Origin of the sequence: Achromobacter animicus (assembly GCF_040775605.1) — a bacterium.
In the GTDB taxonomy this organism is placed as follows: Bacteria; Pseudomonadota; Gammaproteobacteria; order Burkholderiales; family Burkholderiaceae_B; genus Achromobacter; species Achromobacter animicus.
The window spans coordinates 1761146-1817186 of record NZ_JAYGJK010000001.1; the positions used below are offsets into that span (position 1 = coordinate 1761146).

Below are 56041 nucleotides of genomic sequence, written 5' to 3' on the forward strand. Positions count from 1 at the left end.
ACGCTGATGAAGCAATAGGCGCGCACCGCCGCCTCTTCGAGCAGCCGGCCCAGGCGCACGCCGTAGCCGGAAACGATGCTTTCACGTTCCAGCCGCGCGATGCGCGCCACCACGGTGGTGCGCGCCAGCCCAAGCTTGCGCGCGAGGATGGCGGCGGGTTCGCGCGCATTGGCCTGCAGAAGGCTCAGCAGTTGCCGGTCGATGGCGTCAAGTCGTTCGTTCATGCGATGAGCGATGGCGTTGAGCGGGAAGGCGAAGTGGCGACGGTACAGGCGCCTGCCTGCCCGCGTCAATGCGTTGCCGCTAGCCGTCGGACTCGGGCGGAATGCCGCCGTGATAGATGCGGCCGTCGAACTCGAAGCGCGTGATGGTCTTGTGCGCGGCATCGAAGATGCGGTCCCGGCTGGCGGCGTCCAGGCCGTCGTGGTCCGCAAAGCTGAAACGGCACAGGTCGATGTCGCTGTCATAGAACGCGCTGTGCACGAAGCGGCTGACGTCCGATTCGTGCGCAAAATGGGCGAACTCGCGCAGTTGCTCCATTTCGTGGAACGAGCCGTTGCGGCTGACCAGCAGCATGCCGAACTTGCGCTCTTCGTCCGCCATCGGTTCGGGCGGCGGCGCCGCGCCATCACCGTGCGGATCCTGGCAATCGAAATGCGCGCCGGCCTCACGCATGGCGGCCAGCACGCGTTGCCATTCCGGTTCTTCCAGCGTCAGACGGGCCATCATGTAGAACAGCCGCTGCCGGCCCAGCGTGCGAGGTTCCGGCCCGCCCACATAACTGGGCCAGGGTGTCGAGGCGTCCAGTCCGGCCAGCTCGGCCATTCTGCTGTCGGGATAGCCCAGCCTGTCTTGCAGCCGTTGCAGCGACTGGGCGCTTGGCGGGACATAGTTCTGGATCGTTTTCATGTGCGCGCTCCGGTTGAGCCGGGCGCCCGGAGACAGCGCCGGCGGCGTGCGCCGCGGTGCCTCTTGCGGCTACGCTTCATGCTAGCGCCGCGTCCGGTGCTTGCCTAGCCGCGGCAGGGAAGGCGCGCCGCTTGCTGTCAGCCCTGGCGCGCCCGGCCACCATGCTAGGATTCGCGCCAGATTTCATCGCCAGGAGGCTTACATCATGGACATCCAGGAACAGATCGCCGTTGTCGTGCACACCATCTCGCATCAGGGTGGGCGCATCGACGCGCTCAATACCACGCTGCTCTCGATGCTGCATCTGGCGAAGAATTCGCCGGGCCTGCGCGAGGCCATCGAGGCGCAACTGGAGCAGAATTACTCCGGCCTGCTGGCGCGTTCCGAGAATCCGCAATACGTCGCGGGTTTCGAAAGCGTGCGTGACATGGTCCTGACCGCCCTGAAGTGATGCGCCCGGCGGCAGTTACCCACAGGTTCTGTGGACAAGCCTTGGGATAGCGCGGGCATAGATTCACAAACTCCTTCAATTACAACGGCTTGCGCGAGGCGGTCAAAAGCGGCGCCATTGCGCCGAAGCAACGCGCAACCGGCGCGCCGCCACGGCGGGCCAAGCCCGGGTAATATGCGGCCCCATGCGGAATCAGTATTCATTGGAAGGCCGGAACCGCGCGCTCGTGGCGCGCATTTCGGAAGCGGCAAAGCTGGCGGCATTTGACCCCGGCAAGCTTTCCCCCGAGGCGAGGGAGAGCTGGGAGCGCATGGGCCATGGCTTCAAGGCCTGGCACGACTTCGACCAGCGTCACCCGATCCTGCGCCGCCTTGCAAAGCTGCCCATCATCGGCATGCTGTACCGCAACGCGCGCCGCCGCCATGTGCAGCGCGCAAACGGCAAACTGGTGTTCTGAACGCGCCCGCCGCTATTTGCGGCGGCGTGCGTAGACCTGATAGGCCAGCCACACCAGCACGCCGAGCGCTACTGCCACGGCCAGCTTGGTTTCCACGCCGTGCAGGCGTCCCAGCAGCGCTTCGATGGTCCGGCCGAACACGAATCCCAGCAGGCTGAAGCAGAGCGCCCAGATCATGGCGGCGATGGCGTTCAGCACCAGGTAGCGCAGGGCCGGCACCTTGGACACGCCCACGGCAACCGGCCCCACCGTACGCAACCCATACAGGAAGCGCAGCGCCAGTATGAATCCGTTGGGATATCGGTCGATGGCCGCCAGCGCCTTGCCGAACGCCGGCTTGGCGCGGATGCGCTGCACGTAGCGATGGTCGCGGTAGCGGCGGCCCAGCAGGAACAGCAGTTGATCCGCCATGAACGAGCCGGCGAACGCGCAGAGCATGACGTAGGGCAGATGGAACAATCCCTGGTGCGCCAGGAATCCCGCAAACACCACCACGCTTTCGCCTTCCAGGAAGGTCCCACCCAGCACGGCCCACAGGCCATAGTCCGCGATGAATTGATGCAGTTCCGCGTTCATGCTGTCCTTTCTTCCACGATGCGCGCGAGCGTCACCAGTGCGTGCGAGATCTCCGGCGTGATGCGTTGTCCGCAACTGATGCGCAGGAAGTGGTTGTAGCGGGCGCCATTGGAGAACATCGCGCCGGGCGCCACGCGTATCCCTTGCCGCAGCCCAGCCTCGAAGACGTCCATGCCCGACACGCCCTCGGGCATTTCCACCCAGAGCAGCATCCCGCCTTGCGGCACGCTCAGCCGCGTGCCCCGCGGAAAATGCGCGGCGATGGCCTCGGCGGTCAGGTCGCGCTGCGTCTTCAGTTCTCGCCGCAGCCGGGCCAGATGGCGATCGTAGGCGCGCGAGCCCATGTACTCCGCCACGGCGATCTGCGCCAGCGGTTCGTTGGGCCGGCTTTGCGCGAACTTCAGCATGGCGATCCGGGCTTTCCACCGGCCGCCCAGCAGCCAGCCCAGCCGCATGCCGGGGGCCAGCGTCTTGTGCATCGACGAACAATAGATGACGTTGCCCGTGGCGTCCCAGGATTTCGCCGCGGCCAGCGGGGTGTCGTCGTCGGTCAGTGCGCCGTATGTGTCGTCTTCAATGAGCGGCACCTGCTGGCGCTCGCACAGCGCCACCAGCCGCGCCTTGTGCGCGTCGGGCATAACGCAACCGAGCGGATTCTGGAAGTTCGGCACGACGACGACGGCGCGGATATTGCCGTGCGTCTGGAAGGCCAGGTCCAGCGCTTCGATCGACAGCCCGTGCTGGGGGCTGGTGGGAATCTCGAGCGCGCGCATGCCGAGGCTTTCCAGGATCTGCAGCAGACCGAAGTAGGCGGGCGATTCCACGGCGATGGTGTCGCCCGGCCGGGCGACGGCACGCAGCGCCAGATTCAGGGCCTCGATACAGCCATGCGTGACGATGACGTCGTCCGGCGTGGCGTTGATGCCGTTGGCCAGCGCGCGACGGGCCAGCACGCCGCGCAGGTCAGGATGCCCCTGGGGCGGTACCGGGCTGACCAGCACCTCGGGCGACTGCCGCAGTGCGCGCGTCATCGCCTGCTTGAGCGCCTCCATGGGATAAGCCTGGGGCACCGCCGCGGCCAGCGCAAAGTTGGCGCTGACCGGGTGCGCTTCACATTTGGCGATGAAGTCCGAAACCCTGTCGTGGATGCCGACATACTGCGCCGCGCCCAGGGTCTGGCGGATGTCCGGCTCGGCCACGGGCGGAATGCTGTTGCGGCGAGGTTTCAGCACGAAGTAGCCGGAGCGGGGACGGGCCTCGATCAGGCCATCGTCCTCGAGCTGGCGGCAGGCCTGCAGCGCCGTGGACAGGCTGACATGATGGGTGCGCACCAGCGTGCGGACCGAGGGCATGCGCTGGGCGGGGGCCAGCACGCCCGTCTGGATGGCGCGCCGGTAGTGATTGGCCAGGCGTAGGTACAGCGGTTGAGGTTCCATGCGCCGATCTTGCTCCCCGGGGTTGGACGGTGGGTAGGCACAGATGCAGGCAAAGTACACCATAACAGCCACAAAATCGACCCTCTGCATCGGTACAGAAAGCCGATTTTTGTGGCTGTTGCGCAAAGCAGGGCGCGCGTAGCCTGTGATGGTCCTTTTGGAGATCATCATGACCCCGCATTCCGACCCCGCCTCGCCAGGCCTTCGCCTGGATCTACCCGCCGGCGCCAGCCGGAGTTTCGTCCTGCGCGCAGGCGCTGCCGTTGTCTGCGTCGAAGGCAGCGTGCGCGTCGAGGAAGCGGCAAGCGGCCTGGAAGCCGCAGGCGGCCTGCATCGCGTCGTACCGGCCCGGCTCAACGCGGGCGAGGTTCACGGGGTGTCGTACGGCGGCGCGGTGCGCCTCACCGCGCTGGATAGTGCGCAGGTGATCTGCCTGAATTGCACCGGGCGCCTTGGCACGATCCTGCGCCACGTCGCCAATGTTTTTCGCGGTTTTCTGTCGAAAAACGGAAACATTCGCGTGGGTGCGCTGCACAAGATTTCAAAATGATGTATGATTCACACATCAGACGCGGGGTGGAGCAGTCTGGCAGCTCGTCGGGCTCATAACCCGAAGGTCGTAGGTTCAAATCCTGCCCCCGCAACCAGTTTCAAGCAGTACCCGGTCTCCCGGCGGCGCGTTTCAAATGCACCCTGCAAGACCGCAGTAAAAAAGGCCGCGACATTGTCGCGGCTTTTTTTTCGCCTGGCGATTGCGCTGGGTCATGCCCGGTTCGCGTCCGGAGTTTCCCGGGTGTCCGCGGCCGCACACGGCCGCAACCCTGCGCTACCATGGGCCACGCGCGCTACATTGCCGCACAGAAGGAGTGTCCATGGGAACCGCAAAATACGATCATCCCGGCTACGTTGCTGATACGGGCGCTGAGGGCAAGTACCACGTGGGCATCTGGTGCCCGCACGGGTATCCCGCCCACATCCATATCGGCCGTCCGGCCGACCGCGGCGATCCCTCTGCCTTGCTGAGGCTGCGCATCCCCGACGGCGTGTTCCAGTCGCTGCCGGACGATCCCGAAACCCTGTGCCGCCGCGCGCTGGGTCAGGCGCTAGATGCCGGCCTGCTGCGCAGCGTCGCGGTCGACGGCGAATATCAGGAACTGCGTTTCCAGCTCGATGCCGAGCCCTGGTCCGGCCCCATGCATGCGGCCGAACGCGCCTGACGTCATCCCCAGAACGCGGCAGTTACCCACAGGGATTGTGGAAAACCCTTGGGATAGCTGCTGCGTATATCAAATTTTTCCAGCAAAAACATAGGCTTGGCGCCTGCGGTCAAGAAATGGCCGCTGCGAGCCTTTCGGGACAAGGGAACGCGCAGATGCGACGCGCGCTCGCGGGAAGCGCCCTGACGCCGTGAGACAATCTGCGTCCCGTGGCTGCGCCGTCCTTTCGTCCCTTTTCCTTCCGACTTCTCCCGCATGCTCTCCGCCTTTTCCCGCTCGCGTCCCGTCATGAAGGCGACGGCGCCATGAGCCTGTCCGCCAAACGCGTTACCGTCATCGGGGGCGGCCCCGCCGGTCTCATGGCGGCGGAAAGGCTGAGCGAAGCCGGGGCGCAGGTGGACGTCTTCGACGCCATGCCCTCGGTGGGACGCAAATTCCTGATGGCTGGACGGGGCGGCCTGAACTTGACGCACAGCGAGCCCGCCGAGCCTTTCCTTGCCCGCTTTGGCGACGGCGCCCCGTTCGTGCAGCCATGGCTGCAGACGATAGACGGCGCCGGTCTGCGCGATTGGGCGCATGCGTTGGGTATCCAGACATTCGTGGGCTCGTCGGGCCGGGTGTTTCCGCAGGAGATGAAGGCGGCGCCGCTGTTGCGGGCCTGGCTTGCCCGGCTGCGCGGACAGGGCGTGCGGTTTCATATGCGGCATCGCTGGCTTGGCTGGCGTGGTGACAATCCCGGCGTGGACTTGCTGCGCTTTGCGACGCCCGACGGTGAAGCGCGCCATTCAGCGGATGCGGTCGTGCTGGCGCTGGGCGGCGGCAGTTGGGCCAAGCTGGGATCCGATGGCGCCTGGGTGCCGGATCTGCAGGCGCACGGCGTGCCGGTTGCGCCATTGCGGCCCGCCAACTGCGGGTTCGACGTGGACTGGTCCGATCATTTTCGCAGCCGCTTTGCCGGCCAGCCGGTCAAGTCCGTGGCCATGTCCTGCGGTGGGCCTGTCCGCCAGGGCGAATTCGTCGTGTCCGAAACGGGCATTGAAGGCAGTCTCGTCTATGCATTGTCCGCAACTCTGCGCGACCAAATCGAGGCCGATGGCAGCGCCGTGGCCATGCTGGATCTTGCACCGGACTGGCCGCACGCAAAGGTGATGGCGGCGGTGACGCATCCGCGCGGCGCCCGCTCGATGTCAAGCCATCTGCAAAGCCGGCTGGGGCTGACGGGGGTGAAGGCGGGCTTGCTGCGGGAATACGCCAGCGCCGAAGACTTCAAGGACCCCGAGCGCCTGGGTCAGCGGATCAAGGCCTTGCCGTTGACGTTGCGGCGAGCTCGCCCGATCGACGAAGCGATCAGCACGGCGGGCGGGGTGGCGTTCCAGGGACTGACGGCCGGGCTGATGCTCAAAGCCGTGCCCGGCGTTTTCTGTGTGGGGGAAATGCTGGATTGGGAGGCCCCGACGGGCGGCTACCTGCTGACCGCCTGCATGGCCAGCGGCGCATGCGGCGCGGCCGGCGTGATTGATTTTTTGAAAGGGACAGGCTTGAAAGGTCTGTCCTGAACCCGCATCCCTGAGTGTGCTGCGAGCCCCGGAAGATCAGGAACCCGTCGGGTGCGGCGCCATGCTCATCGGGGCGCGGGGCGCCAGATCGCTGACGACGTGACCAACCACCGGCGGCTCGCCTTCGGGCTGCGAGATGATGCCGATCACACGGGTGATGGCGCTGGCGGGAATGGTGGTGCCGTGGGCGGGATCCTGCACCAGTTGCCAGATCGTGGCGTTCGCCATGCCCGTGTCGCCCTCGGTCAGGTCGAGGTTGTCCAGGCAGTTGCGTGCAAAGGAAGACCAATCCGAAGCGTTGCACGGCAGACCGTGTGAGGTTGCCAAGCGGGCCAGGGCCAGCGGCGCGTCTGCCTGGCTTGCGGCGTGCTGGGCAGCGGTGCCCAGCGTGACGTCCAGGGACAGCAGGCGGAGAAACTCAACAACGTTGTCCGTGCTCATCTTGTAGTCTCCTTCCTTTGGGGGCTGTACTCTGCGATCGCCAGCCGGGCCGCTTGCCGGGCTGTCATCCCGGACCTTGTCCCAGCATCGACACCAGCGACTGCTTCAGGCGCGGCGAGAAAATCGGCACCGTATGCGCTACGCCGCTGCGGTCGATGCCTTCTTTGAGTTCGACTGACTGCCCCAGAAAAATTTCCGGAGCGGCAGAAATTTCGTTGTACCGCGCCAGCAATTCATTGACCTGGGCCTGCGCGTCCGCCAGCGTGCTGCTATCCGCCAGCTTGCCGGCGGCATGGGTCTGCAATATGCGATGCAGGTCGTCGATGAACAGCGCCAGGGCGGCCTGTCCGCGGCACTGGGGCTGTTCCCAGCCCCAGCCTTGCGGGCTGGCGCCAGCGGATTGTGATGCTTGTTTCTTCGTCATGTGCGCATCCTAATCCATTGGCGGCAAATACGCGACAGGCGAGAATGCGTCGCAAGTGTCACCGGCGCGTAAGGGTGGTGACGGTTTTTTGTCGGTGTTGTTACACGTGACCGGCTTGTGTCACCGAGGCTGCCTTTGAGGTATGCTGGGTTCGGTTTTTTCCATGCCCAGACAGGAGATGTTTATGAAGAACAAAGTCTTTCTCGTCATGATGCTTTCTATTGCTGCGCTGACGGCGGGTTGCAACACCGTCGCCGGGGCCGGCAAAGATATTCAGCGGGGCGGGGAAAAGATCGAAGGGGCCGCGGAAAAGCGGTAGGGCATCAGGCCCTTTGCCGTCATGACGGCGCAAGGCCACGCAGGAAGTGCCGCACTTGGGCACTTTCGGCGTGGCCTTTTTGCAGCCGCTGGCATAATCGCGAAAGTCCGAATAGCAATGGCGGGAAGAATCATGCGCAAGTCTGTATGGGTGGCTGTCACGTTGGCGGCCACGTTGGCCGGATGCGCCAGCACCGGGGTCTACGAGTCGGAAACCGCAAAGAAGGAAACCTTCAGCGTCGACACCAATTATCAGGCGGCATTCCGTCGAGCCGGTGAATACGTGCGCGCGTGCCATACGCAGGTCAGCCATCCTTATGGCGTCTCTTATGCCTGGCGCCATAGCCTGGGCGAGAAGGGCGCGCCGGACGAAATCCAGCTTTACAAGGTCGGCCAGCCGGCAACCGTGCTCGAACTGATTTCCGCGGAGGCCGATGGTCCCGCTACCTCCAAGGTGACCGTGACGGTGCTGGGCGAAGGGCGCTGGGACGAGGCCGAGATCGCGGCGGCGCGCAAGTCGATACAGAGCGCGACGCCGACGTGCCGTAGCGCGACCGGCGGCTGATCCATGGACGCCCGCGCCCAGCAGCTCCGCGCAAACGGCACGTCGTTCGCGCTGCTGGCCGGCGCGTTTCGTTTTCTGGGGTGGTTGAATGGCGGTGCCGCCCTGATCCTGGTCGGATTCACATTGGGCATCGTGGGGCCGGACATCGCCGCGCCCGATCTGCAGATTCCCCTGTTGTTTTTCCTGGCCGGTCTGGTGCTGGCCGGCTTGGGGGTGGCGTTTGCGTACCTGGCGCAGGTCAGCCTGTTGCGGCAAGGCTACAGCGGCCATCTGACGCGAGGCCACTGGCCCGCGCAATTGCTGGCGCTGATTTGCTTCGTGGCCAGCATGCTGGCCTTCTGCGCGGCGTGCTGGTTCGCGGCCGGACAGGCCGTGACGGCGGCACCACAGGCGGCGGCCTACGCTCAGCGGTAAAAACGCGGGTAAACCCGTGTGCGCAAAAATATTGGACTTGTGTAGATGGTCGGAATAATATGCGCACTGCGTATATAAATCCTCTTTTTGGGGCCCGTCATGAGCATCTCCCAGCAAGCCTTCCTGCGCGACGCCATGCGCCGCCTCAACCTCACCCGCGACGTGTTTGCCACGCGCATTGGCGTCAAGCGCCGGGCGCTTGATACCTGGCTTCTGCCTGAAGGTTCGCAGGAATTCCGCGCCATGCCGGAAGTCGTGCAGCGCTTTGTCAGCGAAATCGTGCAAAACGGTGTGCTGCTGGAAAAATATACGCAAAGCGTACAAGACGGTCCCCTGCGTGATCGCATCGCCGTTGAAGGCAAGAACCAGCTTCTGTCGGTAGACCAGTTCACCCGGGACTCCGTCGAAGACCTGTTCCGCGTGGCCGACATGATGCAACCCATCGCGCGCCGTCAGAAGGTCTCGCGCGTGCTGGAAGGCGCCGTGCTGGGCAACCTGTTCTTCGAGGCCAGCACCCGCACCCGAGTCAGCTTCGGTTCCGCCTTCTGCCGCCTGGGCGGCTCGGTGTGCGACACCACCGGCTTCACGTTCTCGTCGATGGCCAAGGGCGAGTCCATCTACGACACCAGCCGCGTCATGAGCGGCTATGTAGACGCGATGGTCATCCGCCACCCCGATCAAGGCTCGGTGGCGGAATTTGCGCGCGCCACGAACATTCCCGTGGTCAACGGCGGCGACGGCCCGGGCGAACACCCCAGCCAGGCGCTGCTGGACCTGTACACCATCCTGACCGAGTTCTCGCGCCTGGGTAAGTTGCTGGACGGCGCGCACATTGCGATGGTCGGCGACCTGAAATACGGCCGCACCGTGCATTCGCTCATCAAGCTGATGGCGCTGTACAAGAACGTGAAGTTTTCGCTGATCTCGCCCAAGGGCCTGGAGATGCCGACCTACATCGTCGAGCAGGCCAGCCGCAACGGCAACATCATCGAACAGAAGTCTTCGCTGGCCGAAGGTCTGGCCGGCGCCGACGTCATCTACGCGACGCGCGTTCAGAAGGAGCGCTTCGCCAACGAAGAGAACGAAGGCTACACGCCGGACTTCCAGGTCAACCGCGCCATCATCGACGCCTATTGCAGCCCCGAGACCATCGTGATGCACCCGCTGCCGCGCGACAGCCGCCCGGGCGCCAACGACCTCAGCGTGGACCTCAACCACGATCCGCGTCTGGCCATCTTCCGCCAGACCGATAACGGCATTCCCATCCGCATGGCGATCTTCGCCGTGCTGCTGGGGGTGGAAGGGCTGGTGCAGCATTCGCTGCGTGACGTGACGTGGCAGCATCCGTCGCATGTCGGTCCCGACGATTCGGTCTTCCACGGCCTGGATTGACGTCAACGGTTCTTGGCGGCGCCGCAAGCGCGGCCCCGCCGCGGTGAATTCAAGCATAATCCGCGCTGGTTTTTCGGGCGCGCGCCGCTGCCAGGCGCGCACGCCGTTCTTGGGCGGATGAGCTTATGTCTTCGAGCAGTACCGGTGTTCCTCCTGCAGCCCCCGCAAGGGCGGCCCCCGCAAACGCGGCCGGCGGCCAGGATTGCTACCTGAGCGCATCCAACGCGCAGGCCTGGGAGGCGGTCTATCAATCGGTCGACGCCGATACGCGCGGCCAGGTTGCGGCGGTGGTGTCGGACCACGCCACGCAGCTCGTCGATGCCTTCTATTCCACCTTGCTCGCCGATGCCGAGGCCGGCCCGCGGCTCTCGCATGAAATCGTGTCGACCCGCCTGCATCGCGGCATGACGCATTGGCTGAAGGGCCTGCTGTGTGTGCGCGACCAGGGCGACATCGACGTGCTGTTGGCCACGCAGAAAAAGGTCGGCGAGGTCCATGCGCGCGTCCACATTCCGATCCATCTGGTGATGGCAGGCGCCCGCATCCTGAAGAACGAGATTGCGCAGCGTCTGCGCGCAAGCGGTCTGGATGGCATGGCGACATCGGTGGCCACGCAATACGTCTGCAACCTGTTCGATCTGGCGATCGAGCAGATGAGCCGCGCATTCATGCGCGACATCAACCGCGGCGCGCGCAACGACGAGGCCTATCGCCTCTTCGCGCTGGGGCAGAACATCTCGACCGAACGCGAGCGCCAACGCGCCGCGTTGCTGGAGTGGAGTCAGGCGGTGCTGATCGGCCTGCATTACCGGACGCCGGAGCAGGCGCTGCCACGTCTGGCAGCCTCGGAGTTCGGTCTGTGGCTGCAGCACAAGGGCGCGGTGCTCTTTGAAAGCGCGCCGGCGCTACGCCAGATCACGGAGGCCGTGGCGCGCCTGGATGACACGGTGCTGCCGCGGATGATGCAAGGCAGCGGCCACGAACAGGAATCGCTGCCGGACCAGGTTCGTGAACTGCAAGAGCTGGTGGCGCGGATCAAGCATCTGCTCAACGGCCTGTTCGACCTGGTGGCCGAGATCGAGAGCGGCAGCGATCCGCTCACCAACGTGCTGAACCGGCGCTTCCTGCCGTCCGTCATCGGCCGTGAGATCTCGCTGGCCCAGCGTCAGCGGTCAAGCTTTTCGGTGCTGCTGCTGGATATCGATCACTTCAAGGCCATCAACGATGCGCATGGCCACGCGGGCGGTGACCAGATCCTGCGCCAGTTCGCAGAGGTCGTCCACCAGACCTGTCGTTCCAGCGACTTCGTGTTCCGTTATGGCGGCGAGGAGTTTCTGGTCGTCCTGGTGGACACGGGGCCCGGCGCCGCGCTGGCCGCCGCTGAAAAACTCAATGCCGAAATCCGCCGGCACCGCTTCATGCTTGCCGAGGCGGGCGCGCTGCAGGTGACGGCCAGCATCGGCGTGGCGACCTTCGATGGCCATCCCGACTACGCGTATCTGATCGATCGCGCCGACAAGGCGTTGTACAAGGCCAAGCAGGCCGGCCGCGACCGCAGCGTCGAGGCATGAAAAAGGGCTGCTCCGTCAGGGGCAGCCCTTGTTGCCGATGCGGGTAAGAAGGCTTAGATCTTCTTTTCGCCGCCCAGCGCCTCGACCAGCTCGGCCATCATCTTGGCCAGTTCGCCGGTCATCAGCATCATGTCGGAATCGAACTTTTCGTCGTCATTCGCGGCGACGCCTTCGTTGCCTTCCTTCAGTACGTCCAGCGGCGCCACGCGCTTGACGTCCAGGCCTTCGGTCAGGACGAACGACACGCGGTCGGCCCAGGTCATGGCCAGGCGCGTGCACTGCTTGCCGGACTGGATGTGGCGGCGCACGTCGTCGGCGTCGATGGAGTGCTTGACGTAGCGAATGGCCGCGCCGCTTTCGCCGGACGAGCGCAGCTCGGTGTCCTGGTCGATGGTGAAGTTGCTGGGCGCTTCGTCCTCGGCCAGCCAGCCGGTCATGGCCGACGCTGGCGATTGGGCGACGTACAGGTTTTCCAGCGGGAAGGGATCGACGCACTTGGCCAGCAGGCCGATGACTTCGTCGGCCTTGGCCGACGCAGCCGCGTCAATGACGAGCCAGTTGTTCTTCGGGTCGATCCACACGCGCGTGTCGCGATAGACGCTGAAGGCGCGCGGCAGAAGCTCGTCGGTGACGCGCTCCTTGATTTCCTTCATCTGCTTGCGGCCCGGCTTGTAGCCTTGCTGCTCTTCGATTTCCTGGGCGCGCGCCTTGGCGACCTGGTTGATCACGGTGCCCGGCAGAAGCTTCTTTTCAGCGCGCAGGCTGAGCAGGATCTGGCCATTGACTTCGTGGGCCAGACCGCCGTTCTCGCGCGGGGGCACCCAGCCCAGGCTTTGCATTTCGAGGTTGTTGCCGGACTGGTACGCATGCTTTGCCAGCGTGTCTTCAAGCTGATCGCCGGTCAGGGTCCAGGGCGAGGAGAGGCGGTAAATCTTGAGGTTCTTGAACCACATGAGCGTCGGCCAAAAGGGTTGATTCTATACGACACGGCGGCTTTGCCGAAGGGGCTGAGTACGCCCGCAACAGGCGACACGTTCTGTCACTGACAGCGATCAGCCTATCCGGTAATGTCCCGCGCACCAACGTGAGATTGGAGTAAATACATGAAAATCATTGGCGCGATCCTGATTGTCCTGGGCGTGGTTGCCTTGGCCTACAAGGGCTTCAGCTACAAGTCCGAGGAAACGGTCCTGCAGATCGGATCCGTGAAGGCCACCGCGGAAACCGAGAAGTCGGTTCCCATCCCGACGTGGGCAGGCATTGCCGCGATCGTGGCGGGTGTGGTCGCGATCGGCGTGGGCATGCGTCGTTGATCCGCGCCGGCCGCGAGGCCGGCCGTGTGCCATCGAAAGGCATGAAGAGGGCGGTCGCATTGCGGCCGCCCTTTGTCTTGGCACGAGCGGTCGCACGATCCGCGGCCACAAAAAAAAGCGGCCCGGCTCAATAAAGAGTCGGGCCGGTACGGGAGCACACAATGCCGCGTCATAAAAGGCTCGCGGGGAACGCGGCATCGGTGTCAGAAGAGCAACCCTGCAATCGTCTGACAGGGGGATCAATCGTCAGGCAATCTTGCGCAAGGCCGTAATCTGAGCGCTCAGTCTACTGGCGCCGGTCTGACATGGTCCTGAAAGTGCGAATAAAAAAAAAGCTCCCATAAGGAGCTTTTGAAAGGCCGGGCAGGCGCAGCAGTCCCGCCCGGCGGGGGATGGTCTATCAGGCGTTGATGTCGTTGTCCTTGGATTCGCGCACGAACAGCGTGCCGATGACCAGGGTCATGACCGCGATGATGATCGGATACCAGAGGCCGTCGTAGATGTTGCCGGTGGCAGCCACCACTGCGAACGCGACGGGAGGCAGGAAGCCGCCGAACCAGCCGTTGCCGATGTGGTAGGGCAGGCTCATCGACGTGTAGCGGATGCGCGTCGGGAACATTTCCACCAGCATGGCGGCGATCGGGCCGTACACCATGGTCACGTACAGCACCAGGATCGTCAGCAGCACCACGACCATCACGTTGTTGGTCTGGGCCGGATCGGCCTTGGCCGGGTAGCCGTGGCTGCGGATGGAGGCGGTCAGCGTCTTGTCGAGTTCAGCAACCTTGGCCTTGAACTCGGCGGGCGCCAGCGAGCGGCCGTCGAACGAGGTGAACTCTTCGTTGCCGATCTTGACGCGGGCCACCGAACCGGCCGGAGCTGCTTCGTTGCGGTAGTTCACCGAGTTGCGGGCCATGAACGACTTGATCACGTCGCAAGAGCTGGTGAACGACGCGGTGCCCACGGGGTTGAACTGGAACGAGCAAGTGCTGGGGTCCGCGATCACGGTGACCGGAGCGGACGCCTGCGCCTTTTCCAGCGCCGGGTTGGCGAAGTGCGTGAGGCCCTGGAAGATCGGGAAGTAGGTCGCGGCAGCGATCAGGCAGCCCGCCATGATGATGGGCTTGCGGCCGATCTTGTCCGACAGCGCGCCGAAGATCACGAAGAACGGCGTGCCCAGCAGCAGCGCGATGGCGATCAGGATGTTCGCGGTGTTGGCGTCGACCTTCAGCGTCTGCGTCAGGAAGAACAGGGCGTAGAACTGACCCGTGTACCACACCACGGCCTGGCCGGCGGTCAGGCCCAGCAGCGCCAGGAGCACGACCTTCAGGTTCTTCCATTGGCCGAACGATTCGGCGATCGGCGCCTTCGAACCCTTGCCTTCTTCCTTCATGCGCTTGAAGGTGGGGGATTCGTTCAGCTGCAGCCGGATCCAGACCGAGATGCCCAACAGCACGACCGAGATCAGGAACGGAATGCGCCAGCCCCAGGCCTTGAAGTCGTCTTCGCCCATGAACGTGCGGATGCCCAGGATGACCAGCAGCGACAGGAACAGACCCAGCGTCGCGGTGGTTTGAATCCAGGACGTATAGAAGCCGCGGCGGCCGTGCGGGGCGTGTTCGGCAACATAGGTTGCCGCGCCGCCGTACTCGCCGCCGAGCGCCAGGCCTTGCAAGAGGCGCAGGACGATCAGGATGGCGGGAGCGGCCAGGCCGATGCTCGCGTAGCTGGGCAGGATGCCGACGAGGAACGTGGACAGGCCCATGATCACGATCGTGACCAGGAAGGTGTATTTACGTCCGACCAGGTCGCCCAGCCGGCCGAACACCAGCGCGCCGAACGGCCGCACCGCGAAACCGGCCGCGAAGGCCAGCAGCGCGAAGATGAAGCCCGCGGTCGGGTTCACGCCGGAGAAAAAGTGTTGGGCAATGATGGCTGCGAGCGAGCCGTACAGATAGAAGTCATACCACTCGAACACCGTGCCGAGTGAAGACGCGAAGATGACCTTGCGCTCCTCCTTGGTCATCGGACGCGGATCCGCGGATGGACCGCGGCCTGCCATGGTAGTTGTGCTCATGATGTCTCCTCGTTTTTTAGGCCGGCGGTTTTCCGCCGTGCTTGACCCTCCGCCGGCGAGACCGACATCGAGCTATCGCCACATTGGGGGCCGAGGCTGACGAGGTTCTGACGTGACCCTTACTTGAATCTTAAAATTGAAACAAATAGTAAACTCGCCGGGGAAGGCTAGGGATAGTCCTTAGCTGTCGGACGTCTCGGATGGGGGCGTGTAGAGGGGAAAAACGACACGGATGCGGGTGCCTGGCAAGTCGGAGTGTTCGGTGGGATGGTCGCCGATTTCGACGCTCGCCTGATGCTTCTGCGTGATTTCGCGCACGATGGCCAGGCCCAGGCCGCTGCCGTCGGATGACGTGCCCAGCACGCGGTAGAAGCGGTCGAACACGCGCTCGCGTTCGTCGGGCGCAATGCCCGGTCCGGAGTCCTCGACTTCCAGGATGCCTTGGCCGTCCGCTTGCAGCACGCGCACGGTGATATGGCCGCCGCGCGGGGTGTAGCGCAGCGCGTTGTCGACCAGGTTGTTCAGCAGCTCGGCCAGCAGCAGCGGATTGCCATTGATCTCGACAGGCGTGTCCGAGCCTTCGAACCCCAGATCCGTGCTGAGCGACAGCGCCAGCGGCACCCAGTGCATGGTCTGCTCGTAAGCGATGGCGTTGATGTCCGTGCGTGTCAGGCCGATCGCGCTGGGATTTTCAGCCCGGGCCAGCAGCAGCAACTGATTGACGAGCCGGGTCGCGCGCTCAGAACCGGTCACGAGCTGGCGCAGGCTGGATTGCATTTCCTCGGGACTGGCGTCCCGTAGCGCCAATTCAGCCTGTGTGCGCAATCCCGCCAGGGGCGTCTTCAACTGGTGCGCCGCGTCGGCCACGAAACGGCGCTGCGCCTGCACGTTGGCGGACAGGCGGTCCAGCAGGTCGTTCATGGCCGCGACCAGCGGGGCAATCTCGGAAGGCGCGGCGCGTTCGTCGATGGGCGAGAGGTCGTCGGGCCGGCGTGCGCGCAGCCGCTGCTGCAGCGCATTCAACGGCGCCACGCCGCGCGACAGGCCGAACCACACGAGCAGCACGGCGATGGGCAGCACCACGAACTGCGGAATGATCACGCCCTTGATGATGTCGTTGGCGAGCTGCGTGCGCTTTTCCACGGTCTCGGCCACGATGAACAGCGCGGGCTGAGTGCCGGGCAGATGCAGGTCCACCCAGGTGAAGGCCAGCCGGATGCCAAAGCCGCGCAGCGTGTCGTCTTCGTACTGGACTTCGCCGGGGCGGGGCTGGCCCACGGTGGTCGGCAGCGGCAGCGCGCGGTCGCCGCCCAGGTATTCGCCGCGGCTGCCCAGCGCCAGCCAGAACACGCTGTCGGTCTCGTCGGCGCGCAGCACGTCGCGGGCGGCATCGGTCATCTTCAGCACCGCGCGGCCATCCTGCGCGTGAACCTGGCGCGTCAGCACGTGCAGGTTGTTGGCCAGAGCCCGGTCGTACGGCACGTTGGCGATGTTCTGCGCCACCACGTAGGTGATGGCGACACTCATGGGCCACAAAAGGAACAGCGGCGCCAGCATCCAGTCCAGGATCTCGCCCAGCAGCGAACGTTGGGGCGGCGCAAAACTCGGGCCCTTGGACCCGGCTTGCATGATGTCCAGGGCTTCCTGGTTGAGCGGCTCTGGGGCGGGCTCAGCTTGCGAGGTACGCCGCACCCTGGTCCCGCTCAAGACAGTAGCCCAGGCCGCGCACGGTGACGATCTTCACGCCGCTGGGCTCGAGCTTTTTGCGCAGGCGATGCACATAGACCTCGATGGCGTTGGTGCTGACTTCCTCGCCCCATTCGCACAGGTGGTCCACGAGCTGGGTCTTGCTGACCATGCGGCCGCTGCGCGTCAGCAGGATCTCGAGCAGGCTGACCTCGCGCGCCGATAGATCCAGCGTCTGGTCGTCGACGATGGCGACGCGGCCGGTCTGGTCAAAGAGCAGCTTGCCATGCTTGAGCATGGTGCCGCCGCCGCCCGCGCCGCGTCGCGTCAACGCCCGCACGCGGGCCTCGAGTTCGGACAGCGCGAATGGCTTGGCCATATAGTCGTCGGCGCCCAGGTCCAGGCCCTTGACGCGCTGCTCGATGCTGTCGGCGGCGGTCAGGATGAGGACGGGCAGGGCGGAATTGCGGGCGCGCAGGCGGCGCAGCACTTCAAGTCCGGCCAGCTGCGGCAGGCCGAGGTCCAGGATGAGCAGGTCGAAAGCCTGGGCGGCCAGCGCGGAATCGGCGGACAGTCCGTCGCGCACGGCATCCACGGCATAGCCGTTGTGGCGCAACGAGCGGGACAGGCCGTCGGCCAGGATGCTGTCGTCTTCGGCGATCAGGATACGCATGGGCTGCTGCTAGGAAGAAACACCGCGGCCCGGGGGCGGAAAAAGGGCAAAATACCGGGATCGCTCCGGATTCTGTCACACGCCGCCGGGCTTGCCACTCAGGGTATACGTGCAAAGAACTGGCACACTGGTTATTTGTCCAGTACAATCCGATGCCATAATCTGAACCTCATTGCCAGACCCGCAGTTTTCCGACTTCCAGATACGTTACAGACAGGACTCCTCATGGACGACAAAACCACCAAGGCCGCCGCTTCGGAAAAAGCCAAGGCGCTTGCCGCCGCACTTTCGCAGATCGAAAAGCAGTTCGGCAAGGGCTCGATCATGCGCTACGGCGACAACGAGGTCTCGCACGACATCCAGGTGGTTTCCACGGGCTCGCTCGGTCTGGACATCGCGCTGGGCGTCGGCGGCTTGCCGCGCGGCCGCGTCGTTGAAATCTACGGTCCGGAATCGTCGGGCAAGACCACGCTCACGCTGCAGGTCGTCGCCGAAATGCAAAAGCTGGGCGGCACCTGCGCCTTCGTCGACGCCGAACACGCCCTGGATGTCCAGTACGCCTCCAAGCTGGGCGTCAACCTGTCCGACCTGCTGATCTCGCAACCGGACACGGGCGAACAGGCACTGGAAATCACCGACGCGCTGGTGCGCTCGGGCTCGGTCGACCTGATCGTCGTCGACTCGGTGGCCGCGCTGGTTCCCAAGGCCGAAATCGAAGGCGAAATGGGCGATTCGCTGCCCGGCCTGCAGGCCCGCCTGATGAGCCAGGCCCTGCGCAAGCTCACCGCCACCATCAAGAAGACCAACTGCATGGTCATCTTCATCAACCAGATCCGCATGAAGATCGGCGTCATGTTCGGCAACCCCGAAACCACCACCGGCGGCAATGCGCTCAAGTTCTACGCGTCCGTGCGTCTGGACATCCGCCGCATCGGCTCCATCAAGAAGGGCGACGAGGTCGTTGGCAACGAAACCCGCGTCAAGGTCGTCAAGAACAAGGTGGCGCCGCCGTTCAAGCAGGCTGAGTTCGACATCATGTACGGCGCGGGCATCTCGCGCGAAGGCGAAATCATCGACCTGGGCGTGGCCGCCAACGTCGTCGACAAGTCGGGCGCCTGGTACAGCTACAACGGCAACCGCATCGGCCAGGGCAAGGACAACGTCCGCGAATACCTGAAAGAACACAAGGACATGGCCATCGAGATCGAAAACCGCGTCCGCGAAAACCAGGGCATCGTCAGCCGCGCCGCTGAATTCGTGCCCACGGCGGAAGACACCGCCGAGTAATCCCGGGCATTCGACTGGGCTCGCCGCGGTTCGGGCTAGCCCCTTCGCCGGCCCGTCTGGGCTGGGAAACTGCGGCAGGCGCCACTTGGGCCTGCCGTTTTTTCTTGGGCCTGCCGTTTTGTTTAGCAAGCAGGAAAGCGCATGAGCTGGAAATCGACTCCCGCATCCGCCGAGCGCCAACGCGCCAGGTTGGACGACGAATTCGAAACGGTCGCCAAGCCGCAAGGCTTGCGGCGCACGTCCGATGCGCGGGTGGCCCGCGAGGCCGCGGCGCCTGGCGATTCGGCCGATGGCGTCGAACCCGCCGGCCTGTGGCAGCGCAGTTCCGAGCAACGTACTTCGGCTCAACGCGGCGCCGCGCGCGGCCGGCGCGCCGACCCTGCGGACGGCGCTGGCGAGGCAACCACGTCTGATGGCAAGCAGGCACGCAAGGGGCCGTCGCTGAAGATGCGGGCAGTGGGGTATCTATCGCGGCGCGAACACGCGCGCGAAGAACTGGCGCGCAAGCTGGCCGCTTACGCCGAAGACGCAGCCGAAGTCGAATCCGTGCTGGACGCGCTTGAGAAAGAGGGCTGGCTGTCCACCGAGCGCTTCGCCCAAAGCCTGGTCCACCGGCGCGCCTCACGGCAGGGTGCGGCGCGGATCGTGCAGGAACTGCGCCAGCACGGCGTGGACGACAATCAGGTCGCGGAATTGCGCGACCAGCTTCGCGCCACCGAATACGACCGGGCGCTTGAGGTCTGGAAAAAGCGCTTCAGCGCCAAGCCCGAAGATCGCACCGTCTATGCAAAGCAGGCGCGCTTTCTGGCCAGCCGCGGTTTCGCGCACGACGTCATCCGGCGCATCCTGGGCGAGGGCGACGAAGACTGACGCGGGGGCGGCGGGCGTTGTTCCCGCGGGCGTCGGCCCAGCCGGCGCCGCTGCAGTCGCCGCTGTCCCTTACGTGATCACTTCGCCGACTTGATGCCCGACAGCGTCTTGAAGCAGACGTCGCGGGTAATGGTCAGAAATTCATCGATATAAGAGGCGTCCGTGTCCTCGCTACGCACCGTCGCATACAGCGTGCGCCAGACGCCTTGCGGGCCCAGGCGGCAAAGCCGCAGCCATCCCTGATTCATGTATTCCGTCAACGCCCAATTGGGCAGGGCTGCCACGCCGCGATTGCTCGCCACCAGTTGCGCAATGATCGGCGTCAGCTCGGCCTTGCGGATGGCGGCCGGCTCCACGTCCGCCGGGTCCAGGAAGGCGGTAAAGACGTCCAGGCGCTGCTTGTCCACCGGATAGGTGATCAGCGTCTGGTCCGCCAACTGCTCCGGCATGACGAATTTGTTGCCGGCAAGCGGGTTGGATTCGGACACGGCCAGCACCAGTTCATATTTGAATAGCGGTAGGTAGTCCACTGCGTCCAGCGGCTGCGGGTCCGACGTGATGACCAGGTCCAGGTCGCCGCGCACCAGCGCGGGCAGGGGGGCGAAGGAGAACGCCGCGGACAGGTCCAGCGCCACATCCGGCCATTGCACGCGGAAGGCGTCCAGCGCCGGCATCAGCCACTGAAAGCAGGAATGGCAGTCGATCGCCAGGTGCAGCCGGCCGGTGCGTCCTGCAGCCAGGCGCTGCAAATCGCGCTCCGTGGCGCGGATGCGCGGTAAGACCTCGTCGGCCAGCGCCAGTACCCGCAAGCCCGCCGTCGTCAGCCGGGCCGGCCGCGTGCGGCGATTCAACAGGGGCGTACCCAGCCGGGTTTCCAGGTCCCGCAATTGGTGCGACAGCGCCGATTGAGTCAGGTGCAGGCGCTCTGCAGCTTCCTGCAGGCTGCCGCCGTCACGGATGGCGGTCAGGGTTTCAAGGTGGCGAATTTCCAGCATGGGGGCGGCTTCATACAAGACGAATCTACGAGGGCATCCCGGCGATGAATCTACCTTTCCGGGACCAAGCCGGCATTCTATGAGATTTCTTCATCTTATAAATGTGGACATTGATTTTGATTCATTTTGATTTGCCGTCAGAATGCTCGTCACTTGAACAAATTTTGTGGGATGGCAAGTTCACATGACTACGATTCATAATTTGGGATTCCCCCGCATTGGTGCCCAACGCGAGCTCAAGCGGGCCGTTGAAGGCTATTGGGCCGGCAAGCAAACCGCCGAAGCATTGGAGGAAACGGGCCGCGAACTGCGCGCCCGCCATTGGCGCCTTCAGGCGGCAGCGGGCGTCAAGCTTGTGCCCGTGGGCGATTTCGCCTGGTACGACCAGATCCTCGAATGGACGACGCTGCTCGGCGCCGTGCCCGCGCGCTTCGGCCAGAAGGACAATGAGCCGGTCTCGCTGGACACGCTCTTTCGCATGGGCCGCGGACGCGCGCCGTCGGGCAAGCCCGCCGCCGCCTGCGAAATGACGAAGTGGTTCGATACCAACTACCACTACATCGTCCCCGAGCTGGTGCCCGGCCAGACCTTCCGCGTTGCCCGCGACACCCTGTTTGAGCAGGTCAAGGAAGCGCAGGCGCTGGGTCTGCAGGTCAAGCCGGTCATTCCCGGCCCGCTGACCTGGCTGTTCCTGGGCAAGGGCGACGCATTCGCCGACGGTCCCGCCGATGCCGGCAAGCTGCAGCTTCTGACGGCGCTGCTGCCGGTCTACCAGGACGTGTTGACGCGCTTTGCCAAGCTGGGCGTCGAGTGGGTGCAGATCGACGAGTCCATCCTGGCGCTCGATCTGCCGCAAGCCTGGCGCGACGCGTTCAAACAGGTTTACGAAACGCTGTCCGCCAACCCGGTCAAGCTGCTCGTCGCGACCTACTTCGATGGTCTGAAGGACAACCTGCCGACGGCGCAGGCCTTGCCGGTGGCCGGTCTGCACGTGGATCTGGTGCGCGCGCCGGAGCAGCTGGCCGCGGTGGTCGCCGGCCTGAATGACGGGCAGGTGCTGTCCGCGGGCATCATCAATGGCCGCAACATCTGGCGCACCGACCTGGACGCTGCCATCGCCACGCTGGCTCCGGTCGCGCGCCAATTGGGCGACCGCCTGTGGCTGGCGCCGTCGTGCTCGCTGCTGCACGTGCCGGTCGACCTGGAAAACGAAACGGATCTGGACGCCGAACTCAAGAGCTGGCTGTCCTTTGCCGCCCAGAAGCTGGATGAGCTGAGCCTGCTGGGCCGCGCGCTCGACAGCGCCACGGATCCGACCGTGCAGGATGGGCTGGCCACGCAACGCGCTGCACTGGCCGCGCGACGCGCTTCGGTGCGCATTCACAATCCGGCCGTGGCCCAGCGCATGGCTGCCGCCCCAGGCGTGTCGCGCGACCGCGCGCCGTTCGCCGGCCGCATCGCGCGCCAACAGCAGCAGCTGGGGCTGCCCGCCTATCCCACCACGACCATCGGCTCGTTCCCGCAAACCGCCGAAATCCGCGCGCTGCGCCGCGACTGGAAGGCCGGCGCCCTGACGGATTCCGCGTACGAAGCCGCCATCCGCAAGGAGATCGAGGAAGTCATCCGCTTCCAGGAAAAAGTGGGCCTGGACGTACTGGTGCACGGCGAGCCCGAGCGCAACGACATGGTGGAGTATTTCGGCGAGCTGCTGGCCGGCTTCGCCTTCACGAAGAACGGCTGGGTGCAAAGCTATGGATCGCGCTGCGTGAAACCGCCGATCATCTTCGGCGACGTGGCGCGCCCCGCGCCCATGACGGTCGGCTGGTCGTCCTACGCGCAGTCGCTGACCGGCAAGCCGGTCAAGGGCATGCTGACGGGTCCGGTCACCATCCTGCAATGGTCGTTCGTGCGCGATGACCAGCCGCGCGAGCAGACCTGCCGCCAGCTTGCGCTGGCCCTGCGCGACGAGGTCGTGGATCTGGAAGCGGCCGGCATCAACGTCATCCAGATCGACGAGCCCGCCATCCGCGAAGGCCTGCCCCTGCGCCGCGCCGACTGGCAGGCGTACCTGGACTGGGCCGTGGACTGCTTCCGCCTGTCGACCGCCGGCGTGCGCGACGAGACGCAGATCCACACCCATATGTGCTATTCAGAGTTCAACGACATCATCGAATCCATCGCGGCCATGGACGCCGACGTGATCACGATCGAAACGTCGCGGTCCAACATGGAACTGCTCAAAGCGTTCGAGGATTTCCGTTACCCGAACGACATCGGCCCCGGCGTGTACGACATCCACTCGCCCAACGTGCCCGAGGTGGACTGGATGGTGGACCTGATGAACAAGGCTGCCGCCCGCCTGCCCAAGGAGCGCCTGTGGGTGAACCCCGATTGCGGCCTGAAGACGCGTGCCTGGCCGGAAACCGAGGCGGCACTGATCGGCATGGTCCAGGCGGCCCGCGCGCTGCGCGACGCGGCCTGAAGCCATGGTCCGTCCCCGGCGCGCGGGCGCCGGGGCGCCGCATCCGCCAACCCGGCCGTGCCCCTGCCGCGCGCCGGTTTTTTTGCCGTCCGCCGACAGCGAATCCAGGGCCGATCTGGCGCCAGCCCCGCGCGTGCCGGTGGCGCCCCGCATGCCAGCGGGTGGGATAGCGGGCCATCCCCCGGCCAATTAATACGATTGCGACAGGCCGCCTGCGCTATACTTTGAAGGTTTTGTTGCCGCGCACCATTACGCGCTGGCCGTCTCTGCCCCGCAGGCCCCACGCATGCCCTTGCCACCGCCGGATTGTCCTCGTCAGCCGCTGCATACGCGTTCCATACGTGTGCAGTCGTACGCGCGCGACGACGGCAACTGGGACCTGGAAGCCGAGCTTATCGACGTCAAGGCGTACGATTTCCCCAAGCGCGACGGCGAGATGTTCAAGGCGGGGCAACCCATCCACCATATGCACCTGCGCATCACCATCGACGAGCAATTCTCGATCGTGGCGGCTCAGGCCGTCTATGACGCGGCGCCTTACGGCGAGCATTGCAAGGCCATCGAGCCGGCGTACACTGACCTGATCGGCATGAACCTGCTCAAGGGGTTCCGTCGCCAGGTCAAAGAGCGGTTCGGGCATGTGGAAGGCTGTACGCACATGACCGAACTGTCGCAGGTGCTTCCCACCGCGGCGGTCCAGACCATGGCCAACCGCCGGCGGCAGGAACCCAACCCGAACCGGCGTCCATTCCAACTGGACGGCTGCCATGCGCTCAGCACTGGCGGCCCTGTGGTGGCTGAGCATTATCCCGAGTGGTACACCGGGGGTAGCGCTGAGGCATCGGCCGAGTCGTCCTCCGATTCACCTTCTTTTTCTCATACGTCCTGACAGGTAACACATGAAAATCCACGAGTATCAAGGCAAGGAACTGCTGAAGCAATTTGGCGTCCCCGTGCCGCGCGGGATCCCCGCTCTTTCCGTCGACGAGGCCGTGGCTGCCGCTGAAAAGCTGGGTGGACCGGTTTGGGTCGTCAAGGCACAAATCCACGCGGGTGGCCGCGGCAAGGGCGGCGGCGTCAAGCTGGCCCGCTCGCTGGACGACGTCCGCAAGCTGGCCTCCGAAATCCTGGGCATGCAGCTCATCACGCACCAGACCGGCCCCGAAGGCCAGAAGGTTCGCCGCCTGTACATCGAAGACGGCGCCGACATCCAGAAGGAATACTACGTGTCGCTGGTCACCGACCGCGCCACGCAGAATGTCGCTTTCATCGCTTCCAGCGAAGGCGGCATGGACATCGAGGAAGTGGCTCACTCCACGCCCGAAAAGATCATCACCGAATACATCGACCCGCTGACCGGCCTGTCCGCCGAGCAAGCCACCAAGATCGCCAACGCGATCGGCCTGCCCGCCGACTCGACCGCCCAGGCCGTTGACGTGTTCCAGAAGCTCTACAAGTGCTACATGGACACCGACGCCTCCCTGGTCGAAATCAACCCCCTGAACCGCGACAGCAAGGGCAACATCATCGCCCTGGACGCCAAGTTCAACTTCGACTCCAACGCCCTGTTCCGTCACCCGGAAATCGTCGCCTACCGCGACCTGGACGAAGAAGATCCCGCTGAAATCGAAGCCAGCAAGTTCGACCTGGCCTATATCCAGCTCGACGGCAACATCGGCTGCCTGGTGAACGGCGCCGGCCTGGCCATGGCCACGATGGACACCATCAAGCTGTTCGGCGGCGAGCCGGCCAACTTCCTGGACGTCGGCGGCGGCGCCACGGCCGAGAAGGTGACTGAAGCCTTCAAGATCATGCTGGCCAACAAGAGCGTCAAGGCCATCCTGGTCAACATCTTCGGCGGCATCATGCGCTGCGACGTCATCGCCGAAGGCGTGATCGCTGCTTGCAAGGCCGTCAACCTGAACGTGCCGCTGGTCGTCCGCATGAAGGGCACCAACGAAGAGCTCGGCAAGAAGATGCTGGCTGAATCGGGTCTGCCCATCATCAGCGCCGACACGATGGCCGAAGCTGCCACCCGCGTCGTAGCCGCCGTCAAGTAAAGAGAAAATCAAGGATTCACAATGTCGATTCTGATCAACAAGGACACCAAGGTCATCACCCAGGGCATCACGGGCAAGACGGGCCAGTTCCACACCCGCATGTGCCGTGAGTACGCCAATGGCAAGGCCGCCTTTGTGGCCGGCGTGAACCCCAAGAAGGCGGGTGAAGACTTCGAAGGCGTGCCGATCTTCGCATCGGTCAAGGACGCCAAGGCTGACACCGGCGCCACCGTGTCGGTCATCTACGTGCCGCCCGCCGGCGCCGCTGCCGCCATCTGGGAAGCCGTCGAAGCCGAGCTGGAACTGGTCATCTGCATCACCGAAGGCATCCCGGTCCGCGACATGCTCGAAGTCAAGAACCGCATGAAGGCCAAGGGCAGCAAGACGCTGCTGCTGGGCCCGAACTGCCCCGGCCTGATCACCCCGGACGAAATCAAGATCGGCATCATGCCCGGTCACATCCACCGCAAGGGCCGCATCGGCATCGTCAGCCGTTCGGGCACCCTGACGTACGAAGCCGTGGCGCAAGTCACCGAACTGGGCCTGGGCCAATCCAGCGCTGTCGGTATCGGTGGCGACCCCATCAACGGCCTGAAGCACGTCGACGTGCTCAAGCTGTTCAATGACGATCCCGACACCGACGCCGTCATCATGATCGGCGAAATCGGCGGTCCGGACGAAGTCAACGCCGCGCAGTGGGCCAAGGACAACATGAAGAAGCCGGTCGTCGGCTTCATCGCTGGCGTCACCGCCCCTCCCGGAAAGCGCATGGGCCACGCCGGCGCGCTGATCTCCGGCGGCGCCGACACGGCCGACGCCAAGCTGGAAGTCATGGAAGCCTGCGGCATCCGCACCACGCGCAACCCCTCCGAAATGGGCAAGCTGCTCAAGTCGGTGCTGTAAGTCTCAGCATTGCGCAATAAAAAGCCCGCTTCGGCGGGCTTTTTTTCGTCCATCTTTTTGGTGATTTCTTAGGGTAATCCCGCGTCCAGGAAGCGGTCGGGGCAATCATACGGAAAGCTGAACGAAACTATAATGAAAGAAATTTTGCGCGTACCAGCAAGAATGCCGTCGGGCTCGCACCAAGACGGTCAGTACGTTTCTCCGTTCAAATTCATCCATTAATTTGGTTTTCTCCTAGGGGGATCACACCTAGGAAAGAGAGGCATGGAACTCAGTTCAGCGGCATTCTGGATCGCGTTGCTCCAGATCATTTGGGTCAACATTCTGCTATCAGGCGACAACGCCGTGGTTATTGCGCTGGCGGCGCGTTCACTGCCTCCGGCACAACAGAAAAAAGCGATCGTGGTCGGTTCCGCCGCTGCGATCATCATGCGTATCGTGCTGACGCTCGTGGCGGCCAAGTTGTTGCTGCTGCCGTGGCTCAAGCTGATCGGCGCACTGCTTCTGGTCTACATCGGCGTTACGCTGCTGCTGCCGGAAGGCGAAGAAGACGGCGCCGGCAAGACGCAGGGCAATCTTTTCACCGCCATCCGCACCATCATGATCGCCGACCTGGTCATGAGCCTGGACAACGTGGTGGCCGTCGCCGCCGCGGCAATGGGCGATACGACGTTGCTGGTGCTCGGCCTGGCCATCAGTATTCCCCTGGTCATCTTTGGCAGCACGCTGCTCCTGAAGGTCATCGAACGCTTCCCGCTCATCGTCTGGGTCGGTGCGGCGCTGTTGGGCTTCATCGCGGGCGAACTGCTGGTGGGCGATCCGGCTTTGCAAGAGCCCGTTGCGCGTATTGACGCCGCGCTGGGTGTGACGCAGCATAGCTTCGCGCTGATGTCGGGCGCACTCGGTGCAGTGCTGGTGCTGCTGATTGGTAAAGTTTTACTGATGCGCCAGAAAGCTGACTGAAAGCTGAACTACAATAATATGTTTTTCTAAATAAACCTGCCGCGCGAAGGCGCGCGGCAGGGCGGCCGGGCCGGGACCGGCCATTCTTTTCATAAATGCCTTCGGGGGTTCAAAGTGCTTGAGTTTTTTCAGACGCTGAGTTGGGCAGCGGTATTTCAGATCATCCTTATCGACATCCTGCTCGGCGGCGACAACGCTGTCGTGATCGCGCTGGCGTGTCGCAACCTGGCGCCCAAGCAGCGCATGCAAGGCATCTTGTGGGGCACCGCGGGCGCAATCATCCTGCGTGTCGTCCTGATCGCCTTCGCGATGCAGCTCCTGAACATCCCGTTCCTGAAGGTCGTGGGCGCGCTGCTGCTCGTCTGGATCGGCGTCAAGCTTCTGGTTCCCGAAGACGATGCGCATGGCGACATCAAGGGCGGCACTTCCATCGTCGCCGCGATCAAGACCATCATCATTGCTGACTTCGTGATGAGCCTGGACAACGTGATCGCCATCGCCGGCGCCGCGCAGAATGCGCATGCCGACCATCAGCTGGGCCTGGTCATTTTCGGCCTGGTCGTCAGTGTGCCGATCATCATCTGGGGCAGCACGCTGGTGCTCAAGCTCATCGACCGCTATCCGCTGGTCGTCACCTTCGGCGCGGGCCTCCTGGGCTGGATCGCCGGCGGCATGCTGGTCACCGACGTTATTGTCGAGCGTCAATTTGGCGTTCAGCCGACTACGGTTAAAATCGCCGCTGAAATTATTGGCGCCTTGCTCGTTGTTGTCCTTGGACGGTGGCTTGCAAGCCGCAAGAACGCTTCCAAGGAATCAGCACATGAGTCTGCGTAGATCCACCGATCCCCAGCAATCCGAATCGGGCCTGAGCCTTCTTCAGGGTCTGTTCGTGCTGGCCATCCTCGGCGTAGTCGCGACGATCATCGTCTCCAACTTCGTTTGATGGCATCACGTGTCTCTGCCGCAACGTCTGGTCATTGCGACCCGCGCCAGCCGGCTTGCCCTGTGGCAAGCCGAGCATGTGCGCGATCGGCTGCGCACGCTGTACCCAGCGTGCGCAGTTGAACTTCTTACCCTGACAACCCGAGGCGACCAGATCCTCGACCGCACGCTGTCCAAGGTGGGCGGCAAGGGTCTGTTCGTCAAGGAACTCGAAAACGCGCTGCTCGACGGGCGCGCCGATCTCGCCGTTCACTCCCTCAAGGACGTGCCGGTGGATCTGCAAGCCCCGTTCGAGCTTTGCGCCGTCCTCGATCGTGCGGATCCGCGCGATGCCTTCGTGTCCAACCGGTATGCCTCGCTGGCGGACCTGCCCGCGGGCGCCGTGGTCGGCACGTCCAGTCTGCGCCGCGAATCCCAGATCCGTTCCCGGTTTCCCGCCCTAGTGGTCAAGCCCCTGCGCGGCAACCTGGATACGCGCCTCGGCAAGCTCGACAAAGGCGACTACGACGCCATCGTGCTGGCGGCGGCGGGTCTGGAACGTCTTGGCATGGGCGAGCGCATTCGCAGCCTGCTCGACCCGGCCGACAGCCTGCCGGCCGCAGGGCAGGGCGCTCTCGGCATCGAAATCCGCGACGATCGCGACGACATGCGTGCGTGGCTCGCGCCGCTGGTCAGCACAGACACCACCGCCTGCGTGCTCGCGGAGCGCGCTGTGTCTCGCAAGCTGGGCGGCTCCTGCCAGGTGCCCCTGGCCGCGTTTGCCCAGATCGCCGGCGACACACTGTCGCTGCGCGCGCTGGTCGCGTCGCCCGACGGCACCCGCATCGTTCACGCCACGCACACTGGTCCGGTGGATCAGGCCGAAGCCATCGGCGAAGCCGCCGCCTCCGAATTGCTGGACGCGGGCGCCGCGGCGATCCTGCGCGAACTCCTGCACAACGAGCCGCACTGATGGATCCGGCGTTTGCAGCCGCCGAAGGGCCGCGCATCGCCATCCTGACGCGGCCAGCGGGGCGCAACGAAGCGCTGGCGGGCCGCCTGCAGGGCGCCGGTTGGCAGCCGTGCATCCTGCCCGCGCTTGAAATCCATCCCATCTCCGTCGCATCCGAAGACCTGCCCCGGCCTTCGGCGTTCGACCTCGTCGTGTTCGTCAGCGGCAATGCGGCCCGCCAGTACCTGAACCAGCTTTCCCAGGCTGAAGGCGCCGCCGATTGGCCCGCGGGCGTGGCCGCGGCCACGGTCGGGCCCGCCAGCGCACAGGCGCTGCGCGAGACGGGCTTCTTTGGCGCGAATACAACAGTTCTGCATCCGGACGAGTCCGCACCCACCCACGATTCCGAGGCGCTGTGGCGAGTGCTCGAGGCCCAGCCTACGCTGCCCGCGCGCGTGCTGGTGGTGCGTGGCACCCAGGGACGCGACTGGCTCGGCGACAAACTCGAGGCCCATGGTGTCCACGTAGTGCGTCACGCCGCCTACCAGCGGCAGCCGGCTCGCTGGACGCCTGATCAGCTCGCTAACGTGCGGCGCTGGGCCGATACGGGTGTTATCGCCACCTGGTTGCTCACCAGCGGGGAGGGCGCAGACGCCGTCCAGAATCAGCTTCACGCAGCAGGTCTGACTGACTGGTGGCTGCGCTGCCGCTTTGTGATCACGCACCCCTCGCTGGTGCGCCGCCTGCCACCGTCCTGCCATGGCGCGGCTGGATCGGCGATGGTAAAAATCTGCGTGCCGAACGACGAGTCGATATTCCAGGCTTTTGTTGCTGCTTGATTCGTTGGTTCGGACTGACACCGAATACAATCGCGTCATGACAGATAAGACTCCCGCTACCGATTCGGCCGTTCATCCGGCCGCCCCGGACGCAAGCGCGTCCGCATCGGCCCCGGCCGCCTCCGTCAAGGCCCGTCCGGCCAAGCGCGGCAGTGGCCCCTTGGTCACCGCCCTGATAATCGTCATCCTGCTGGCCGTTGGCCTGGGTTATGCGCTGTGGAAGCAACGCACTCAGTTCGTCTCCGCCGGCCGCGAAGTCGCAACGCGCCTGGATACGCTCGGTGCCGACGTCGCGCAAGCCCGCAAGGACACCCGCGAAGCCCTCGCTCTGGCGCAGGCGCAGTCGGGCCGCGTCGCCGAACTCGAAGACACGCTGCGCGAGACGCAAAGCCAGTACAACGCCCTGCAGCAGGCCTGGCAGAACTTCAACGACAGCGCCAGCGACGAATTGCTGGCCAACGACGTCGAGCGGCTGCTGACGATCGCCAACCAGCAATTGCGTCTGGCGGGCAATGTCTCCAACGCGATCGTTGCGCTGGAAACCGCCCAATCGCGCCTGGCGCGCGCCGACCGTCCGCGTTTCTCCAGCCTGCAGCAATCCATCAACGGCGACCTGGACCGACTGCGCGCCGTGTCCACCGTCGATATCCCCGCCCAGTCGGGCCGCATCGAGCGCCTGGTCGCGCTGATCGGCAAGGCGCCGCTGCTGGTGCCCGACACCGTGTCGCCCGGCGTGGCGCCGGTAGGCCAGGCCCAGCCGCCCGCGCCGGCCCCCGTCGTTGATCCGCAGGCAGGGCTCCCCGCCGACGCGCCCTGGTGGCAGCGCTGGCGCGCCGAAGTCGCCTCGTGGCCTGGCCGCGCGGGCTCCGCGCTGGCCCATGAACTTGGCGGACTCATCACCATCCAGCGCGTGGATGAACCTGCCGCGCTGTTGTTGTCGCCCGAGCAAGCCGATCAGGTGCGCGGCACGCTGCGCCAGCGGCTGCTGACGGCGCAATTGGCAATGCTGATGCGCCAGCCGTCCGTCTGGAAGAGCGAGCTCGATAACGTCGGTTCGACGCTTTCCAAATACTTCGATGGCCGTTCGCCCGACACCGTCGCCGCGCAAACCCTCGCGCGTGAACTGGCCCAGACCGACATCGCCGTGCGCATGCCGGACGTGGCGGACAGCCTGAATGCCGTCGCGGCCTTGCGCGCCGCGGGCTTCAAGACCAGCGAGCAGGACTGAGCTCATGCGTACCTGGTTCTGGACCCTGCTGCTCGCCGTCGTCGCCGTCGCCCTGGCGGTGGTTCTGCGCTCGCATTCGGGCAACGTGCTGCTTCTGGTGTGGCCGTGGCGCATCGAGATGTCGCTGACGCTCGCCGTCCTGCTCATCGTCGCGACGTTCATCATCCTGTATGTCGGCCTGCGCCTGCTGGCCTGGCTGCTCGCCATTCCCGATCGCGTCCGAGCCTGGCGCGGCAAGCGTGCCCAGGCGCGCGACCATGAATTGCTGGAACGTGGCTGGATTGGTCTTCTCGAAGGCCGCTATTCCCATGCCGAAAAAGACCTGACGAAGCTTCTGGACCAGACCAAGGTCCGCACGCGCCGAGTCCTGGCCGCGCTGTCGGCCGCCCGTGCCGCGCATGGTCTCGGTGAATTCGACCGGCGCGATCGCTTGCTTGCCAACGCGCAGGAACAGGCCGGCACGGATCCCGGCCTGCTTGAAGCCACGGCCACGGTTTCCGCCGATATGCTGCTGGATCAGGGCCGCGCCGAGCGGGCCTTGACCGTGCTGGGGCCACTGGCCGACGGTGGCGCGCGCCATCTGCACACCATGCGCCTGCTGCTGCGCGCACATACGGCCTTGAATCACCAAGAGCAGGTCTTCACGCTGGCGCGCGGTCTTCTGCGCCGCAATGCATTGGGCCGCCCCGAAGCCGACGTGCTGATCGACGCGGCCGGCGCCGCGCGCCTGCGGGCTGCGGCAGGCCAGGATGCCTGGCGCCCCATCTGGAAAGACCTCAAGGCCGAAGAGCGCCTGCTGCCTGAAATCGCCCTGGCGGGCGCGGCGGCCTTCGAAGCCGCTGGCGAACCCAACGAAGCCGCCCGCGTGCTGGAGTCGGCCATCGCCGTCAAGTTCAATCCCGCCCTGGTGGCGGCCTACGCGCGCTGCGACGCCGAACACGTGTCGCGCCGCCTGGCCAAGGCCGAAACCTGGCTGCATCAACGTCCCACCGATCCCGACCTGCTGACTGCGCTGGGCATGCTGTGCCTGAACGGCCAGCTTTGGGGGCAGGCCGAACGCTATCTGCTGCGCAGCCTCGCGCGACGCAGCGATGCGCAGACGCATGCATTGCTGGGCAGTCTCTACGATCGCCTGGATCGCCCGGTCGACGCCGTGCGCCACTGGCGCCTGGCGACGGCCGCCAGCATGGCTCTGCCCGTGCTGGCCTCGGATGCAGCGCTTCCCGCCGCGGACACCGGTTCGGATCCCTACCGCGTGGACGCCGAAGGCGGCTATGCCGTCGGCCTGTCGGACACCGACAGCGACACGGACGTCGGCGGCGATTACCCGGCCTTGCCCGCCGGTGCCGCGGCAGCGCCCGTCGCCGCGTCGGCCTCGGACTACGTGCTGGACCCGGACGCGCGCGTCAGCAAGGCACAGCACGACCGCGCCCTTGCACCCGAAGATGCGCCGCTGGCACGCGGCACGTCCGACATTGATGAATACTTCGACAGCGCGCCGATCCCGGCTGCCGCTTTCGACGAGCCGGTGCCCACGTACGCGCCGATGCCTGCGCCCGCGGCGCCCGCCGCCAAGCCGGCGCCGCCCGCGGCGCCCGTGCCGACCACCAAGCCGCCGTTCAAGGACGACGGCTCGATTTGAATATCTTTTCAGACAAACAAGGTTGAACCATGAGTCTTGATCGCGTCTCCCCTGGCAAGAAGTTGCCCGAAGACTTCAACGTCATCATCGAAATCCCCATGAACGCCGACCCGGTGAAGTACGAGGTCGACAAGGATTCCGGTGCGATCTTCGTTGACCGCTTCATGCTGACGGCCATGCACTACCCGTGCAACTACGGCTACATCCCCCAGACCCTGTCCGAAGACGGCGATCCCGCCGACGTGCTGGTCCTGACCCCGTTCCCGATCCAGATCGGCGCCGTCGTGCGCTGCCGCGCCATCGGCGTGCTGGAAATGGACGACGAGTCGGGCGGCGATGCCAAGCTGCTGGCCGTGCCGATCGAAAAGCTGTACCCCCCGTACCGCAACATCAAGTCCTACGAAGATCTGCCGACGGAAGACATCTCCCGCATCCAGCACTTCTTCGAGCACTACAAGGACCTGGAAAAGGGCAAGTGGGTCAAGGTCAAGGGCTGGAAGGGCGTGGACGCCGCACACGAGGAAATCGTGCGCAGCGCCGAGCGCTACACCAAGGGCTGATCGGGCTATCGGCCAGCCGGCATCATCGCGCTGGCTGGCACTTTCCTGCGGCGCGGCCGCGACGGCTGCGGCCAGTCGCAGCCGCGCCGTTGTCTTGTGGGGCTTCCGATCCATCCGGCACTCGCTTTGGCCGCAGAAAGGGCTACACTCGCGAGTGCTTTTTCAAACGCCCGGCCGCCCAACAACAACACCGCCCCATCGCGGGGTCACAGGGCAAGCCAAGCGCGCGCGCGTCGGGGTAATATTTTTCCCGGTTTTTCCGGTCACGTATTTGTCATAGGTTGATAGCTCATGGACTACGTTTTGCCTCCCCAGCCGCCCGTCGCGGTTCCCGTTGCCGGCAGCGCCGCGCTGTTCCCCGTGCGCCGCGTGTATTGCGTCGGCCGCAATTACGCCGAACACGCCAAGGAAATGGGTTTCACCGGCCGTGAAGATCCGTTCTTCTTCTGCAAGCCCGCCGACGCGGTGCTGTTCGTGGCCGATGGCGAAACCGGCAAGATGCCGTACCCGCCCAAGACGTCCAACCTGCACTACGAAATGGAGCTGGTCGTGGTGCTGGGCAAGGGCGGCCGCGACATCCCCGTCGATCAGGCCAACGAATGCGTGTGGGGCTATGCGCTGGGTCTGGACATGACCCGCCGTGACCTGCAAGGCGAAATGAAGAAGCAGGGCCGTCCCTGGGAAATCGGCAAGGCGTTCGACCAGTCCGCGCCGCTGGGTCCCATCCACCCGCGCAGCGTGGTCGGCACGCTCGACAAGGGCGCCATCTGGCTGGACGTCAACGGCGAGCGCAAGCAATCCAGCGACATTTCGCAGATGCTGTGGAACATTCCGGAAAGCATTTCTTATCTGTCGGGCCTGTTTGAACTGCAGCCCGGCGACATCATCTTCACCGGTACGCCTGAAGGCGTGGGCGCCGTGCGCCAAGGTGACGTGATCACTGGCGGCGTCGAAGGCCTGGGCGAACTGCGCGTGCAGATCGCCTGAGCATAGGCGCTTTCATCTTTTCATTTTGGAGTTAGAGCATGCGCGGCAAGTTTGTGCTGACTGCCTTTGTCGTATTCGGCTTCGTGCTGGCCGGTTGCAATACCGTTGCCGGCATGGGCAAGGATGTGTCCCGGGCGGGCAATGCCATCACCAACGCCGCCGACAAATAATCGGCGCGCGGCGGTAAAAAAAGCCCCTTGAGCAATCAAGGGGCTTTTTGCTTGTGACGTGGAAAACGTTCTACAGCACGTCGCCCGCGTAGTCGGCCAGGCGCGAACGTTCGCCGCGTTGCAACGTGACGTGGCCAGAGTGCGGCCAGCCCTTGAAGCGGTCGACCACGAACGTCAGGCCGGAGCTGCCTTCTGTCAGGTAGGGGGTGTCGATCTGGGCGACGTTGCCCAGGCAGATCACCTTGGTGCCGGGACCCGCGCGGGTGACCAGCGTCTTCATCTGCTTGGGCGTCAGGTTCTGCGCTTCGTCGATGATGAGGTACTTGTTCAGGAAGGTGCGGCCGCGCATGAAGTTCAGGGACTTCACTTTGATGCGCGAGCGGATGAGGTCCATGGTAGCCGCGCGGCCCCAGTCCCCGTTGCCTTCGCCATCGCCCATGTTCAGCACGTCGAGGTTGTCTTCCAGCGCGCCCATCCAGGGCAGCATCTTTTCCTCTTCGGTGCCAGGCAGGAAACCGATGTCTTCACCGACAGGCACCGTGACGCGCGTCATGATGATCTCGGTATAGCGTTTGGTTTCGAGCACCTGCGTGATGCCCGCCGCCAACGCCAGCAGCGTTTTGCCGGTGCCCGCCTGGCCCAGCAGCGACACGAAATCGCATTCCGGGTTCATCAGCAGGTTCATGGCGAAGTTCTGCTCGCGGTTGCGCGCCGTGATGCCCCAGACATTGTTCTTGCCGTGGGTGTAGTCGCGCAGGGTGGCCAGCACCGCCATCTTGCCGCTGACTTCGCGTACCTGCGCATACAGCGGCATCTGGCCTTCAAAGTAGACGAACTGATTGACGACGAACTGCGAACACAGCGGGCCGTGAATGCGGTAGAAGGTGGTGCCGCCCTGTTGCCAGGATTCGACGTCCTTGCCGTGCTTGTTCCAGAAGTCTTCGGGCAACTGCATCACGCCCGAATACATCAGGTCCGAGTCTTCAAGGACGTGGTCGTTGAAGTAGTCTTCGGCGGCCATGCCCAGCGCGCGCGCCTTCAGGCGCATGTTGATGTCCTTGGACACCAGCACGACCTCGCGCTGCGGGTACTTTTCCTGCAGGGCGCGCACCACGCCCAGGATCTGGTTGTCGGCCTTGCCCATCGGCAGGTCCGAGGGCAGGGTGCTGTGGATGGCGGTCGTCTGGAACATCAGACGGCCGGTGGCGTCCTTGTTGCCCAGCTTTGCCAGTTCCAGCCCTTCGTCAAGGTGCGTGGCGTCCTGCACCAGCGAGTCCAGCGAACGGCTGACCTGACGCGCATTGCGCGCCACCTCGGACATGCCCTTCTTCTGGTGATCCAGTTCTTCCAGCGTCATCATCGGCAGGAAGATGTCGTGTTCTTCAAAGCGGAACAGCGAGCTGGGGTCGTGCAGCAGCACGTTCGTGTCCAGCACGAACAACTTGCGCGGGGCGTTCTCGGCGCGCGCCTTGCTGCGCTTGGCCGGCGCGGGCGTGGCCTTGGCCTGGCGCGCTGGGGCGCGGGCGGGGGGCGCGGCCGGGGCGGCCGGCGGCGTTTCGTGGGCAGGGGACGGCGTGTGGGCCTTGCGCGCCGGCGCCGCCAGACCATCAAGTTCTGGCTGGACCAGCAGCTCGTCCTCGTCGTCGGCGAGGGCAGCCTGAGTGTTGGACCGCGCAGCGGCAGTCTTGGTCGTGCGGGCCTGCGCCCGGGCGGATTCGCCCGAGGGGAAGGTCAGGATGGCTGCGGGGCGGGTAGGCAACTTCGGAAGCGGCATATGCGTCACTCTCCTGTTTGGGCCGGCTATAGCGCCTGACGGGTTTCCTGTGCGGCTAACCGATGCTCTTGGCGGCTTGCAGGACTTCCTTCGCGTGGTTCGGGACCTTCACCCCGCGCCACTCCTGCACCAGCACGCCATAGGCGTCGATCAAGAAGGTGCTGCGTTCGATGCCGCGCACCTGCTTTCCATACATGTTCTTCTGCTTGATGACGCCGAATAGGTTGCAGACGGTTTCGTCGGCGTCGGAGATGAGAGGGAAAGGAAGCTCGTACTTGGCCTTGAAATTCTCGTGCGACTTAAGCGAGTCGCGCGAGATGCCGATCACGATCGCACTGGCCGACAGGAAGTCGCCATGCAGATCGCGGAAATCCTGGCTTTCGGTGGTGCAGCCGGGCGTGTTGTCCTTGGGGTAGAAATACAGGATCACGGCCCGCCCCTGGCATTGTTCAAGGCTGATGGGGCCTATCGTGCTTTCGGCGGTGAACAGCGGGGCGGGTTTGCCTATGCTCGGCGTCATTGACTGGTAGCTCCATTGGGCGGGATGAGGGCGACGACCACGCGCCGTCCCTCAGCCATCAGGATGTTGTAGGTGCGCGAGGCGGCGTGGGTGTCCATCGTTTCCACGCCAATGCCCACGGCCAAAAGGGGACGCAATACTTCAGGGCGCAGGAACAGCTGCTTGCCGCCGGTGCCCACCAGCAGGACTTCGGGCGCGTTGGCCGGCCGGCTGGGCGCGGCTTCCGGGGCATCCAGAAAATCCAGGGGGTTGCGGGCGGGCTCGGACAATCCGGCTGCCTGGAGCAAGAGGGAGGAGGTAATGTCGGCCGGCGACTCAACGGGCCAGATGGTCACTTCGCCTTCGGGGCCGAAAGCGACCGAGGAGGAAAAACGTACCTGGTTGACCTCGATATAGCCATCGCCGTAAGCGGTGACAGTGTTAAGAGCGGCCGTCGCAGGATCGGTATGCAGCTTCAATAAAAACTCCGGCTATACGTGCTTGATAATAGCGCATCGGACACGGCGCATGTTGCAACGTATCCACGAGGGAAAAGGGGCTTTTTTTTCCCATTTGCCCCTCAGGCGTCGTTGCGCTAGATTACAGGGTTTTGCTGCGCTGCAATCGTGTGCTGGCGCGGTTCTAAGCCCCCTTTCCCCTTCGCGCGACCGCGCCCTGGTCTTTTTGCCTTTTCGCCCCTAAGGATTCCCATCATGAGGAAGTTCTCTCGCATCGAGCGTTTGCCCCCGTACGTTTTCAACATTACCGGCGAGCTCAAGATGGCGGCGCGTCGGCGTGGCGAAGACATCATCGACATGTCGATGGGCAATCCGGATGGGGCAACGCCCAAGCACATCGTCGACAAGATGGTCGAGGCGACCAGCCGTCCCACCACCCACGGCTACTCGGTGTCCAAGGGCATCCCGCGTCTGCGCAAGGCGATCTGTGACTGGTATCAGCGCCGCTACGCGGTCGAGTTCGATCCGGACTCCGAAGCCATCGTCACCATCGGTTCCAAGGAAGGCCTGGCCCACCTGATGCTGGCCACGCTGGACCGCGGCGACACCGTGCTGGTGCCCAATCCCAGCTACCCGATCCACATCTATGGCGCCGTCATCGCCGGCGCCAACATCCGTTCCGTGCGCATGACGCCGGGCGTGGACTTCTTCGAGGAACTGGAACGCGCCGTGCGCGAATCCATCCCGAAGCCCAAGATGATGGTGCTGGGCTTTCCCAGCAACCCGACCGCGCAGTGCGTCGACCTGTCGTTCTTCGAGCGCGTGGTCGCGCTGGCCAAGGAACACGACATCCTCGTCGTGCATGATCTGGCCTACGCCGACATCACGTTCGACGGCTACGTGGCCCCGTCCATCATGCAGGTGCCCGGCGCGCGCGACGTCGCCGTCGAGTTCTTCACGATGAGCAAGAGCTACAACATGGCGGGCTGGCGCATCGGCTACATGGTCGGCAACCGCGAGCTCGTGAACGCGCTCGCGCGCATCAAGAGCTATCACGACTACGGTACGTTCACGCCGATCCAGGTGGCGTCCATCGCCGCGCTGGACGGTCCGCAGGACTGCGTGAACGAAATCGTGGCGCAGTATCAAAGCCGCCGCGACGTGCTCGTGCGCGGCCTGCATGAAGCAGGTTGGAATGTGGAAATTCCCAAGGCGTCCATGTACATCTGGGCGCAGATCCCCGAACCCTACCGGGCGATGGGCTCTTTGGAATTTGCCAAGCGTGTCCTGTCGGATGCGAAAGTGGCCGTGTCCCCCGGGATCGGCTTCGGCGAGTATGGCGACGAATACGTGCGCTTCGCTCTTATCGAAAACGAGCAGCGCACCCGCCAGGCGGTGCGCGGCATCAAAGATATGTTCCGCAAGGACGGTCTGCTGAAGTGATGGGTGCCCACCCCCGCAGCGCTGCGCGCTTCCCCCTCTGAGGGGGCATGCCTGCGGACCGGCGGAGCCGGATCCGCGGCATCGCGATCGGGTGGCAACAGCTTCATGCACAGGATTATGGAGAAGTGAAATGAATTCCCCTCAACGCCCGCCCGCAGAGGGCGGCGCGATGAAACCCATGAAGGTGGGTCTGCTGGGTCTTGGCGTGGTTGGCGGCGGCACGTGGACCGTGCTGTCCCGCAACGCCGAGGAAATCGCGCGCCGCGCCGGCCGCCGCATTGAAGTCGTTCGCGCCGCCGTGCGCGACGTGGAAAAGGCCCGCGCCCGCGTGGGCGATTCCATCGCGGTTGATACGGACGGTCACGCGCTGGTGCGCGATCCTGAGATCGACATCGTCGTCGAGCTCATCGGCGGCGACACCCTGGCCCGCGAGCTGGTGCTGGAAGCCATCGCCAACGGCAAGCATGTGGTCACGGCCAACAAGGCGCTGCTGGCCAAGCATGGCAACGAGATCTTCGCCGCCGCCTCTGAGCGCGGCGTGATGGTGAACTTTGAAGCCGCCGTCGCCGGTGGCATCCCCATCATCAAGGCGATCCGCGAAGGCCTGACCGCCAACCGCATCCAGTGGGTGGCCGGCATCATCAACGGCACCACCAATTTCATCCTGTCCGAAATGCGTTCGCGCGGCCTGCCGTTCGCCGACGTGCTGGCCGAAGCCCAGCGCCTGGGTTACGCCGAAGCCGATCCCACGTTCGACGTGGAAGGCGTGGACGCCGCGCACAAGCTCACGCTGCTTGCCTCGCTGGCATTCGGCGTGCCCGTGCAGTTCGACCGCGCCCACATCGAAGGCATCTCGCAACTGGCAGCCGAAGACATCGAGCACGCCGAGCGTCTGGGTTACCGCATCAAACTGCTTGGCATCACCAAGCGCCGCCCCGACGGCATCGAACTGCGCGTGCACCCGGCGCTGGTGCCGTCCGAGCGTCTGCTGGCCAACGTCGAAGGCGCGATGAACGCGGTGCTGGTCAAGGGCGACGCCGTCGGCCCCACGCTGTATTACGGGCAGGGCGCGGGCGAAGAGCCCACCGCCTCGGCCGTCGTGGCCGACCTGGTCGACGTCACGCGCCTGCACACCGCCGATCCGGGCAACCGCGTGCCGCATCTGGCCTTCCAGCCGGACGCCATGTCGGACACGCCCATCCTGCCGATTGAACAGGTCAGCACGTCCTACTACCTGCGCCTGCGCGTCGACGATCAGCCGGGCGTGTTGGCGGACATCGCCCGCATCCTGGCCGACCGCGGCATTTCCATCGGTTCGATGATCCAGCAACCGTCGCACATCGGCGGCGCGGACATCATCTTCCTCACGCACGAGGCCATGGAAGGCAACGTCAACCAGGCCATCGAGCGCATCGAGTCGCTGCCGTTCGTGCGGTCCAAGGTGACGCGTCTGCGCGTGGAGAACCTGACCTGATGAAGCCTGGCTCCCTCGCCAGGGAGTCCGGCCCATCGAGGAGCCATTGATATGAAATACATCTCGACGCGCGGGGGCATGGCCCCGCTCGAATTCTCCGACATCCTGCTCGAAGGCCTGGCGCCCGACGGCGGGCTGGCCGTGCCGCAGACGCTGCCCCAGGTCTCCGCTGAAACGCTGGAATCCTGGCGCGGCCTGTCGTATGCCGACCTGGCATTCGAAGTGCTGTCGCTGTTCGCCACGGACATTCCTGCGGACGACCTGCGCCGTCTGACTCGCGCCGCCTACACGCCGCAAATCTTCAGCAGCGAGGACATCGTGCCGCTGCGTCCGCTCGACGGCGGGCTGTCGTTGCTGGGCTTGTCGGAAGGGCCGACGCTGGCGTTCAAGGACATGGCCATGCAGTTTCTTGGCCAGGTTTTCGAATACGTGCTGGAAAAGCGCGGCACCACGCTGAACATCGTGGGCGCCACCTCCGGCGACACGGGCTCGGCGGCGGAATACGCGCTTCGCGGCAAGAAGGGCGTGGCGGTGTTCATGCTGTCGCCGCACGGCCGCATGAGCGCCTTCCAGCGCGCGCAGATGTATTCGCTGCAAGACGAGAACATCCACAACATCGCCGTGCGCGGCGTGTTCGACCAGGCGCAGGACATCGTCAAGTCGCTGGCCGGCGACCTGGACTTCAAGAACCGGTATCGCCTGGGCGCCGTGAACTCGATCAACTGGGCGCGCATTGCCGCCCAGGTCGTCTACTACTTCCACGGCTGGCTGCGCGCCACCGAACGCGCCGGACAGCAAGTGTCCTTTGCCGTGCCGTCGGGCAACTTCGGCAACATCCTGTCGGGTCACATTGCCCGCCGCATGGGCTTGCCGATCCGCCGCCTCGTGCTCGCCACGAACGAGAACAACGTGCTGGAAGAGTTTTTCCGTACCGGCGTGTATCGTCCGCGTCCCGCCGAGCAGACGTACGCCACCTCCAGCCCGTCGATGGATATCTCGCGCGCCTCCAACTTCGAGCGCTTCGTGTTCGATCTGGTGGGCCGCGATACCGATCGCGTGAAGGCGCTGTGGACGGCGCTGCCGCGGGATGGCGCGTTCGATCTGTCCGACATGAAGGATCAGTTCGAGTCGCAGTATGGCTTCGTGTCGGGCGCCAGCTCGCATGTGGACCGTCTGGCGACGATTCGCGCCTTGTACGACGCTACTGGCGTGCTGGTTGACCCGCACACCGCGGATGGCGTGAAGGTCGCGCGCGAATTCGTCGAGCCGGGCATTCCCATGCTCGTGCTGGAAACCGCGCTGCCGGCCAAGTTCTCCGAGACCATCGAGGAAGCGCTTGGCCGTCCCGCGACGCCGCCCGGCAACCTCGCCGATCTTGAATCGCTGCCGCAGCGCGTCGAAGTGATGGACTGCGACGAAGCGTCCGTACGCCGTTTCATCGAGGCGCACGCCAAGGTGTAAGCACGCTTGCCGCTTGTATACGGTTGCAACCCCTCTCAGGCGCGCCCTTAGAGGGGTTTTTCTTTATTGGGGCCAGGTCCGATTACGTTCTTAAGCATTTTGCGCACAACCCGACACGATTTCGGGGGTCGATTCGGCTAGAGTGAAATCACTATTCAACACTCGGAGAACACGACCATGAACCTGAAGACCATGACGTTGGCCCTGGTGATGACCGGCGTTGGAGTACTGGCCGGATGCTCGTCGCCTTCGGTTATCAACCAACGCGACGGATCTTCGACCGTAGCGCCCGACGAGCCCGAATACGACAAGAAGTCGGGCATGTATGAATACGAACAGAACGGCAAGAAGGTTCAGATCAACAAGGACGACGTGAAGTCGATCGAAGAGGTCAAGTAAGCCAGCCTGACTCTTTACTGTCTGCACCAAGCAAAAGCCCCGGCTGTCATGGCCGGGGCTTTTATTTTGGTGCGGAATGAACGGGCGAGGTTTACTTGCCCGCGTCCTCGGCGTGGTAGCGGCCCACGCGTTCGACTTCGTTCTTGGAGCCCAGGATCACGCTCACGCGCTGGTGCAGCTTTTCAGGCTGGATGTCCATGATACGCTGCGTGCCGTTGATGGCCGCGCCGCCCGCCTGTTCGATCAGGAAGCTCATGGGGTTGGCTTCGTACATCAGGCGCAGCTTGCCGGCCTTGCCGGGTTCGCGCGCGTCCCACGGGTACATGAAGATGCCGCCGCGGGTCAGGATGCGATGCACGTCCGCCACCATCGAGGCGATCCAGCGCATGTTGAAATCCTTGCCCAACGGGCCGGTGGAGCCAGCCAGGCAGTCGTCGATGTAGCGCTTGACCGGCGGGGCCCAGTGCCGCATGTTCGACATGTTAATGGCGAATTCCTTGGTGTCTTCCGGCACGCGGATGTTCTCGTGCGTCAGCACCCACGATCCCATTTCGCGATCCAGCGTGAAGCCCACGACGCCGTTGCCGATGGTCAGCACCAGCATCGTCTGGGGACCGTAGACAGCGTAGCCGGCCACCACCTGCTTGTTGCCCGGCTGCAGGAAGTCGTCTTCGCAGACGGGGGCGCCCGACACATCATGCGGCGCGTGCAGCACCGAAAAGATGGTGCCGATGGAGACGTTCACGTCGATGTTCGACGAGCCATCCAGGGGATCAAACAGCAGCAGGTATTCGCCCTTGGGGTAGCGGTTCGGGATCAGATGGATGGTTTCCATCTCTTCCGAGGCCATGGCCGCCAGGTGGCCGCCCCATTCGTTGGCTTCCAGCAGGATCTCGTTGGACAGCACGTCCAGCTTCTTCTGGACTTCGCCCTGGATGTTTTCGCTTTCCAGGCTGCCAAGCACGCCGCCCAGCGCGCCCTTGCTGACCGCATGGCTGATGGCCTTGCAGGCGCGCGCCACCACTTCAATGAGCAGCCGGACTTCCGGCGCCAGGGCTTGGGCGGAGCGTTGCTGCTCCACCAGGTATTGAGTCAGTGTTTTACGTTTCAAAAGGATCTCCCTATGCGGCGAATTCTAAAGCCTTGGATACGATTTCCTGCACGTTGCGCGACAGGCCGTCGTGCTGGCGCACTTTTTCAAGCGCGGCCTGCATGGGCCCGCGCAGCGTGGGGACGAAGCGCGACCAGTTGTCCAGCGCACGCGCCAGGCGCGCGGCGATTTCCGGGTTCAGCGCGTCCAGCGCCAGTACCTGCTCGGCCCAGAAGGCATAGCCCGAGCCGTCCGGATGGTGCATGCCGCGGGCGTTGTTGAGGCAGAACTGGAAAATCAGCGCGCGGGCGCGATTGGGGTTGCGCAGCGTGAAGGCCGGGTGCTTCATCAGCTCGCGGGCGGTCTGCACGGTTGTCGAGCGGGCGGCCGCCTGCAACGCGAACCACTTGTCCACCACCAGCGGATTGGCGCTCCATTTCGTATAGAAAGCGGCCAGCGCCTGCTGCGGGAAGTCGCCTTGTCCGAAATTGATCAGGGCAGTCAGCGCGGCCATGCTGTCGGTCATGTTGCCCGCATTGGCGTACTGTTGTTCGGCTAGGCGCTGAGCTTCGGGCTCGCCGGCCGCCATCAGGTGGCTGAGCGCCAGATTCTTCAGGGCGCGCATGCCGGCGGGAATCGGGGCAGGGCTGTACTCGCCCGGCGTCTGGTTCTCGTCGAAGGCGCGGCGGAACTCGGCCTGGAGTTGACGGCCCAGTTCGGCGCGCAGGAAGTCGCGTGCCACGGCCAGAGCGGGCGGATCCACCTGCTGCATGCGTTCGGCCAGTGTCTTTTCCGACGGCAGCGCCAAGGCGCGCGCACGGTAGGCGGCATCCAGTGCGGGATCGGTGAGCAACGCGCGCCAGGCGTCGATGAAAGCCGCCTCGGCGTGCAGCGTACGGCCCGCCTGGCGGGCGTCCGCGAGCGCCAGAATCTGGCGGGTGGCCAGTTCCTGGCCGGCTTCCCACCGCGCGAACGGATTGCCATCGTGTGCGGACAGCAGCGCCAGTTCCTCGTTGGACCAGTCGTAATCGACGATGACCGGCGCGGAGAAGTCGCGCAGCAGCGAAGGCACCGGCCGTTCGGCGATATCTTCGAACACCCATTGCTGGCTTTGCGTGGTCAGTTCCAACAGTGCGGTGTCCACGACGGCGCCCTCGTGGCGCAGCGGCAGCGCGTTGCCATCGCGGTCCAGCAGGCCGATCGCAAAGGGAATGTGGAAGGGCGCTTTGACGTAGTCCGGGCCGGCCTTCTTTTCGACGCCGACGGGCGGGCACGACTGGGTGAGTGTCACGGTGCAACGGCGCGCGGCGGCGTCGTGATCGAGCCTGACCGAAACGCGGGGCGTGCCGGCCTGCCGGTACCAGCGGCGAAACACTGACAGGTCGCGGCCGGGATGCTGCCTGACGTAAACCGATTCCATAGCGGCGACGAAATCGTCGCACGTTACGGCCTGGCCGTCGTGGCGGCGGAAGTATTCGTCCATGCCCGCGCGGAAGCCGGTTTCGCCCAGCAGCGTGTGCTGCATGCGGATAACCTCGGCGCCTTTTTCGTACACGGTGGCCGTGTAGAAGTTGCCGATTTCCTGGTAGCTTTCCGGACGGATCGGATGCGCCATGGGGCCGGCGTCTTCGGGGAACTGCGCGGCGCGCAGCGCCACGACGTCATCGATGCGCTTGACGGCGCGCGCGCTGGCCGCGGCTGCGGCGTCCATGTCGCGCGCCATCATGTCGGCGCTGAATTCCTGGTCGCGGAAGACTGTCAGGCCTTCTTTCAGGCTCAGTTGGAACCAGTCGCGGCAGGTGACGCGGTTGCCAGTCCAGTTGTGAAAGTATTCATGCCCAATGACCGATTCGATACCTTCGTAGTTCGCGTCGGTGGCCGTCTGCGGATCGGCCAGCACGTAAGCCGCGTTGAAGATATTCAGGCCTTTGTTTTCCATGGCTCCCATATTGAAGTCATGGACGGCCACGATCATGAAGCGGTCCAGGTCCAGTTCAAGCCCGAAACGGCTTTCGTCCCAGCGCAGCGAACGCACCAGCGAATCCAGCGCCCATTCGGTCTTGGTTTCGGAGCCGGGGTCGCTGTAGACCTGCAGCAGCACATCGCGGCCACTGACCGTTTTGACCGTGGTTTCACGATGCGTGAGGTTGCCCGCCACCAGCGCGAACAGATAGCAGGGCTTGGGGAACGGATCTTCCCATTCGACCTCGTTGCGGCCGTCGGGCAACTGGCGCGAGGCGATCAGGTTGCCGTTGGACAGCAGCACGGGATACTCGGGCTGCGCGCGCAGCGTCACGCGATAACGCGACATGACGTCGGGGCGGTCAGCAAACCACGTAATGCGGCGGAAGCCTTCGGCCTCGCATTGCGTGAAGAAATTGCCGCCCGACACGTACAAACCCATCAGGGTGGAATTGGCGGACGGCTTGCAGCGGCTGACGATTTCAACCGTGGCGTCGGCGGGCAGGCCACGCAGCGTGAGGGTGTGCTCGGACAGCTGGTAGCTGGCGGCGGGCAGCGGCTCGCCATTCACGCCTACCGACACGAGTTCCAACTCTTCTCCGTCCAGGATCAGGGCGGCGTCTGCGCTGGCCTCAGGCCTGCGCTGCACGTGCATCGTGCAGCGCACTTCGGTCGCGTCGGGCGCGAGGTCGAAGGCGAGGGCGACTTCGGGAATTTCGTAGGGGTAGGGCTGGTAATCCTTGCGGTAAACGGTAACGGGCGTGTCGGTGCGCATGGGATTTGCAGTCCTGTATGAACAAGAAGGCTATTGTAGTGGCTGGCCGATGAGCGGAACCTTGGGCTTACGGGCTAGCCTGAAAACTTTTGGCAAGCGCTTATGTCAAAGCTCGTTATGATGGCGCCGTCGTGCGCTTAAGGAGTCGCAAATGTCCAGGTCGTCTTGGTTCAGCAGTCTTGGCCGGTGGGCCGGTATTCTTGCCGTCCTGGGGGCGATGACGTTGACGGGCTGCGCCGCGCCGACCGTCTCGGCCCGCGTGACGTCGTTTCAGCAATGGCCGGCGGCTGTCGAAGGCCAGACCTATCAGTTTGTTCCCGCCGACCCATCCCAAATCAATAATCTGGAATATCAGTCGTTCCAGGACATGGTGCGCGCGGGTATCGGCGCTACGGGTCTGGTCGAAGCCCGCCAAGGCGTAAAGGCCCGCTTCGAGGTGTCGTTCCGTTATGGCACCACACAGACGCAGGTGATGGTGCGCCGTCCGTACGATCCGTATTTCTATGGCGGCTATGGCGGTTTTTATGGGCCAGGACCGTGGGGCATGGGCGCGGGTTTCTGGGGTCCGGACTGGGTCGACGTGCCCATGGTGGTCCAGCGCAATTCGCTGTCGCTCTTCATACGGGATACCCAGCAGGGCGGTGCCGAGGTATACCGTTCGACCGCCTTCATATTGAGCGAGCGCGATGATTTGCTTCGCACCATGCCCTATCTGGTGCGCGCCATATTCGACAATTTCCCCGGCAATAACGGCGCTGAACGAGAGATTCAATTCCCCGCGCGTTGAGCCGGGAAGGTTCTCGGCGGTGGTTTCCTAAAATAAAAACGGCGCACCATGATGGTGCGCCGTTTTTATTTCTTACTGAGGAATAGGTTTTATTCCTTGATAAGAAAACTCTCGCGGGTTGCGCCGCCGGCTTCTTCGGCAGCGAGCCAGCGCGGCGCCTTGCCGCGGCCGCTCCAGGTTTCTCCGGTTTGGGGGTGGCGATACTTGGGCGCCACCGCGCGCTTTGCGGCGCCGCCTGCGCGGGCGGGGGCGCCGGCCTTGCGGCGACCCCCCGTGGCAGCGCGGGCGGGCTTGCCGGCGCCGTACGCGGCGATGATTTCTTCAGGCGTGATGTCGTACTCGCGCATCGACGTGATGATGGACGTGATCACCGGCTTGCGGCGCTTCGTCTGGAGGACTTCGGCCTTCTTTTGGAGCTTGTTGATTTCCTTTTCGATCTTTGCTTGCAGAGCTGCGTAGGTTTCTCGGGCCATGGTTTATTCCTGATTATGGAACTGCTTTAATCGCCGGCGAAGTTATTTATTTGTTGTGCTTCGCATAATACAGAATTTAAGTCGGGGTATCGTCATTCTCAGACTAATTACTTTGTATCAAAAGCGCGGGAAGGCTTATCGCTTGCGGGTCGCCGCAATTTTCACAACATAGGAAGCAATATCTTAAATTTGGGACAAACTGAAACAAGCGGCCGCTTGGCTAACGGGTTTGCATTGGGATCGTTGATTGTCGGACAACCCCAAGAATGGCTTGCAGGCTGACGAATCGTCGGTCTGCAAGCTAGCGCGGGGAACTATCGAAGCGAGTCTGGCGTCAATAACCGAGCGCTCGCTGCGTGCTGAATTTGTCGCAAACGCACGCGTTATACATTATGGCTTTGTGACCCCCCTGCGTTGGTATACCCCTGGAACGACGGTGTTCCGTCCCTCGGATTTCATTTTGTTGTCAGGTCGTACGACAAGATCGAAATCGTCTGATAGGCAATGCGGTCCGGGCGTAATTGCTTAACTTGATACTTAACTTGATGCCCAGTATGCCGCCCCCATCTGTATGGGCAAGATAATGCGAGATCATTTTGTCCCGCATGGCGTGCCGCACTTGCCACTGCGCCGCACCGCGACTTTTGGTGTCCGGCGCGACGCCGGGTCCTTGTCGGCGGTACGATACGGTCTTGAGCGCCATGACGCGCATGCGCGGCCCCGGTGCCGTTCCTGAACTGAGCCTATGAAAATCATCGATCCCGCCATTGCTTCCCTGGCCACCGCCAAATCCCTTCTGCTCGACCCCTGGGGTCTGACCGAAGCGGACATGGCGCGGGCACTGGGTGAAATCTTCACCCACAAGGTCGATTACGCCGACCTGTATTTCCAGTACACGCGCAGCGAAGGCTGGAGTCTTGAAGAAGGGATTGTGAAGACGGGCAGTTTCTCCATCAGCCAGGGCGTGGGTGTCCGGGCCGTCAGCGGCGAAAAGACCGCATTCGCCTATTCGGATTCCCTGTCGCCCGACGCGCTGCTGTCGTCGGCGCACGCCGTTCGCGGCATCGCGCGCCGCGGCGCCGGCAAGGTCAAGGTCGCCGCTCACGTCGAGGCCGAGATGGGCCGTAGCCTGTATGCGGACATCGACCCCGTCGCCAGCCTCAGCGCGCCCGAAAAGGTCGCACTGCTCGAGCGCATCGAGCGCATGGCGCGGGCGCGCGATCCCCACGTGATCCAGGTCATGGCCGGACTGGGCGCGGAATATGACGTGGTGCTGGTCGCGGGCAGCGACGGCCGCCTGGCCGCAGACGTGCGTCCCCTGGTGCGCCTGTCGCTCACCGTGATTGCGGAACGCAATGGCCGTCGCGAAATGGGTCACGCCGGCGGCGGTGGTCGGCTGGGCCTGGCCTACTTCACCGACGAGATGCTGCAGGGCTATGTCGAGCGCGCGGTGCACGAAGCCATGGTCAACCTCGAGGCGCGTCCCGCACCGGCCGGCGAAATGACGGTTGTCCTGGGCTCGGGCTGGCCTGGCATCCTGCTGCACGAAGCCGTCGGCCATGGCCTGGAAGGCGACTTCAACCGCAAGGGATCCAGCGTGTTCTCCGGCCGCATCGGCGAGCGCGTGGCGTCCAAGGGTGTCACCGTGATCGACGACGGCACGATTCCCGACCGCCGCGGTTCGCTCAACATCGACGACGAAGGCAATGCCACGCAACGCAACGTCCTGATCGAAGACGGCATTCTGCGCGGCTACATGCAGGACACGCTGAATGCGCGCCTGATGAAGACCGCCGCCACCGGCAACGGCCGCCGCGAGTCCTTCGCGCACCTGCCCATGCCGCGCATGACCAACACGTACATGCTCGCTGGCGACAAGCCCGCCGACGAAATCGTGGCTTCGGTCAAGCGGGGCCTGTATGCCGTCAACTTTGGCGGCGGTCAGGTCGACATCACCAATGGCAAGTTTGTGTTCTCGGCCTCCGAGGCCTACATGATCGAAGACGGCAAGGTTACGTATCCGGTCAAGGGCGCCACGCTCATCGGCAATGGCCCCGACGCCATGAACCGCGTCACCATGATCGGCAACGACCTGCAGCTGGATTCTGGCGTGGGCACCTGCGGCAAGGACGGCCAGAGCGTGCCCGTCGGTGTCGGCATGCCGACGGTCCGCATGGAAGGCCTGACGGTCGGCGGCACGGCCTGATGGCATAAATGGGGGCGGCATCCGGCAAAAATCCGGCGTGACGCCCTCAAAAAACTGTGCTAGAGTCGGTCCCCATGAAATTCGCGTCCCCCGCCTTTTATTTTTATTTTTTTGGTTTTCTGAAGCCGCTGGCGGAGGAAGGGACGCGCTCAATCTGAAGTTTGGACAGAATCCCCCCAAAAAAGCCGCCAGCAAATCTGGCGGCTTTTTTTATGCCGCCGTGGCGGGCAACCCAGGAGCAGTACCGTGTCGCACAACACCGATGACCTTCGTATTCGAGAAATCAAGGAACTGAATCCGCCCTCGCACGTGATGCGCGAGTTCGCGTGCACCAAGGAGGCGTCCGAGACCGTCTTCGCCGCGCGGCAAGGCATGCACCGCATCCTGCACGGCATGGACGATCGCATGATCGTCGTGATCGGTCCGTGTTCCATCCACGACACGCGCGCCGCCATCGAATACGCCAAGCGTCTGAAGCCCGTGCGCGACCGCCTGAGCGCGGACCTGGAAATCGTGATGCGCGTGTACTTCGAGAAGCCGCGCACGACCGTGGGCTGGAAAGGCCTGATCAACGATCCCGACCTGGACGGCAGCTTCGACATCAACAAGGGCGTGCGCGTCGCCCGCGAACTGCTGCTGGACATCAACAGCATGGGCTTGCCGGCGGGATGCGAGTTCCTGGACATGATTACGCCGCAGTACATCGCGGATCTGGTCTCCTGGGGGGCGATCGGGGCGCGCACGACGGAGAGCCAGGTGCACCGCGAGCTGGCGTCGGGCCTGTCGTGTCCGGTGGGATTCAAGAACGGCACGGACGGCAACGTGAAGATCGCCGTCGATGCGATCAAGGCGGCCTCGCAGCCGCACCATTTCCTGTCGGTGACCAAGGGCGGCCATTCGGCCATCGTGTCCACGGCGGGCAACGAGGACTGCCACGTCATCTTGCGCGGCGGCAAGACGCCGAATTACGACGCGGCCAGCGTGGACGCCGCTTGCCAGGACGTGTCCAAGGCCGGTCTCGCGCAGCGCATCATGGTCGACGCCAGCCACGCCAACAGCAGCAAGAAGCCGGAGAACCAGCCGCTCGTCGTCGAAGACGTGGCGCGCCAGATGGAAGCCGGCGATGCGCGCCTGGTCGGCGTCATGGTCGAAAGCCATTTGCTGGGCGGCCGCCAGGACATGGTGCCGGGCCAACCGCTGGTGTACGGCCAGAGCATCACCGACGGCTGCATCGACTGGGATGCGTCCGTGGCCGTGCTGGAGCGCCTGGCGCAAGCCGTGCGCGAACGCCGCCGCGTGGCGCTGACCTCCGGCAAGTAAATCCGGCAAGTGATTCCGGCAAGCGATTCCGGAAAATGAGGGGGATTCACGCCGCGCACTGTCAGCCTGGGACGGTGTGCGGCGCAGCACGCGAGGCGGCGTAGAATATTCGGATTATCGAACCCGGGAAACCACGAGATCATGAACGCTCCCTTGCACGCCGAATCGTTGCGCCGCGCGGTTCCGGCCGCCTGTCTGGATGCCCTGCGTGCGCACTTTGGCGACCGCCTGTCGGAATCGGCCGCCGTGCGCGAACACCATGGCCGCGACGAATCGCCTTACCCCGCCATGCTGCCCGACGCCGTGGTGTTCGCGCACTCGACGGAAGATGTCGCATTCGTCGCCAAGGTGTGCAACGAGCACCGCGTTCCCTTGATTCCGTACGGCGCCGGCTCGTCGCTCGAAGGCCACATTCTTGCGATTCAGGGCGGCATCAGCCTGGACCTGTCGCAGATGAACAAGGTCCTCGCCATCAACGCCGAAGACCTCACCGCCACGGTGCAGGCCGGCGTGCTGCGCAAGCAGCTCAATGAAGAGATCCGCAGCACCGGTCTGTTCTTTCCGATTGACCCGGGCGCCGACGCCAGCCTGGGCGGCATGGCCGCCACCCGCGCGTCTGGCACCAACGCCGTGCGTTACGGCACGATGCGCGAAAACGTCATGTCGCTGACCGTCGTCACCGCGGACGGCCGCATCATCCGCACCGCGGGCCGCGCCCGCAAGTCGTCGGCCGGCTACGACCTGACGCGCATTTTCGTGGGCAGCGAGGGCACGCTCGGCATCATCACCGAAGTGACCGTGCGCTTGTATCCACAGCCCGAAGCCGTGTCCGCCGCCGTCTGCAATTTCCCGACGCTGGACGCCGCCGTGCAGAGCGTGATCGAGATCATCCAGATGGGCGTGCCGATCGCGCGCGTCGAGTTCATGGATGCCGCCAGCGTGCGTGCCGTCAACCTGCACAGCAAGCTGACCCTGCGCGAAACGCCGCTGCTGGTATTTGAATTCCACGGCAGCCCCGCCGGCGTTCAGGAGCAGGCCGAAACCGTGCAGGCCATCACGGCCGAACACGGCGGCATGGACTTCGAATGGGCCGAGCGTCCCGAGGACCGCAGCCGCCTCTGGACCGCGCGCCACAACGCGTATTTTGCGGGCCTGCAGTTGCGTCCCGGCTGCCGCGCCAGCACCACCGACGTCTGCGTGCCGATTTCGCGCCTGGCCGACTGCGTGCGCGACACCGTCGAGGAACTGGACCGCGCAAGCTTCCCGTACACCATCGTCGGCCACGTGGGCGACGGCAACTTCCATGTGCTGATGCTGCTGGACGCCGACAACGCGCAGGAATGGCAGGAATCGGAAGCGATCAATCACAACCTCGTGCGCCGCGCCATCGCTGCCGATGGCACCTGCACGGGCGAGCACGGCGTCGGCCTGCACAAGATGCAGTTCATGGCGGAAGAACACGGCGAAGACGCGCTGGATCTAATGCGCAGCCTGAAGCACGCGTTTGACCCGAACAACATCCTGAATCCAGGCAAGATCGTGTCCTGGTAATCAACAGGGGGAGGCTGCAAACGCCTCCCTCGATCCGTCAGCGCCTGCTGCTTTTACGCGACAGGCTGCTTCACGGTTTACGGCCGGTTACGTATGAACTGGCCGCAAATGCCGGTAAATGCGTCAGGTGCGGGTAAATCCCGGCCTGATTAACATGGGCACACGCGCTATTGTTGCGCTCATGAATTCACTGGTCGAAACCGGCCTGGCACAAGTGCAGGCGCCTTATTCGCAGCAGCAGCTCATCGAGGCGTTGTCGGCCGCGTTGCCCGCGCACTGTGTGCTTTATCGCGAAGAGGACACCCGTCCTTACGAATGCGATGGCCTATCCCTTTACCGCTCGATTCCCGCGGTCGTCGCCCTGCCCGAAACGGAAGCGCAGGTGCAGGCCATCATGCGCATCTGCAAGCGCCTGAACGCGCCCATTGTCGCGCGCGGCGCCGGAACGGGACTGTCGGGCGGCGCCATGCCGCACAGCCAGGGCGTGTTGCTTGGGCTGTCCAAATTCAATCGGATCAAGCATATCGACCTGGCCAGCACGACCGCGATCGTCGAGCCGGGCGTGCGCAATCTTGCGATCTCCGAAGCCGTGTCTCCGTATGGGCTGTATTACGCGCCGGATCCGTCGAGCCAGATCGCGTGCTCCATCGGCGGCAACGTCGCGGAAAACTCTGGCGGCGTGCATTGCCTGAAATACGGCCTGACCGTGCACAACGTGCTGCGCGTGCGTGTGGTCACGATCGACGGCGACGTGGTCGAACTGGGATCGCACGCGCCGGACGCGCCCGGACTGGACCTGCTGTCCGTGTTCGTCGGGTCCGAGGGCATGCTGGGCGTCGTGACCGAAGTGACCGTCAAGCTCATCCCCAAGCCGGCCTGCCAGCAGGTCGTCATGGCCAGTTTTTCCAGCGTCGAGGCGGCAGGCAATGCGGTCACGCAGGTGATCGCGGCAGGCATGATTCCGGCGGGTCTTGAAATGATGGACCGGCGCGCCACGCACATGGTCGAGCCGTTTGTCCGCGCGGGCTACGACATGGACGCACAGGCCATCCTGCTGTGCGAATCGGACGGCACGCCCGAAGAGGTGGCGCACGAGATCGCGCGCATGGAGGCCGTGTTCCGGCAAGCCGGCGCCACGCGCTGCCAGGTGTCGGCATCCGAGGCGGAACGCTTGAAATTCTGGGCGGGGCGTAAGAACGCGTTTCCCGCTGCCGGGCGCGTGTCGCCCGATTACTACTGCATGGACGGCACGATACCGCGCCGTCATCTGGCGCGCGTACTGGGCGCCATTGAACAGATGGAAGACGAATTTGGCCTGCGATGCGCCAACGTCTTTCATGCCGGCGACGGCAATCTGCATCCGCTGATCCTGTTCGATTCGAATAAGCCGGACGAGGTGGAGCGCGCCGAGAAATTCGGTGCGGCCATTCTTGAGCTGTGCGTGCAAGTGGGAGGAACCGTGACCGGAGAGCACGGTGTGGGAATGGAGAAGATAAATCAAATGTGCGTGCAATTCTCTCGCGAAGAACTCGACGCGTTCCTGGCAGTCAAGCGGGCCTTTGATCCGCCGTGCCTGCTGAATCCTGAAAAGGTCATCCCCACGCTGGCACGCTGCGCCGAATACGGCAAGATGCACGTCCATGCGGGAGAACTGCGCTTCCCCGATCTCGCCCGTTTCTAGGACGTATCCCTTATGGATTTTGTCCTGTCGGAATTGTGCGACCAGGTCATGACGGCCCGTGCCGGCCACAAACCCCTGTTCGTGATGGGCGGCGGCAGCAAGCGGTTCTACGGTAACTACCGTCCCGTGCGGCCGCAGGATGGCCATTGCCTGCTGGATATGACGCCGTACCGCGGCATCGTCAGCTACCACCCATCCGAACTCGTCGTCACGGTGCGCGCCGGCACGCCGCTGGCCGAACTGGAGGCCGCGCTTGCCGAGCACGGCCAGATGCTGGCCTTCGAGCCGCCGCATTTCGCGCCCACCGCCACCGTGGGCGGCTGCGTCGCAGCCGGCCTGTCGGGCCCGCGCCGCATGAGCGCGGGGGCGCTCAAGGATTTCGTGCTCGGTGCGCAACTGCTGGATTCGGAAGGACGCATCCTTTCCTTCGGTGGCGAGGTCATGAAGAACGTGGCGGGCTATGACGTGTCGCGCCTCCTGGCCGGCTCGCACGGCATCTTCGGCGCCATCCTGGAGGTGTCGCTGAAGGTCGTGCCCAAGCCGATGGAAGAGATGACGCTGGCGTTGCCCGCGACGCAGGCGCAGGCACTGGCCAACTTTGCCTTCTGGCGCGGCAAGCCGCTGCCGATCTCGGCATCGAGCTGGTCAAGCGATGCCGACGGCGCGGACGGCATGACGATGGTGCGCCTGTCGGGCGCGCCGCCCGCGCTGGCCAGCGCGCGAGCGCTGATCGGCGGCGATGTGCTGGCGCCGGATGCGGCCGACGCATGGTGGCGGTCGTTGCGCGAGCAGACGCACCCGTTCTTTGCGCCAGACCGGCCATTGTGGCGGCTGGCCCTGCCGCCAACCACCGTCGATCTGGAACTGGGGCCGACGCTGGTGGAGTGGGGCGGTGGCCAGCGTTGGCTGAGCGGTCCGCGCGATGCCGCTGAACTACGCGAGACGGCGGCCCGCCACGGCGGCCACGCGACGCTGTTCCGGCCCGCTGATACCCCGCCGCCCGCCGATGGCGTGTTCCATCCGCTTGCGCCGGGTGTCGGCGCAATCACCCGCAGGCTGAAGCAGGAACTCGATCCCGCCGGCCTCTTCAATCCCGGCCGCCTGGTCCTGGAGCTGTAGGACATCATGCAAACCAATCTGGCTTCCTGGGCGAGCGGCACCGATCTGGGCAACGAGGCGGACGCGATTCTGCGCCGCTGCGTGCATTGCGGTTTTTGCACGGCCACCTGTCCGACGTATCAGGTTCTGGGCGACGAACTGGACAGCCCGCGCGGACGCATCTATCTCATCAAGCAGGTGCTGGAGGGCAAGGAGCCCACGCAATCCACGCAGCAGCATCTGGACCGCTGCCTGACCTGCCGCAATTGCGAGACCACCTGCCCGTCCGGCGTCGAGTACGGCCACCTCGTCGACATCGGCCGCAAGATCGTGGACGAGCGCGTGGAGCGGTCGTGGGGCGACAAGACCAAACGCACGTTGCTGCGCAAGGCAATGCTGTCGCCGATGTTCGCGCCGGCCATGCGTCTGGGTCAGAGCCTGCGCGGCATCCTGCCCCAGGCCCTGCGGCGCAAGGTGCCGGAACGCCGCGACGCCGGTCCGCTACCGCAGGTGGCGCGACACGATCGCCAGGTCCTGATGCTGGCGGGCTGCGTGCAGCCGGCCATGATGCCCACCATCGACGCCGCCACCATCCGCGTGCTGGATGCGGTCGGCATCGGCGCGCGCATCGCGCCGGGCGCCGGTTGCTGCGGCGCGGTCAGTTTTCACCTGGACGCGCAGGACGAAGCCGTGGCGCAGATGCGCGCCAACGTCGACGCGTGGTGGCCGCTGGTGCAGGACGGCAAGGTCGAGGCCATCGTCATGAATGCGTCGGGCTGCGGCGCCATGGTCAAGGAATACGCGCACCATCTGCGCCACGACCCGGCGTATGCGCAGAAAGCCGCCGACATCGTGGCGCTGGTGAAGGACGTGGCGGAGATCGTCGCGCCGCACGCCGACATGCTGCGGTCGCGCCTGCCGGCCGGCACGCGGGCATCGTTTCACCCGCCGTGCACGTTGCAGCACTGGCAAGGGCTGCGGCCGTTGTCAGAGCAATTGCTGGTCGATCTGGGATTTGAGCTGCAGCCGTTCGCGGACAAGCATCTGTGCTGCGGATCGGCGGGCGCGTATTCGGTATTGAATCCGGACATCGCGCTGGAACTGCGCGACCGCAAGCTGGGCGCCATCGCGGTGGGCAGTCCCGATGTGATCCTGTCGGCCAACATCGGGTGCATCGGCCATCTGCAAAGCGGCACCGATACGCCGGTGCGCCATTGGGTCGAAGTGGTCGACGAGCAGTTGCGCCGCGCTGCGC

56 protein-coding genes and 1 tRNA gene (2 of these 57 cut by a window edge) are annotated in these 56041 nt (G+C 64.5%); 39 read left to right on the forward strand and 18 right to left on the reverse strand.

All coding sequences use genetic code 11. The annotated features are described in order from the left end of the window. Positions 1-224, reverse strand: partial view of an Lrp/AsnC family transcriptional regulator gene (locus tag AB3147_RS07895; RefSeq protein ID WP_175124655.1) — the start only. 235 nt of this gene lie to the left of the window's left edge; the window shows 224 of its 459 coding nt (coding positions 1-224); the start codon lies at positions 222-224; the stop codon falls past the left edge of the window. 79 nt (positions 225-303) lie between these two features. Continuing rightward, entirely contained in the window at positions 304-909 is a 606-nt protein-coding gene (locus AB3147_RS07900) for a hypothetical protein (protein WP_175124654.1), read from the reverse strand. Between the two features lie 205 nt (positions 910-1114). Here AB3147_RS07900 and AB3147_RS07905 point away from each other — a divergent pair, with 205 nt between their 5' ends. Then, positions 1115-1360 (forward strand): hypothetical protein, encoded by a 246-nt coding sequence (locus AB3147_RS07905; RefSeq protein ID WP_056567399.1) that lies wholly within the window; start codon positions 1115-1117, stop codon positions 1358-1360. A 226-nt stretch (positions 1361-1586) separates the two neighbouring features. Then, positions 1587-1817 carry a hypothetical protein gene (locus AB3147_RS07910; protein WP_367351691.1) on the forward strand — a complete coding sequence of 77 codons (231 nt, stop codon included), beginning with the start codon at positions 1587-1589 and terminating at the stop codon, positions 1815-1817. Between the two features lie 12 nt (positions 1818-1829). On the opposite strand, the gene AB3147_RS07915 is transcribed toward AB3147_RS07910, so the two are convergent. Then, positions 1830-2393 (reverse strand): DedA family protein, encoded by a 564-nt coding sequence (locus tag AB3147_RS07915; RefSeq protein ID WP_175138786.1) that lies wholly within the window; start codon positions 2391-2393, stop codon positions 1830-1832. Continuing rightward, a complete protein-coding gene (locus AB3147_RS07920) occupies positions 2390-3829 on the reverse strand; it encodes an aminotransferase-like domain-containing protein (protein WP_218345105.1) in 1440 nt (479 codons plus the stop codon). The genes AB3147_RS07915 and AB3147_RS07920 overlap by 4 nt, the downstream gene beginning before the upstream one ends. A 157-nt stretch (positions 3830-3986) precedes the next feature. On the opposite strand from AB3147_RS07920, the gene AB3147_RS07925 reads away from it, so the two are divergent. The 4 genes from AB3147_RS07925 (at position 3987) to AB3147_RS07940 (ending at position 6602) form a co-directional block, all read left to right on the forward strand. Beyond that, positions 3987-4379, forward strand: a complete 393-nt coding sequence (locus AB3147_RS07925; RefSeq protein ID WP_438860968.1) for a hypothetical protein — start codon at positions 3987-3989, stop codon at positions 4377-4379. 20 nt (positions 4380-4399) lie between these two features. Next, positions 4400-4476 (forward strand) — tRNA-Met (locus AB3147_RS07930). A 225-nt stretch (positions 4477-4701) separates the two neighbouring features. Continuing rightward, positions 4702-5046 (forward strand): hypothetical protein, encoded by a 345-nt coding sequence (locus AB3147_RS07935; protein ID WP_175124648.1) that lies wholly within the window; start codon positions 4702-4704, stop codon positions 5044-5046. 305 nt (positions 5047-5351) lie between these two features. Beyond that, positions 5352-6602, forward strand: a complete 1251-nt coding sequence (locus AB3147_RS07940) for a TIGR03862 family flavoprotein (RefSeq protein ID WP_367351693.1) — start codon at positions 5352-5354, stop codon at positions 6600-6602. A 36-nt stretch (positions 6603-6638) separates the two neighbouring features. Here the strand turns inward: AB3147_RS07940 and AB3147_RS07945 are convergent, their stop codons facing one another. Both AB3147_RS07945 and AB3147_RS07950 read right to left on the reverse strand, forming a co-directional pair. Next, complete coding sequence (locus AB3147_RS07945; RefSeq protein WP_175124646.1) at positions 6639-7043, reverse strand: hypothetical protein; 405 nt, start codon at positions 7041-7043, stop codon at positions 6639-6641. Positions 7044-7107: 64 nt separating this feature from the next. Further along, positions 7108-7467 carry a hypothetical protein gene (locus tag AB3147_RS07950; RefSeq protein WP_175124645.1) on the reverse strand — a complete coding sequence of 120 codons (360 nt, stop codon included), beginning with the start codon at positions 7465-7467 and terminating at the stop codon, positions 7108-7110. 184 nt (positions 7468-7651) lie between these two features. Here AB3147_RS07950 and AB3147_RS07955 point away from each other — a divergent pair, with 184 nt between their 5' ends. The 5 genes from AB3147_RS07955 to AB3147_RS07975 all read left to right on the forward strand — a co-directional run bounded on the left by AB3147_RS07955 (position 7652) and on the right by AB3147_RS07975 (position 11727). Continuing rightward, positions 7652-7786 carry an entericidin A/B family lipoprotein gene (locus AB3147_RS07955; protein ID WP_105241420.1) on the forward strand — a complete coding sequence of 45 codons (135 nt, stop codon included), beginning with the start codon at positions 7652-7654 and terminating at the stop codon, positions 7784-7786. Positions 7787-7918: 132 nt separating this feature from the next. Then, positions 7919-8350, forward strand: coding sequence for a BPTD_2524 family lipoprotein (locus AB3147_RS07960; RefSeq protein WP_175124644.1), 432 nt, complete (start codon positions 7919-7921; stop codon positions 8348-8350). Positions 8351-8353: 3 nt separating this feature from the next. Then, on the forward strand, positions 8354-8764 hold the full coding sequence (locus AB3147_RS07965) for a hypothetical protein (protein ID WP_367351694.1): 411 nt from the start codon (positions 8354-8356) through the stop codon (positions 8762-8764). Between the two features lie 99 nt (positions 8765-8863). Continuing rightward, positions 8864-10156, forward strand: a complete 1293-nt coding sequence (locus AB3147_RS07970; RefSeq protein ID WP_056322519.1) for an aspartate carbamoyltransferase — start codon at positions 8864-8866, stop codon at positions 10154-10156. Positions 10157-10281: 125 nt separating this feature from the next. Continuing rightward, on the forward strand, positions 10282-11727 hold the full coding sequence (locus AB3147_RS07975) for a diguanylate cyclase (protein ID WP_367351695.1): 1446 nt from the start codon (positions 10282-10284) through the stop codon (positions 11725-11727). A gap of 53 nt (positions 11728-11780) precedes the next feature. Here the strand turns inward: AB3147_RS07975 and AB3147_RS07980 are convergent, their stop codons facing one another. Further along, positions 11781-12680: a recombination-associated protein RdgC gene (locus tag AB3147_RS07980; protein WP_056567374.1), complete on the reverse strand. Its 900-nt coding sequence runs from the start codon at positions 12678-12680 to the stop codon at positions 11781-11783. A 150-nt stretch (positions 12681-12830) separates the two neighbouring features. Here AB3147_RS07980 and AB3147_RS07985 point away from each other — a divergent pair, with 150 nt between their 5' ends. After that, complete coding sequence (locus tag AB3147_RS07985) at positions 12831-13040, forward strand: hypothetical protein (protein WP_056322527.1); 210 nt, start codon at positions 12831-12833, stop codon at positions 13038-13040. A gap of 400 nt (positions 13041-13440) precedes the next feature. On the opposite strand, the gene AB3147_RS07990 is transcribed toward AB3147_RS07985, so the two are convergent. The 3 genes from AB3147_RS07990 to AB3147_RS08000 all read right to left on the reverse strand — a co-directional run bounded on the left by AB3147_RS07990 (position 13441) and on the right by AB3147_RS08000 (position 17476). Continuing rightward, positions 13441-15102, reverse strand: a complete 1662-nt coding sequence (locus AB3147_RS07990) for an MFS transporter (RefSeq protein WP_370633080.1) — start codon at positions 15100-15102, stop codon at positions 13441-13443. 195 nt (positions 15103-15297) lie between these two features. Beyond that, positions 15298-16674: a sensor histidine kinase gene (locus AB3147_RS07995; RefSeq protein ID WP_175124730.1), complete on the reverse strand. Its 1377-nt coding sequence runs from the start codon at positions 16672-16674 to the stop codon at positions 15298-15300. 112 nt (positions 16675-16786) lie between these two features. Beyond that, positions 16787-17476, reverse strand: a complete 690-nt coding sequence (locus tag AB3147_RS08000; protein ID WP_175124640.1) for a response regulator transcription factor — start codon at positions 17474-17476, stop codon at positions 16787-16789. Between the two features lie 225 nt (positions 17477-17701). On the opposite strand from AB3147_RS08000, the gene recA reads away from it, so the two are divergent. Together recA and recX are read left to right on the forward strand one after the other, a co-directional pair. Then, on the forward strand, positions 17702-18763 hold the full coding sequence (gene recA, locus AB3147_RS08005; RefSeq protein WP_175124639.1) for a recombinase RecA: 1062 nt from the start codon (positions 17702-17704) through the stop codon (positions 18761-18763). Between the two features lie 141 nt (positions 18764-18904). Continuing rightward, a complete protein-coding gene (gene recX, locus AB3147_RS08010; RefSeq protein ID WP_367351696.1) occupies positions 18905-19633 on the forward strand; it encodes a recombination regulator RecX in 729 nt (242 codons plus the stop codon). Positions 19634-19710: 77 nt separating this feature from the next. Here recX and AB3147_RS08015 read toward each other — a convergent pair whose 3' ends face one another. After that, a complete protein-coding gene (locus AB3147_RS08015) occupies positions 19711-20628 on the reverse strand; it encodes a LysR family transcriptional regulator (RefSeq protein WP_175138779.1) in 918 nt (305 codons plus the stop codon). 184 nt (positions 20629-20812) lie between these two features. Between AB3147_RS08015 and metE the strand changes: the two genes are divergently transcribed. The 5 genes from metE (at position 20813) to AB3147_RS08040 (ending at position 27036) form a co-directional block, all read left to right on the forward strand. Then, positions 20813-23110: a 5-methyltetrahydropteroyltriglutamate--homocysteine S-methyltransferase gene (metE, locus tag AB3147_RS08020; protein WP_367351697.1), complete on the forward strand. Its 2298-nt coding sequence runs from the start codon at positions 20813-20815 to the stop codon at positions 23108-23110. A 286-nt stretch (positions 23111-23396) separates the two neighbouring features. Then, positions 23397-23999, forward strand: coding sequence for a DUF2889 domain-containing protein (locus AB3147_RS08025; protein WP_175124635.1), 603 nt, complete (start codon positions 23397-23399; stop codon positions 23997-23999). 10 nt (positions 24000-24009) lie between these two features. After that, positions 24010-25170 carry an ADP-forming succinate--CoA ligase subunit beta gene (gene sucC, locus AB3147_RS08030; protein ID WP_056567354.1) on the forward strand — a complete coding sequence of 387 codons (1161 nt, stop codon included), beginning with the start codon at positions 24010-24012 and terminating at the stop codon, positions 25168-25170. Between the two features lie 21 nt (positions 25171-25191). Next, the gene (gene sucD, locus AB3147_RS08035) at positions 25192-26073 is read left to right on the forward strand and encodes a succinate--CoA ligase subunit alpha (RefSeq protein WP_056567350.1); all 882 of its coding nucleotides are present in this window, start codon (positions 25192-25194) and stop codon (positions 26071-26073) included. A 264-nt stretch (positions 26074-26337) separates the two neighbouring features. Further along, positions 26338-27036, forward strand: a complete 699-nt coding sequence (locus AB3147_RS08040; protein ID WP_105238013.1) for a TerC family protein — start codon at positions 26338-26340, stop codon at positions 27034-27036. Here AB3147_RS08040 and AB3147_RS08045 read toward each other — a convergent pair. Beyond that, a complete protein-coding gene (locus tag AB3147_RS08045; protein ID WP_254594178.1) occupies positions 27010-27285 on the reverse strand; it encodes a hypothetical protein in 276 nt (91 codons plus the stop codon). The genes AB3147_RS08040 and AB3147_RS08045 overlap by 27 nt on opposite strands. Between AB3147_RS08045 and AB3147_RS08050 the strand changes: the two genes are divergently transcribed. From AB3147_RS08050 to AB3147_RS08090, 9 genes are all read left to right on the forward strand, one after another. Then, complete coding sequence (locus tag AB3147_RS08050) at positions 27172-27870, forward strand: TerC family protein (RefSeq protein ID WP_218895259.1); 699 nt, start codon at positions 27172-27174, stop codon at positions 27868-27870. The genes AB3147_RS08045 and AB3147_RS08050 overlap by 114 nt on opposite strands. Continuing rightward, positions 27857-27979, forward strand: a complete 123-nt coding sequence (locus AB3147_RS08055) for a hypothetical protein (protein ID WP_255357201.1) — start codon at positions 27857-27859, stop codon at positions 27977-27979. The genes AB3147_RS08050 and AB3147_RS08055 overlap by 14 nt, the downstream gene beginning before the upstream one ends. A gap of 9 nt (positions 27980-27988) precedes the next feature. Next, positions 27989-28930 carry a hydroxymethylbilane synthase gene (gene hemC, locus AB3147_RS08060; RefSeq protein WP_367351698.1) on the forward strand — a complete coding sequence of 314 codons (942 nt, stop codon included), beginning with the start codon at positions 27989-27991 and terminating at the stop codon, positions 28928-28930. After that, a complete protein-coding gene (locus tag AB3147_RS08065) occupies positions 28930-29748 on the forward strand; it encodes a uroporphyrinogen-III synthase (RefSeq protein WP_367351699.1) in 819 nt (272 codons plus the stop codon). Before hemC ends, AB3147_RS08065 begins: the two co-directional genes overlap by 1 nt. A 37-nt stretch (positions 29749-29785) precedes the next feature. Further along, complete coding sequence (locus tag AB3147_RS08070; protein WP_175138775.1) at positions 29786-30976, forward strand: uroporphyrinogen-III C-methyltransferase; 1191 nt, start codon at positions 29786-29788, stop codon at positions 30974-30976. Between the two features lie 4 nt (positions 30977-30980). Then, entirely contained in the window at positions 30981-32618 is a 1638-nt protein-coding gene (locus AB3147_RS08075) for a heme biosynthesis HemY N-terminal domain-containing protein (RefSeq protein WP_175124631.1), read from the forward strand. Positions 32619-32647: 29 nt separating this feature from the next. After that, entirely contained in the window at positions 32648-33178 is a 531-nt protein-coding gene (gene ppa, locus AB3147_RS08080) for an inorganic diphosphatase (RefSeq protein WP_175124630.1), read from the forward strand. A 291-nt stretch (positions 33179-33469) separates the two neighbouring features. Beyond that, the gene (locus tag AB3147_RS08085; protein ID WP_128827800.1) at positions 33470-34165 is read left to right on the forward strand and encodes a fumarylacetoacetate hydrolase family protein; all 696 of its coding nucleotides are present in this window, start codon (positions 33470-33472) and stop codon (positions 34163-34165) included. A gap of 38 nt (positions 34166-34203) precedes the next feature. Then, the gene (locus tag AB3147_RS08090) at positions 34204-34335 is read left to right on the forward strand and encodes an entericidin A/B family lipoprotein (RefSeq protein WP_056567326.1); all 132 of its coding nucleotides are present in this window, start codon (positions 34204-34206) and stop codon (positions 34333-34335) included. A gap of 70 nt (positions 34336-34405) precedes the next feature. Here the strand turns inward: AB3147_RS08090 and AB3147_RS08095 are convergent, their stop codons facing one another. From AB3147_RS08095 to AB3147_RS08105, 3 genes are read right to left on the reverse strand one after another with little or no spacing between them, the layout of a single operon-like run. Continuing rightward, a complete protein-coding gene (locus tag AB3147_RS08095) occupies positions 34406-36109 on the reverse strand; it encodes a PhoH family protein (protein WP_367351700.1) in 1704 nt (567 codons plus the stop codon). A 55-nt stretch (positions 36110-36164) separates the two neighbouring features. After that, entirely contained in the window at positions 36165-36629 is a 465-nt protein-coding gene (locus AB3147_RS08100) for a peroxiredoxin (protein ID WP_056567320.1), read from the reverse strand. Then, a complete protein-coding gene (locus tag AB3147_RS08105) occupies positions 36626-37087 on the reverse strand; it encodes an Mth938-like domain-containing protein (RefSeq protein ID WP_218345095.1) in 462 nt (153 codons plus the stop codon). The genes AB3147_RS08100 and AB3147_RS08105 overlap by 4 nt, the downstream gene beginning before the upstream one ends. Before the next feature lie 234 nt (positions 37088-37321). On the opposite strand from AB3147_RS08105, the gene alaC reads away from it, so the two are divergent. From alaC to AB3147_RS08125, 4 genes are all read left to right on the forward strand, one after another. After that, positions 37322-38509, forward strand: a complete 1188-nt coding sequence (gene alaC, locus AB3147_RS08110; RefSeq protein WP_056567313.1) for an alanine transaminase — start codon at positions 37322-37324, stop codon at positions 38507-38509. Positions 38510-38678: 169 nt separating this feature from the next. After that, positions 38679-39983, forward strand: a complete 1305-nt coding sequence (locus tag AB3147_RS08115) for a homoserine dehydrogenase (protein WP_279973229.1) — start codon at positions 38679-38681, stop codon at positions 39981-39983. 51 nt (positions 39984-40034) lie between these two features. After that, positions 40035-41444, forward strand: a complete 1410-nt coding sequence (gene thrC, locus AB3147_RS08120) for a threonine synthase (RefSeq protein ID WP_218345094.1) — start codon at positions 40035-40037, stop codon at positions 41442-41444. A gap of 177 nt (positions 41445-41621) precedes the next feature. After that, on the forward strand, positions 41622-41843 hold the full coding sequence (locus tag AB3147_RS08125; protein ID WP_056567306.1) for a YgdI/YgdR family lipoprotein: 222 nt from the start codon (positions 41622-41624) through the stop codon (positions 41841-41843). Positions 41844-41934: 91 nt separating this feature from the next. Here AB3147_RS08125 and AB3147_RS08130 read toward each other — a convergent pair whose 3' ends face one another. Continuing rightward, the gene (locus tag AB3147_RS08130) at positions 41935-42954 is read right to left on the reverse strand and encodes a class 1 fructose-bisphosphatase (protein WP_367351701.1); all 1020 of its coding nucleotides are present in this window, start codon (positions 42952-42954) and stop codon (positions 41935-41937) included. 10 nt (positions 42955-42964) lie between these two features. After that, on the reverse strand, positions 42965-45670 hold the full coding sequence (gene pepN / locus AB3147_RS08135; RefSeq protein ID WP_367351702.1) for an aminopeptidase N: 2706 nt from the start codon (positions 45668-45670) through the stop codon (positions 42965-42967). 151 nt (positions 45671-45821) lie between these two features. Between pepN and AB3147_RS08140 the strand changes: the two genes are divergently transcribed. Continuing rightward, complete coding sequence (locus AB3147_RS08140; RefSeq protein WP_175124624.1) at positions 45822-46457, forward strand: DUF4136 domain-containing protein; 636 nt, start codon at positions 45822-45824, stop codon at positions 46455-46457. 89 nt (positions 46458-46546) lie between these two features. Here the strand turns inward: AB3147_RS08140 and AB3147_RS08145 are convergent, their stop codons facing one another. After that, positions 46547-46930, reverse strand: coding sequence for an H-NS histone family protein (locus AB3147_RS08145; RefSeq protein ID WP_218345091.1), 384 nt, complete (start codon positions 46928-46930; stop codon positions 46547-46549). 745 nt (positions 46931-47675) lie between these two features. Between AB3147_RS08145 and tldD the strand changes: the two genes are divergently transcribed. The 6 genes from tldD to glcF all read left to right on the forward strand — a co-directional run. Next, positions 47676-49136 (forward strand): metalloprotease TldD, encoded by a 1461-nt coding sequence (tldD, locus tag AB3147_RS08150; RefSeq protein ID WP_175124623.1) that lies wholly within the window; start codon positions 47676-47678, stop codon positions 49134-49136. A gap of 246 nt (positions 49137-49382) precedes the next feature. Further along, the gene (gene aroG, locus AB3147_RS08155) at positions 49383-50456 is read left to right on the forward strand and encodes a 3-deoxy-7-phosphoheptulonate synthase AroG (RefSeq protein WP_175124622.1); all 1074 of its coding nucleotides are present in this window, start codon (positions 49383-49385) and stop codon (positions 50454-50456) included. Between the two features lie 141 nt (positions 50457-50597). Continuing rightward, the gene (locus AB3147_RS08160) at positions 50598-52007 is read left to right on the forward strand and encodes an FAD-binding oxidoreductase (protein WP_175124621.1); all 1410 of its coding nucleotides are present in this window, start codon (positions 50598-50600) and stop codon (positions 52005-52007) included. Positions 52008-52188: 181 nt separating this feature from the next. Further along, positions 52189-53688 carry an FAD-linked oxidase C-terminal domain-containing protein gene (locus AB3147_RS08165; protein WP_175138771.1) on the forward strand — a complete coding sequence of 500 codons (1500 nt, stop codon included), beginning with the start codon at positions 52189-52191 and terminating at the stop codon, positions 53686-53688. 12 nt (positions 53689-53700) lie between these two features. Then, positions 53701-54807, forward strand: a complete 1107-nt coding sequence (gene glcE, locus AB3147_RS08170) for a glycolate oxidase subunit GlcE (protein WP_367351703.1) — start codon at positions 53701-53703, stop codon at positions 54805-54807. A gap of 6 nt (positions 54808-54813) precedes the next feature. Next, positions 54814-56041, forward strand: the 5' portion of a protein-coding gene (gene glcF / locus AB3147_RS08175) for a glycolate oxidase subunit GlcF (RefSeq protein WP_175138769.1). 8 nt of this gene lie beyond the right edge of the window; the window shows 1228 of its 1236 coding nt (coding positions 1-1228); its start codon is at positions 54814-54816; its stop codon lies off the right edge, out of view.

Bases quoted from the DNA above. Each gene is read 5' to 3' on its own strand.
- AB3147_RS07900 (WP_175124654.1), bottom strand. From the start codon at position 909: ATGAAAACGATCCAGAACTATGTCCCGCCAAGCGCCCAGTCGCTGCAA.
- AB3147_RS07905 (WP_056567399.1), top strand. From the start codon at position 1,115: ATGGACATCCAGGAACAGATCGCCGTTGTCGTGCACACCATCTCGCAT.
- AB3147_RS07915 (WP_175138786.1), bottom strand. From the start codon at position 2,393: ATGAACGCGGAACTGCATCAATTCATCGCGGACTATGGCCTGTGGGCC.
- AB3147_RS07920 (WP_218345105.1), bottom strand. From the start codon at position 3,829: ATGGAACCTCAACCGCTGTACCTACGCCTGGCCAATCACTACCGGCGC.
- AB3147_RS07935 (WP_175124648.1), top strand. From the start codon at position 4,702: ATGGGAACCGCAAAATACGATCATCCCGGCTACGTTGCTGATACGGGC.
- AB3147_RS07940 (WP_367351693.1), top strand. From the start codon at position 5,352: ATGAGCCTGTCCGCCAAACGCGTTACCGTCATCGGGGGCGGCCCCGCC.
- AB3147_RS07945 (WP_175124646.1), bottom strand. From the start codon at position 7,043: ATGAGCACGGACAACGTTGTTGAGTTTCTCCGCCTGCTGTCCCTGGAC.
- AB3147_RS07950 (WP_175124645.1), bottom strand. From the start codon at position 7,467: ATGACGAAGAAACAAGCATCACAATCCGCTGGCGCCAGCCCGCAAGGC.
- AB3147_RS07955 (WP_105241420.1), top strand. From the start codon at position 7,652: ATGAAGAACAAAGTCTTTCTCGTCATGATGCTTTCTATTGCTGCGCTG.
- AB3147_RS07960 (WP_175124644.1), top strand. From the start codon at position 7,919: ATGCGCAAGTCTGTATGGGTGGCTGTCACGTTGGCGGCCACGTTGGCC.
- AB3147_RS07965 (WP_367351694.1), top strand. From the start codon at position 8,354: ATGGACGCCCGCGCCCAGCAGCTCCGCGCAAACGGCACGTCGTTCGCG.
- AB3147_RS07970 (WP_056322519.1), top strand. From the start codon at position 8,864: ATGAGCATCTCCCAGCAAGCCTTCCTGCGCGACGCCATGCGCCGCCTC.
- AB3147_RS07975 (WP_367351695.1), top strand. From the start codon at position 10,282: ATGTCTTCGAGCAGTACCGGTGTTCCTCCTGCAGCCCCCGCAAGGGCG.
- AB3147_RS07980 (WP_056567374.1), bottom strand. From the start codon at position 12,680: ATGTGGTTCAAGAACCTCAAGATTTACCGCCTCTCCTCGCCCTGGACC.
- AB3147_RS07985 (WP_056322527.1), top strand. From the start codon at position 12,831: ATGAAAATCATTGGCGCGATCCTGATTGTCCTGGGCGTGGTTGCCTTG.
- AB3147_RS07990 (WP_370633080.1), bottom strand. From the start codon at position 15,102: ATGGCAGGCCGCGGTCCATCCGCGGATCCGCGTCCGATGACCAAGGAG.
- AB3147_RS07995 (WP_175124730.1), bottom strand. From the start codon at position 16,674: ATGCTGGCGCCGCTGTTCCTTTTGTGGCCCATGAGTGTCGCCATCACC.
- AB3147_RS08000 (WP_175124640.1), bottom strand. From the start codon at position 17,476: ATGCGTATCCTGATCGCCGAAGACGACAGCATCCTGGCCGACGGCCTG.
- recA (WP_175124639.1), top strand. From the start codon at position 17,702: ATGGACGACAAAACCACCAAGGCCGCCGCTTCGGAAAAAGCCAAGGCG.
- recX (WP_367351696.1), top strand. From the start codon at position 18,905: ATGAGCTGGAAATCGACTCCCGCATCCGCCGAGCGCCAACGCGCCAGG.
- AB3147_RS08015 (WP_175138779.1), bottom strand. From the start codon at position 20,628: ATGCTGGAAATTCGCCACCTTGAAACCCTGACCGCCATCCGTGACGGC.
- metE (WP_367351697.1), top strand. From the start codon at position 20,813: ATGACTACGATTCATAATTTGGGATTCCCCCGCATTGGTGCCCAACGC.
- AB3147_RS08025 (WP_175124635.1), top strand. From the start codon at position 23,397: ATGCCCTTGCCACCGCCGGATTGTCCTCGTCAGCCGCTGCATACGCGT.
- sucC (WP_056567354.1), top strand. From the start codon at position 24,010: ATGAAAATCCACGAGTATCAAGGCAAGGAACTGCTGAAGCAATTTGGC.
- sucD (WP_056567350.1), top strand. From the start codon at position 25,192: ATGTCGATTCTGATCAACAAGGACACCAAGGTCATCACCCAGGGCATC.
- AB3147_RS08040 (WP_105238013.1), top strand. From the start codon at position 26,338: ATGGAACTCAGTTCAGCGGCATTCTGGATCGCGTTGCTCCAGATCATT.
- AB3147_RS08055 (WP_255357201.1), top strand. From the start codon at position 27,857: ATGAGTCTGCGTAGATCCACCGATCCCCAGCAATCCGAATCGGGCCTG.
- AB3147_RS08065 (WP_367351699.1), top strand. From the start codon at position 28,930: ATGGATCCGGCGTTTGCAGCCGCCGAAGGGCCGCGCATCGCCATCCTG.
- AB3147_RS08070 (WP_175138775.1), top strand. From the start codon at position 29,786: ATGACAGATAAGACTCCCGCTACCGATTCGGCCGTTCATCCGGCCGCC.
- AB3147_RS08075 (WP_175124631.1), top strand. From the start codon at position 30,981: ATGCGTACCTGGTTCTGGACCCTGCTGCTCGCCGTCGTCGCCGTCGCC.
- ppa (WP_175124630.1), top strand. From the start codon at position 32,648: ATGAGTCTTGATCGCGTCTCCCCTGGCAAGAAGTTGCCCGAAGACTTC.
- AB3147_RS08085 (WP_128827800.1), top strand. From the start codon at position 33,470: ATGGACTACGTTTTGCCTCCCCAGCCGCCCGTCGCGGTTCCCGTTGCC.
- AB3147_RS08090 (WP_056567326.1), top strand. From the start codon at position 34,204: ATGCGCGGCAAGTTTGTGCTGACTGCCTTTGTCGTATTCGGCTTCGTG.
- AB3147_RS08095 (WP_367351700.1), bottom strand. From the start codon at position 36,109: ATGCCGCTTCCGAAGTTGCCTACCCGCCCCGCAGCCATCCTGACCTTC.
- AB3147_RS08100 (WP_056567320.1), bottom strand. From the start codon at position 36,629: ATGACGCCGAGCATAGGCAAACCCGCCCCGCTGTTCACCGCCGAAAGC.
- alaC (WP_056567313.1), top strand. From the start codon at position 37,322: ATGAGGAAGTTCTCTCGCATCGAGCGTTTGCCCCCGTACGTTTTCAAC.
- AB3147_RS08115 (WP_279973229.1), top strand. From the start codon at position 38,679: ATGAAACCCATGAAGGTGGGTCTGCTGGGTCTTGGCGTGGTTGGCGGC.
- thrC (WP_218345094.1), top strand. From the start codon at position 40,035: ATGAAATACATCTCGACGCGCGGGGGCATGGCCCCGCTCGAATTCTCC.
- AB3147_RS08125 (WP_056567306.1), top strand. From the start codon at position 41,622: ATGAACCTGAAGACCATGACGTTGGCCCTGGTGATGACCGGCGTTGGA.
- pepN (WP_367351702.1), bottom strand. From the start codon at position 45,670: ATGCGCACCGACACGCCCGTTACCGTTTACCGCAAGGATTACCAGCCC.
- AB3147_RS08140 (WP_175124624.1), top strand. From the start codon at position 45,822: ATGTCCAGGTCGTCTTGGTTCAGCAGTCTTGGCCGGTGGGCCGGTATT.
- AB3147_RS08145 (WP_218345091.1), bottom strand. From the start codon at position 46,930: ATGGCCCGAGAAACCTACGCAGCTCTGCAAGCAAAGATCGAAAAGGAA.
- tldD (WP_175124623.1), top strand. From the start codon at position 47,676: ATGAAAATCATCGATCCCGCCATTGCTTCCCTGGCCACCGCCAAATCC.
- AB3147_RS08160 (WP_175124621.1), top strand. From the start codon at position 50,598: ATGAACGCTCCCTTGCACGCCGAATCGTTGCGCCGCGCGGTTCCGGCC.
- AB3147_RS08165 (WP_175138771.1), top strand. From the start codon at position 52,189: ATGAATTCACTGGTCGAAACCGGCCTGGCACAAGTGCAGGCGCCTTAT.
- glcE (WP_367351703.1), top strand. From the start codon at position 53,701: ATGGATTTTGTCCTGTCGGAATTGTGCGACCAGGTCATGACGGCCCGT.